Raw genomic sequence first — 57,671 nt, 5'->3', positions numbered from 1 at the left:
CGCTGCCACAGCTGGCTTGGCAGCGGCTTTAGGAGCTGCCGGCTTCTTCACCGCTGGCTTCTTCGCAGCAGCAGGTTTTGCCGCTGGTTTGGCTGCAGGTTTAGCGGCGGCGGTTTTAGCGGCTGGCTTTGCTGCCGGTTTGGCTGCTGGCTTGGCAGCCGCTTTAGCGGCGACCGGTTTGGCCGCTGCCTTGGCTGCTGCAGGTTTCGCTGCGGCAGTTTTTGCCGCTGGCTTGGCGGCAGGTTTGGCTGCGGCTTTTGCCAGTGGTTTAGCCGCGGTCTTTGCGGCCGGTTTGGCAGCAGGTTTTGCCGCTGCAGTCTTCGCCGCAACAGGCGCGACCTTGGCACCGGTCAGTTTTTCGATTTGCTTGGTCAGGGTATCGACCTTGCTGTGCAATGCTTTTACTTCATTGCGGCTCGGTACGCCCAGACGCGAAATGGCGCTGTTCAGACGCTTGTCGAAAGCGCCTTCGAGCTCATCCCACTTGCCCAGTGCGCGGTCTTTCACGCCGCTGATGCGCGATTTGGCCGAAGAAGCGGAGTCCTTGGCGGCGTCGACTTTTTTGCCCACGGCGCTCTTGGTGAGCTTCTCGGCTTTCTCACCGTCCTTAACCAATGCATCGAAGAGTTTGCTGCCGTCAGTGTCGATCTTCGAGTACACGCCCAAACCAGCCAGCCAGATTTTACGGGAGTAGTCTTCGACTTTCCCGATCCACGAGCTGCCTTCTTTTTCGGTGTTCTTTTTAACAGCCATCCCGTTCTCCTTAAGATTTACGCGCGACACGTTCGAGCAATGCCGTCAGCTCATCGAGCTTAGCAGAGAGTGTCTCAACGTCATGTTTAGACGGAATGCCGATACGATTCAAGGCACTTGCGACACGCGTGTCGAACGCCTTCTCGACCCTGTCGAGTTGAACTTCGACCTTGCCCTTGAAAGTGCTCACTTCACTCTTGGCTTCGTCGATCTCGGCATTCGCTGCTTCAAGTTTCTCGGCAACTACTTTTTTGCCTTTCTTTTCAACAGATTGGCCAGCTTTTACCAACTCTTGAAAGTATTCGCTGCCCTCTTGCCCAACCTTGGCGTAGGCACCCAGGCCTGCCAGCCAGACCTTGCGGGCATAGGATTTGACGTCGCCCAGAGTACTGGTCGATGCGTCGATTTTTTTCTTCAAAATTGCTTTGGCCATGGTCCACCTCACGCGCAGAAGGTTTGAGGAACTGCCCGCGAAATTGTCGGGCTCTGGCACAAAGTAGGGAGAAAAATTAGAAACGGCACCCTAACAACTGACATAAAAGCTCGGGTGCAGCGCAAAAAAGTGTAGGAGTGAGCCTGCTCGCGAAAGCGGACTTTCAGTCAAATTGCCAGTGACTGACAGACCGCTATCGCGAGCAGGCTCACTCCTACAGGGAATCGAATTTCAGACAAAAATCAGACCAGCGCTTTATCCAGCGCCTTCTCGATTTCCGCTTTGATCATGCCGCTCATGGCCGACATCATCAGGCCGAGCTCTACATCGACCTTGATCGAATCCTCGGTGACATGCACCGCGCCCTTCACACCCGAACGCTTGAGGTTGAGGGTATCTCCGGACCACTGCGGCTCCAGGCCATATTGCTCGGAGAGTTTCTGCGCCAGCTTGTCGGCCTTCTCGCGCGCCGCTTCTTTGCCCAGGCCATGGGCACGTTCAACACTAATACGGGCCATCGAATGACTCCTGCTTATGAATGCTTTCCCGGAGCATCTTGACCTCTGCTGCGTCAAAACGTCCCGATGGTTGCCCATCTTACCTTCAGCCTTGCCAAGACAAAGCATCCCTTGGGGATTAGAATGTCGCGCATTCTCTTTTGGTGACAGCGATATGACTGATCAGCGCAAAGGCAGCGATGCCGAACCCACCACTCACTTCGGCTTCAAAAACGTTCCGGAAAGCCAGAAAGCGGAAAAAGTCGCTGAGGTTTTTCACTCGGTAGCCGCCAAATACGACCTGATGAACGACCTCCTGTCGGGCGGCATGCACCGTCTGTGGAAGCGTTTCGCGATCGAACTGTCGGGCGTTCGCACCGGTAACCGCGTGCTCGATATCGCCGGCGGCACCGGTGACCTTACCCGGAAATTCTCGCACCTCGTCGGCCCGACCGGCCAGGTGGTGCTGGCCGACATCAACGAGTCCATGCTCAAGGTCGGTCGTGACCGCTTGCTGGACCTGGGTGTGGCGGGCAACGTCGAATTCGTCCAGGCCGATGCGGAAAAACTGCCGTTCCCGGACAATCATTTCGACTGCGTGACCATCGCCTTCGGCCTGCGCAACGTGACGCACAAGGAAGACGCCCTGCGCTCCATGCTGCGTGTACTCAAGCCGGGCGGCCGTCTGCTGGTCCTCGAGTTCTCGAAGCCGACCAACGCGCTGATGTCCAAGGCCTACGACGCCTACTCGTTCGCCTTCATGCCACTGATGGGCAAGCTGATCACCAATGACTCGGAAAGCTATCGCTACCTGGCCGAATCGATCCGCATGCACCCGAACCAGGAAACCCTGAAGTCGATGATGGTCGAGGCCGGTTTCGACCGTGTGACCTATCACAACATGACCGCAGGCATCGTTGCCCTGCATCGCGGCATCAAGCCCTGATGCTGCTCGCCGGCCTGCTCGCCAGCGTTGAACTCGGTCTGAACCGGGTGCTTCGTCTCGACAGCACGGCGCTGCCGCGGCTCGCGCATTTGAGCGGCAAAGTGATTGCCGTCGATTGCCGCAGCCCGGCACTGCAATTGTTCATCCTGCCCAGCGACGAAGGCCTGATGCTGGCCTCCCAGTGGGAAACCGGCGCCGACTGCACCTTGCGCGCACCGGCTTCCAGCCTGTTGAAACTGGCGATGAGCAAGGACAAGACCTCCGTTCTGCATGGCCCTGAAGTCGAACTCGACGGTGACAGCGGTGCGCTGCTGGAACTGGCGGCGATCCTTCAGGACCTGGAGCTGGACTGGGAGTATGAACTCTCACGCTGGCTAGGCCCGGTCGCCACGCAGCTGGTCGGTGGTCATTTGCGCAGTCGCGCGCGCTGGTATCAGCAAGGATTTACCAGCCTGGGCCAGAACCTGGGCGAATACCTGGCCGAAGAGTCGCGCACCCTCGTTGGCCAGCGCGAAGCCGAAGCGCGATTCAGTGAACTGGACCAGATCAAGCTCGATCTGGAACGTCTCGAGGCGCGTTTCGAGCGCCTTTCCCGATCCCTCGACCCAAGCGATAACGCATGAAGCTGCTTGCCGTCCGCCGTTTGTTGCGCATCCAGCGCGTCGTGATTCGCTACCGCCTCGATGACCTGCTGTTCGCCCTGCCGCTGCCCTGGTTCCTGCGGGTATTGCGTTATGCCTTGCCGTGGCGCTGGTTCCCGCGCAGGACCCTGGACCTGAGTCGCGGCGCGCGACTGCGTCTGGCACTGCAGGACCTGGGGCCGATCTTCATCAAGTTCGGTCAGATCCTGTCTACCCGCCGCGACTTGCTGCCAGAAGACATCGCTGATGAACTGATGAAGTTGCAGGACCGCGTGCCGCCATTCGACTCGCAGGTCTCGGTCAAGCTGATCGAAGAACAGCTCGGCAAGAAAATCAGCGAGGTGTTCAGCCGTTTCGACGTCGAACCACTGGCCTCGGCCTCGGTGGCGCAGGTGCATGCCGCGCAGCTGAAAACCGGCGAAGAAGTGGTGGTCAAGGTGATCCGCCCGGGCCTCAAGCCGGTGATCGCCCAGGACCTGGCGTGGCTGTTCATCCTCGCCCGCGCCGCCGAAAAACTCTCGGCCGATGCACGCCTGTTGCACCCGGTGGACGTGGTCAGCGACTACGAAAAAACCATCTATGACGAACTCGACCTCCTGCGCGAGGCGGCCAACGCCAGCCAGCTGAAGCGCAATTTCGAAGGTTCGCCGCTGCTGTATGTGCCGCAAGTCTACTGGGACTGGTGCCGTCCGAAAGTGCTGGTGATGGAGCGTATCTACGGCATTCAGGTGACCGATCTGGCGACCCTGGCCGACCAGCGCACCGACATGAAAATGCTCGCCGAACGCGGTGTGGAGATCTTTTTCACCCAAGTGTTCCGCGACAGTTTCTTCCACGCCGATATGCACCCCGGCAATATTTTCGTCAGCACCGTGAGCCCGTGGAGCCCGCAATACATCGCGATCGACTGCGGCATCGTCGGCAGCCTGACCCCGGAAGACCAGGATTACCTGGCACGCAACCTGTTCGCCTTCTTCAAGCGTGATTACCGGCGCGTGGCGCAGTTGCACATCGATTCGGGCTGGGTGCCGGCGGAAACCAAGCTCAACGAATTCGAAGCGGCGATCCGCACCGTTTGCGAGCCGATTTTCGAAAAACCGTTAAAAGATATTTCATTTGGCCAGGTGCTGATGCGCCTGTTCCAGACCGCGCGCCGCTTCAACATGGAAGTGCAGCCGCAACTCGTTCTGCTGCAGAAAACCCTGCTCAATATCGAAGGCCTGGGACGTCAGTTGTACCCGGATCTCGATTTGTGGAACACCGCGCAGCCATTTCTCGAACGCTGGATGCGCGAAAGGGTCAGCCCCAAAGCCTTGATTGGCAATGTGCAGAGCCAGTTCGAACAGCTCCCGCACCTGGCCAACATGGCCCGCGATCTGCTCGAACGCATGTCCCAACCCCACGCCTACGACCCGCCGCCACCGTGGCACCGTCGTCGCGATGACTGGTTCTTGCGCCTGCTCGGCACGGCGCATCTGGCGGGTGGCGCGATCCTCGCCGCTGGTGGCCCGCTGAATGAACTGGCCTATTGGCCCGCCGGGATCATGATGGCGGTCGGCTTGTATCTGGTCGTTCGCCGATAGCCAGTTGCGTGAACGACTGGCACACTGTTTCAACGCTTGGGTTCGACTAATGAAGTGTTGAACCCGCTGTCGGAGTCGAAGATGAAAAACTGGCTGGACGAGATCAAGTGGGACGCTGACGGCCTGGTGCCCGCGATTGCCCAGGATCACAAGACCGGGCGCGTCCTGATGATGGCCTGGATGAACCGCGAAGCGCTGGAACTGACCGCTGCCGAAAACCGCGCGATTTACTGGTCACGTTCCCGTGGCAAGCTGTGGCGCAAGGGCGAAGAGTCCGGCCATGTGCAAACCCTGCATGAGATGCGCCTGGACTGCGACGCCGACGTGATCATCCTGATGGTCGAGCAAATCGGTGACATCGCTTGCCATACCGGCCGCCAGAGCTGCTTCTACCGCGTCTACAAAAACGGCGACTGGACAACGGTCGACCCGGTTCTGAAAGATCCGCACGCCATCTATTCCGCTTTTGCAGGACACAAACATGAGTGACACTCTGACCCGCCTGGCTCAAGTGCTGGAGGAGCGCAAAGGCGCCGCCGCCGACAGTTCCTATGTCGCCAGCCTGTACCACAAGGGCTTGAACAAGATTCTGGAAAAAGTCGGCGAAGAGTCGGTCGAAACCATCATTGCCGCCAAGGACGCCGCCGTCAGTGGTGACTGCAGCGATGTGATCTACGAAACCGCCGATCTGTGGTTCCACAGCATGGTCATGCTCGCCCAACTGGGGCAGCATCCACAGGCTGTACTCGATGAACTGGACCGTCGTTTCGGTCTGTCCGGACACGCCGAGAAAGCCTCGCGTCCGTCCGCCTGAACAACTATTAGAGAGGAGCAGCAACATGGGCATTTTTGACTGGAAACACTGGGTCGTCATCCTGGTTGTTGTCGTACTGGTGTTTGGCACCAAGAAACTGAAAAACCTCGGCACCGATGTCGGCGAATCGATCAAGGGCTTTCGTAAAGCCATGAACGATGACGAAAAACCGGCCGACCCGACGGCCACTCCAGCCCAACCGGTTCCGCCGGTTCAGCCTCAGGCCTCTGTCAATCAGCCGCACACCATTGACGTGCAGGCGCAGAAAGTCGAAGAGCCGATTCGCAAAGACGTGTGAGCACTGACTAATGTTTGGTATCAGCTTCTCTGAACTGCTGCTCGTCGGCCTCGTTGCCCTGCTGGTGCTGGGTCCCGAGCGCTTGCCGGGCGCAGCGCGCACCGCCGGCCTGTGGGTCGGGCGACTGAAGCGCAGCTTCAACGCGATCAAACAGGAAGTTGAACGTGAAATCGGTGCCGACGAGATTCGTCGGCAACTGCACAACGAGCACATCCTGTCGCTTGAACAGGAGGCGCGGAAAATCTTCACGCCGACCCAGCAGGAGCCTGCGCCGGTCGAGCACGTGGGAGGGCAGACGATTCAAGCACCTGCCCCTGCGACAGCACCGGCAGTTGCAGCTGTCGAGTCCGCTCCCCCTGTAGCAGCCACTCCGGTTGAACCCGTTACACCTGCGGCTGCGCCCGTTGCGCCGGCCCCTCATGACCCAACACTGCCGCCGCGAGCCCCATGAGCGATCTCCCAGAAAACGACCAGCACATGCCGCTGGTTTCGCACCTCACCGAGTTGCGTACCCGTCTGCTGCGCTGTGTAGCGGCGATCTTCATCATTTTTGCCGGGCTGTTCGCCTTCACCCAGCAGATCTACACCTTCGTTTCGACGCCGCTGCGTGCTTATCTGCCGGCCGGCGCGACGATGATCGCCACCGATGTGTCGTCGCCATTCCTGACGCCGTTGAAGCTGACGATGATGGTCTCGCTGTTCCTGGCGATCCCTGTGATCCTGCATCAGATCTGGGGCTTCATCGCACCCGGCCTGTACAAGCATGAAAAACGCATCGCCGTGCCCTTGCTGGTCTCCAGCATCTTTCTGTTCTATGCCGGCATGGCGTTCGCCTACTTCCTGGTGTTCCCGCTGATCTTCAAGTTCTTCGCCGCCGCCACGCCGGCCGGTGTGGAAATGATGACCGACATCACCAGCTACCTCGATTTCGTCATGACGCTGTTCTTCGCCTTCGGCGTGGCGTTCGAAATTCCGGTGGCTGTGGTGTTGCTGGTGTGGATTGGCGTGGTCGACGTCAAATACCTGAAGAAAATCCGTCCGTACGTGATCATCGGCTGCTTCGTGGTCGGCATGATCCTGACCCCGCCGGATATCTTCTCGCAGACCCTGCTGGCCGTACCGATGTGGATGCTGTTCGAAGTCGGCATCCTGTTCAGCAGCCTGATCAGCAAGCGTGGCGAGCATCCGGACGATCAACCGGCTGACGATCACAACGACCAGCCGCCAGCGACCCAAGCGTGAACCTGCTGTTACTGGAAGAGGCCGATTTCATTGCGGCCGACCGGGTGATCCTGCGTGATCGCCGGTTGACCCACATGCAGGAAGTCCATCGCTGCGAAGTCGGCGACAGCCTGCGTGTCGGGCGCATCGGCGGGCTGATGGGCTCGGCCGAAGTGCTGCGCCTGGATACTGCCGAAGCCGAATTGCGCGTTACCCTCGATCAACCACCGCCGACCAAGCTGCCGTTGACCCTGGTGCTGGCCCTGCCACGCCCCAAAATGCTGCGCAGAGTGTTTCAGACTGTTGCAGCCATGGGTGTGCCACGCATCGTGCTGGTGAACAGCTACCGCGTCGAGAAGAGCTTCTGGCAGACGCCATTCCTGGAGCCTGAAGCCATTCGCGAGCAACTGATCCTCGGCCTGGAACAAGCGCGGGACACTGTGCTGCCGGAAGTTGTCATCGAAAAACGCTTCAAACCCTTCGTCGAGGATCGCCTGCCTGCCATCACCGAAGGCACCCTCGGCCTAGTGGGGCATCCGGGCAACTACCCGCCCTGCCCGCGTGCCTTGAGCGAACCGGTAACCCTGGCCATCGGCCCTGAAGGTGGCTGGATTCCCTACGAAATCGACCTGCTGGGCAAATCCGGCCTGCAACCGGTGCAACTGGGCGAGCGCATCCTGCGCGTCGAAACCGCCGTGACGGCCTTGCTCGCACGACTCTTCTAACCGACTCTGAGAAATCTGTAGGCGCGAGCCTGCTAGCGATGGCGGTGTACCAGCCAACATTGAAGTGGCTGACACTCCGCCGTCCGCTTATCGGGCAGCGCCTACAGAACCCCACGCCACTGCCGATATACCTCCCATAAAACCAATGTGTGGTCCGAGGGAGTTACAGCATGTACCAATGGCTGGCCGATAAGCTGGGAAATGTAGGTGTAAACCGCAAGTTGGGCGTCGGCTTCGGTCTGGTGCTGCTGCTGACATTGCTGATCACGTTTACCGGCTGGACCGGTCTCGGTGAAGTGACGAGTCGCGGCGACAAGCTCGGTTTCATTTCCGAGATCAACGGCCTGACCAAGGACCTGCGCATCGCCCGCCTCGACTACGAAATGCGCCGCGGCGAACAAGGTCCTGGTGCGGTCAATGACCTGCTGGGCAAGCTCGAAACCGGCCTGCAAGCGGCTCGCCAGATGATCGAACAACCCGCCGACATCGCCATGATCGACCAGCAACTGGCCGCTGTCAGCCTGTACAAACAAGGCTTCACCGCCCTGACCCAGGCCGGCGCCAACCGTGAAGATGCCCGCAGCAAACTCGGCGCTACCGCCGACAACGCCGTTGCCAAAGTCGCTGAGGTTGAAAAATCCATGCTGCAAGGTGACAGCGTGGCGGCATTCAACAGCGTGATCGAGCTGAGCAAACTGATCCAGCAGGCGCGCTTCCAGGTTCGCGGCTACACCTACAGCGGCAAGAGCGAAGCCGAGCAGCCGGCCCTCGATGCGATCGACAATGCCCTGAAATACCTCGAAAGCCTGCCCGCCAAACTGCCTGAAGAACACCTCGCCAACCTGCAACTAGCCACCGACTCGCTCAAGGCTTACCGCGCCGCGGTGAGTCAATACCGTGACTCCCAGGTCGCCAGCGTCGACGCCCTGAAACGCATGGCGGCCCAAGGCGAAATCCTGCTCCAGGTGAGCAACAAACTGACGGTTTCGCAAACCTTGGTACGCGATACCGATGTAGCGCATGCCAAAAACATGCTGTTGGTGGCCACCGCCCTGGCACTGGTCTTCGGTCTGTTCGCTGCCTGGGCCATCACCCGGCAGATCGTGATTCCGCTCAACCAGACCCTCAAAGTGGCCGAACGCATTGCTTCCGGCGATCTGACCCACAACCTCGAATCCAAACGCCAGGACGAACTGGGGCAGCTGCAACGTGCGATCCAGAGCATGACCCAGGGCCTGCGCGAGCTGATCGGCGGCATCAGTGATGGCGTCACGCAGATTGCCAGCGCCGCCGAAGAGTTGTCGGCTGTAACCGAGCAAACCAGCGCCGGGGTCAACAGTCAGAAGGTCGAGACCGACCAGGTGGCCACGGCCATGAACGAAATGACCGCCACGGTGCAGGAAGTTGCACGCAACGCCGAGGAAGCCTCCGAGGCCGCGGTCGCCGCCGACCAGCAGGCCCGCGAAGGTGACAAAGTGGTGGGCGAAGCCATTGCCCAGATCGAGCGCCTGGCCAAGGAAGTGGGAAACTCCACCGAAGCCATGGGCGAGCTCAAGCGCGAGAGCGACAAGATCGGCAGTGTGCTCGACGTGATCAAGTCCGTGGCACAACAAACCAACCTGCTGGCGCTCAACGCTGCCATCGAAGCCGCCCGTGCCGGTGAAGCCGGACGCGGCTTTGCCGTGGTCGCCGACGAAGTGCGCAGCCTGGCCCAGCGCACCCAGAAATCCACCGAAGAAATCGAAGAGCTGATCGTCGGCCTGCAAAACGGCACCCAGCAAGTGGCGACCATCATGGACAACAGCCGAAGCCTGACCGACAGCAGCGTCGAACTGACGCGCCGCGCCGGTGGCTCACTGGAAAGCATCACCCGCACGGTTTCGGCAATCCAGGCGATGAACCAACAGATTGCCGCCGCCGCTGAACAACAGAGCGCCGTGGCTGAGGAGATCAACCGTAGCGTGCTGAACGTGCGGGATGTCTCGGACCAGACCTCGGCCGCCAGTGAAGAGACCGCGGCCTCCAGTGTTGAGCTGGCGCGGTTGGGAACGCATCTGCAAATGCTGGTGGGACGGTTCAAGGTTTGAGGTGATCCGATCTACTTGATCGTTACTTGATCGTTCCCACGCTCTGCGTGGGAATGCATCCTCTGTCGCTCTGCGTCACGCCCGAGAAAGGACGCGGAGCGTCCTGGGCGGCGTTCCCACGCGGAGCGTGGGAACGATCAGGCCATAAAAAAACCCGCTTTCGCGGGTTTTTTCATTACGCCATCTGAGGCTGTACGCTCAACGGTTTGAGCGGCAACAACGGGGCATGAGGGTCGGCCTTGACCGACTTGCGCCACGCGCCCAGCCACTCCGGATGGCCTTCGTTCCAGACCTGCTCATGCAAGCGGGCCAGAGCCACCGGATCGCTCAACAGCTGCACACGCTCGTTGTTGGTCAGGCCTTGCGGCCCAACTTTCATCGCGTGCCGCACGCGCTCGATCCGTAGCCATTCAATCGGCTCGGCCTCACGGTGACGCGAGGTCGCCAGCGAGCACGCCAAGGCGTTCTGCTGCGGATCGACCACCGAACGGACGAAGCCGTCGTTCAGCGCATGCCAACGGTTTTCGTGGGTGTACTGGTCAGTAGCCAGCAATGCCTGCGGCGGATTGTATTCCTCAGGGATCAGGAACAGGCTCTCGTCGCGGGATTTCAGGCCCAGGCCGACACGGCTGGAAATCACCGAGACCGGGATCGACAGCATCAGCGAACCGACGATCGGCACCAGCCACCACAGGAAGCTCGGGTTCAGCCAGATCACCAGCAAGGCCCAGAAGAAGCCCAGCAAGGTTTGCGGGCCGTGGCGCTTGACTGCTTCGCTCCAGGGCGTGGAGTCGTCGTCACGTTGTGGCGAATTCCAGGTGGCAGCCCAGCCGAGGAACGCGGCAAGCACGAATCGGGTGTGGAAAATCATCCGCACCGGTGCCAACAGCACGGAGAACAGCATCTCCAGCAGCATCGACAATGTCACCTTGAACTTGCCGCCGAACTCTTTCGCGCCCTTGGCCCAGATCAGGATGATGCTCAACAGCTTCGGCAGGAACAGCAGCACGATGGTGGTCGAGAACAGCGCGATGGCCTTGTCCGGGTGCCATTGTGGCCACAGCGGATAAAGCTGGCGCGGTTCAAGGAAGTACTGCGGCTCCATCAACGTGTTGACTGCCAGCAGCGCCGTCGACAACACCAGGAAGAAGAACCACAGCGGCGCCGACAGGTAAGACATCACACCGGTCAGGAACACGGCACGGTGCACCGGGTGCATGCCCTTGACCAGGAACAGCCGGAAGTTCATCAGGTTGCCGTGGCACCAGCGACGGTCACGCTTGAGTTCATCCAGCAGGTTCGGCGGCAGCTCTTCATAGCTGCCCGGCAAGTCGTAGGCAATCCACACGCCCCAACCGGCACGGCGCATCAGCGCGGCTTCAACGAAGTCGTGGGACAGGATCGCACCCGCGAACGCGCCTTTACCGGGCAGCGGCGCCAGGGCGCAGTGCTCGATGAACGGCTTCATGCGAATGATCGCGTTGTGGCCCCAATAGTGCGATTCACCCAGTTGCCAGAAGTGCAGACCGGCGGTGAACAGCGGACCGTACACCCGGGTCGCGAACTGCTGCATGCGTGCATACAGCGTGTCCATGCCCGACGCACGCGGCGCGGTCTGGATGATCCCGGCGTCCGGCGTGGCTTCCATCAGACGCACCAGACTGGTCAGGCACTCACCGCTCATCACCGAGTCGGCGTCGAGTACGACCATGTACTTGTAGTCACCGCCCCAGCGACGGCAGAAGTCGTCGAGGTTACCGCTCTTGCGTTTTACCCGACGGCGGCGGCGGCGATAGAAGATCTTGCCGAAGCCCTTGGCTTCCCGGCAGACGTCCAGCCAAGCCTGTTGCTCGGCCACGCAGATGTCGGCGTCGTTACTGTCGCTGAGCACGAAGAAGTCGAAGCGATCCAGATCACCCGTGGCCGCGACCGATTCGAACGTTGCGCGCAGACCGGCGAATACCCGCGGCACGTCTTCGTTGCAGATCGGCATCACCAGAGCGGTGCGTGCGTCCTTTGGAATCGCCTCGTTGCCGGCGCTTTTACCGGAAATGCGGTACTTGTCGTGGCCGGTGAGCAACTCGAGGAAGCCCATCAGCGCGGTCCAGAAACCTGCCGAAACCCAACAGAACAGGATCCCGAACAGAATCAGGATGCTGGTCTGCAATGCATACGGCAGCACTTGGGTAGCGGTTTGCAGCAGCGGCTGATGCAGGACTTCTTCGAGGTCGACGAACGACCAGCCCTGATACGGCATGATGCCTTTCATGTACCAGCCGGCCACGATGGTCTGGCCGAGCATCAACACCAAAAGAATGTAGCGACGGATCGAACCCACGGTACGCCAGCGTGCTGCGGGCAGGACGCGTTCGTCCTTCGGCGGCTTCGGCGGGTTGGTACGACCGGTCATCCGGCGCCAGCCTCGTACCAGGATGTTGGTACGCCAAGGCTCGGGCACGACCTTGGTCCGGCGAATCGGCGGAGTGGCCTTGAGGCAAACCCGACCGCTGGCGTCGAGCGCCAGCATTTCGGCGTCCTGCAACTCTTCGGCGGTGCTCAGGGTCAGGCGCTTGCCCACCGAAGCCTGGGCGGCCTCGGTGGGGGCGTCGAACGTGGAGGACGACAGGCGTTCGTGCAACTCGCTGAAGGACTTGCAGCCCGCGAGCTCCGCGCGCTGCTGGTCGGTCATCGGCAGATGCGCCAGATACTCCGAAAGAGTTTCTGGCTGTACTAGAGAATTACTCATCGGCAGGCAACTGATAGCTCCAGGTCTCGGTCAGGACTTCTTCAGTCGGTGCCGATTCCGGTGTGGCTGGGGCCGCGTCAGCAGCGACAGGCTGCTTGGCGTCTGTATTGGCCTTGTCCTTGGCATCTGCAACCGGTTTGGCTTCGGCATGCTTGGCCTCGGCTTGCTTGGCTTCCTTGTCCATCTTCTCTTGTTGCTTGGCGGCGACTTTGTCGGCCTTGGCAACGGACGAGTTCGACGCTGGAACCGCCGACTTGGCCAGGTCAGCCGTCACAATTGGCTGCACCAGCGCAGCGCGCATTTCGGTGGACTTGCTCGGGTCCTTGATCTTCATGCGCAAGGTCAGGCGCCAGCCCTTGGTTTCAGGGTTGTAACGGACGCTGTTTTCCACGACCTCGGCGTTGTCACCCACGCTGACCTGGCTGCGAACGTCGGCATCGGCCGGCAATGCCGCCAGCGATGGACCTTCGAAATCCACCAGGTACGCCACGCTACCGTCCGGCTGACGAATCAGGTTGGACTGTTTCACGTCACCGGTGGAGCGCAAGGTTTGCTTGACCCAGGCGCTGTCCGGCGCGTGAATCGAAGCCTCATCCATGGTCCAGTGCATACGATAAGCGACATCAAGCGGCTGGCCGGGTTCCGGCATCTTTTCCGGGCTCCAGAACGCCACGATATTGTCGTTGGTTTCGTCAGCGGTCGGAATCTCTACCAGATCGACGGAGCCTTTGCCCCAGTCGCCTTTCGGTTCGATCCAGGCACTTGGGCGCTTGTCGTAGCGGTCGTCGAGGTCTTCGTAGTGGCTGAAGTCGCGGCCACGTTGCAGCAGACCGAAGCCGCGCGGGTTCTCTACGGAGAAGTTGCTCACGGCCAGGTGTTTAGGGTTGTTCAGAGGGCGCCAGATCCACTCGCCGTTACCGGCATGGATCGACAGACCGCTGGAGTCGTGCAGTTCACGACGATAATTCAGGACTTTCGATGGCTGGTTGGCGCCGAACAGGTACATGCTGGTCAGCGGCGCAACGCCAAGCTTGGTCACTTTGTCACGCAGGAACATCTGCGCCTTGACGTCGACAATGGTGTCGCTGCCCGGACGCAGGGTCAGGCGATAGGCGCCGGTAGCGCGAGGCGAATCGAGCAACGCGAAGATCACCAGATGCTTGTCGCCCGGCTTGGGCTGTTGAATCCAGAACTCGCGAAAGCGCGGGAACTCTTCGCCCGATGGCAACGCGGTATCGATCGCCATGCCGCGCGCGGACAAGCCATAGACGTGACCCTTGCCGACAACGCGGAAATAACTCGCGCCGAGCATGGTCATGATTTCGTCTTGCTTGTCGGCCTTGTTGATCGGGTACAGCACACGGAAACCGGCATAACCGAGTTGCTCAGTGGCTTTGGGATCAAACTTGAGGTCGCCGAAATCGAACCGGGTTGGATCGTATTTGATCTCTTCGACGGTGTTCGCTGTGATTTCGTTGATTTTCACCGGCGTGTCGAAATGCATGCCCTGGTGATAGAACGACAGCTTGAACGGGGTTTTCTGGTCCGCCCACTCGGCCTTTTCAGTCAGGAACCGAATTTTCTGATAGTCCGCGAATTTCATTTCGCGGAATTCGTTTGGCAGGTTACTGCGCGGCGCTTCGTACTTCTGTCCGGCCAGCTCTTTTGCCTTGACCGATACATCATCCAGATTGAATGCCCAAAGCTGACCGGCGCTGAACAGGCAGAGCAGTGCCGAGCCCGCTACCAGAGCGCTACGTAACCGTTTGGCAGACAATTTTGGTGCGTTACAGGGACTAACAATCACGAGCAACCCTCGCCGAAAACAGATCAAAAAACCAACGGCCAGTTAAAGGGTCTGTACGGTATCCGGTACATGAAAACCGGTCCTGCAGACCACTCTTGCCAAGTTGGCGAGCATTGTTCCGACTCCGCTGGGGCAAAATGATTCCCCAATCGGATCCAGACAAGTCTCTACCTAAGTCAAAATGGACCAACGAACGCTGATCCCCGTAGCGCGCGATTATCTAGCAGGCCGCGTTACAACGCATCAGGGGTAACAAAGTATTTATTGGGAAAAACACCTGTTTTCAGCCGAAATGCGCTTAAAAAGATGTTTCAAGCGCTTTCAGGTCTGTAACAGGAAGGTGACCGGGCCATCATTGACCAGATGCACCTGCATATCCGCGCCGAATCTACCTGATGCCACAGTGCCATGCACCTGTTTCGCTTTGCCCAATAGATAGTCGAAAAGCTCCTCGCCCAGGGCCGGAGGGGCGGCGGTCGAGAAACTCGGGCGCAACCCGCTCTTCGTATCGGCGGCCAGGGTGAACTGCGAGACCAGCAGCAACCCGCCGCCCACGTCCGCCAGGGACAGATTCATCTTGCCCTCGGCGTCGCTGAACACCCGATAGTTAAGCAGCTTATTGAGAAGTTTGTCGGCGCTGGCTTGCGTGTCGTCGGGCTCGATGGCCACCAGCACCAGCAAACCCTGATCGATTGCACCGACCACTTCCCCCGCTACCTCGACTCGCGCGCCTCGCACGCGTTGCAGCAAGCCCTTCATGCTTCGTCAGGGGTCAGATCGAGCAGGCGTCGTGCCATCTGATCAGCGGCACGCACCAAAGCGTCGGTGATGCCCGGTTCGGAAGCGGCGTGCCCGGCGTCGCGGATGACTTGCAGCTCACTGTTCGGCCAGGCCTGGTGCAGCTCCCAGGCGTTGTCCAACGGACAGATCACGTCATAACGGCCATGGACGATCACGCCGGGCAAGTGGGCAATCTTGCCCATGTCGCGAATCAGTTGATCCGGTTCAAGGAACGCGTTGTTGGTGAAGTAGTGGCATTCGATCCGGGCAATGGACAGCGCGCGCTGAGGCTCGGAGAAACGGTCGACCACCAGCGGGTTCGGCCGCAGGGTGGCGGTCCGGCCTTCCCAGAGTGACCAGGCCTTGGCCGCATGCATCTGGGCAATCTGATCATTGCCGGTCAGGCGCTTGTGGAAAGCACTGAGCAGGTCGTCGCGCTCGTCCAGCGGAATCGGCGCCAGGTAGTCCTGCCAGTAGTCCGGGAACAGACGGCTGGCACCGGCCTGATAGAACCACTCGATTTCCTGCGGACGGCAGAGAAAGATCCCACGCAGGATCAGACCGTGCACCCGCTCTGGATGGGTTTGCGCGTAGGCCAGCGCCAGGGTCGAGCCCCAGGAGCCACCGAACAGCACCCATTTGTCGATACCCAGGTGTTTGCGGATGCGCTCGAGGTCGGCGACCAGATCCCAGGTGGTGTTGTTTTCCAGGCTCGCGTGGGGTGTGGAGCGACCGCAACCGCGTTGATCGAAAGTGACAATGCGATACAGGTTCGGATCGAAATAGCGGCGGCTCTGGGCATCACACCCGGCCCCGGGGCCGCCGTGAATGAACACTACCGGCAAACCTTCCGGCGAACCGCTCTCGTCGACATACAGCGTGTGAGTCGCGTCGACGGCCAGATCGTGCCGGGCGTGGGGTTTGATCTGTGGGTACAAAGTCTGCATTGCGCGCTCCGTAAGGGGTCGAGGTCATCCCTGGGGGGACTTCTATTATTCTGCCGTTGGGCATCATAAACCCGATTTACGTCAATGAGCATGCCCTTGCAGGGTCAGAGTTTGTCCGCGAGATAACGGAGCAGCGTTTCGTACAACGCATCCACCTCTACAGCCTGCCCCCGCGCCCGTAAACAACCATGAACCAGGCCCTCGCCGTAATACAGCGTCGCGCTCACGCCGGCGCTGTTCAGTCGCTCGGCGTAAAGCACACCGTCATCGCGCAGCGGATCGAACTGCGCCACCGCAATCAATGCCGGCGGCAGGCCGCTGAAATTGCCGGCCAGTAGCGGCATCGCACAGGCACCCGGCTTCGCTGTGCCACCCAGGTACAACGCGTGGTAGCAATCGACATCGCTGCTGCTCAGCAACGGAGCATCGACGCATTCACTGCGAGACGCCAATTGCTGATCGCCACCCAGCCCCGGATAGATCAACACCTGCGCCGCCGGCAAGGGTTCACCCGCATCGCGCAATGCCAGGCACAGGGCGGCCGCGAGATTGCCGCCGGCGCTGTCGCCAGCCACCAGCGTGCGAGCGCGATCCAGTTGAAACGGCCCAGTGCGCAGTGCGCGCCAGACTTTCAGGCAATCGTCGAAGGCCGCGGGAAACGGATGCTCCGGCGCCAGACGGTAATCGACAGCGATCACCAACACGTTAAGCGTCGAGGCCAGTTCGGCACAGATGAAGTCGTGGGAATCCAGGTCCCCCACCACCCAGCCGCCGCCATGCAGGTAGACGATGCACGGCATGCCAGCAGCAGAAGGTGAAACCGGCGGCTGATACGAACGAACGGCAACCCCCGCCAATTCGAAATCGACCACGTACAACCCTGCCGGACGCGGCGGCGTGAATGCCCGACACATCTCGCTGTAGGCCTGACGCAATCCGCTCAGGCTGCTTTCGGTGCTGTTGAAACTCAGGGTTTTGTCGACGAACGCCGAAAGCTGTTCTGATAAAGGATAGGTCGTCATCAGTTTTTCAGGCTGGCCTGAACCGTGGCTACGCCGTCCTTGCCATCGAAACTGTTGACACCGGCCAGCCAGCGCTCAAGATCTTCCGGGTGCTCGCGCAGCCATTTTCTGGCGACGTCTTGGGGCGTCTGGCGCTCCATGATCGGCACCATCAACTGGCTTTCCTGGGCGGCGGTGAAGGTCAGGTTTTCCAGCAGGCGATTGACGTTCGGGCAACGCTGGGCGTAATCGGGAGCGGTCACGGTCGAAACGGTCGCGGCGCCTTCGTTCGGGCCGTAGACGTCTTCGCTGCCGGTCAGGTAGGTGATGTTCATGTTGATGTTCATCGGGTGCGGAGTCCAGCCGACGAAGACCACGAACTCCTTGCGATTCACCGCACGCTGAACGGCGGCGAGCATACCGGCCTCACCGGATTCGATCAGCTTGAAGTCCTTGAGACCAAAGTGATTGGTTTCGATCATGGTCTTGATCGTGGTGTTGGCGCCGCTGCCCGGTTCGATGCCGTAGATCTTGCCACCAAGCTGATCCTTGAACCTGGCAATGTCGGCGAAGGTTTTCAGGCCCGCTGCGGCAACGTAGTCAGGAACGGCGAGCGTGGCCTGGGCATCGGCCAGGCTTGGTTTGTCCATGACCTTGACTTGATTGGCGGCCAGGAACGGCGCGATGTTTTTATCCATCGCCGGTTTCCAGTAACCGAGGAAGATGTCCAGGCGCTTGTCGCGAATCCCGGCGAAAATGATTTGCTGCACGGCGCTGGTCTGCTTGCTTTCGTAACCAAGACCATTGAGCAACACGTCGGCCATGCCGCTGGTGGCGATCACGTCCGTCCAGTTGACCACGCCCATGCGCACGGTTTTGCAGGAGGCGTCGTCCGCCGCCATGGCGCCGGCACTCAACAGCGCGGTACCGCAGAAGATTGAGAGACAGCGGGTAAACAGTCTTTTCATCAGGATGATCTCGTGCGGCAGCGGATTATTGTCGGGCCGGTGTCTTTGTGCACCGTGGTCGAAACATTACGCAGCAGACGAGCGCTAAAAGCGAACTGTGGCGACCGAGATTTGCACGGAGGCGACTGTCTCGATCAATCGTTCCCACGCTTTGCGTGGTAATACGGCCAGGGAGGGATTCCCACGCGGAGCGTGGGAACGATCAGTCACCGGTAGTGTTGCTCGCCCCATGCGAGCAAGCCTTGCAGCAGTTCCTTCAACACCACCCGCGTCGGCTCTGCCAGATCCGCTCGATAGCGGAACGGCTCGAATTCTTCCATGTACGTGCACTGGCCCAACTCCAGTTGCACGGCATGGATGTTTTCGGCTGGATTACCGTAGTGTCGGGTGATGTGACCGCCCTTGAAGCGACCGTTAAGCACATGGCTGTAGTCGCCGTGGCGCGCGCAGATGGCTTCCAGCTGACCGGCCAATTGCGGGTCACAACTGGCGCCGTTGAAAGTGCCGAGGTTGAAGTCCGGCAACTTGCCGTCGAACAGGTGCGGGATGATCGAGCGGATCGAATGTGCATCGAACAGCAGCGCGTAACCGAACTCGGCTTTGAGGCGCGCCAGCTCGTTTTGCAAGGTGCTGTGATATGGCGTCCAGATCTGCTGCAGATACGTCGCACGCTCCTCTTTCGAAGGTTCCATACCCTCACGGAACAATGGAATGCCATCGAACAGCGTCGCCGGATACAGGCCGGTGGTAGCGCCGACGTATAAAGGTTTGTCGTCGGACGGCCGGTTGAGGTCGATGACGAAACGCGAATACTCGGCGGCCAGGGTGCTGGCACCCAGCTCGGCGGCGAAATCGTAAAGCTGCGGGATGTGCCAGTCGGTGTCCGGCAGGCTTTTCGCGTCGGGTATCAGCCCGGCTTCGACTGCAGGCGTCAGGCGAACACCGGCGTGGGGCATGCTGATCAGCAGCGGTACGCGGCCTTGTTTGAAGTTCAGAACCTTATCCACAACTGCTCTCCTACAGACTCGTTTCGACGCCGTGACGCACGACGCGTTTTTCCAGGTCGCCGCCCAGCCAGTAACACAGGTCGGCCGGACGATCGATTTGCCAGGCGACAAAATCCGCGACCTTGCCGGCCTCCAGTGAGCCGTGGGTGTCGGCCATGCCCAAGGCAGTGGCGGCATGAAGGGTCGCGCCGGCCAGGGCCTCTTCCGGGGTCATGCGGAAACAGGTACACGCCATGTTCAGCATCAGGCGTAGCGACAGTCCCGGCGATGTGCCCGGATTGAGGTCGCTGGCGATGGCGATTTTTACCCCGTGTTTGCGCAGGGCATCCATCGGCGGCAATTGGGTTTCGCGCAGGAAGTAAAAGGCTCCGGGCAGCAGCACGGCGACCGTGCCGGCCTCGGCCATGGCGATGGCGTCGTCTTCGGTCATGAATTCCAGGTGATCGGCGGACAATGCGTGGTAACGCGCGGCCAGACTCGAACCGTGCAACGACGACAATTGCTCGGCGTGCAGTTTCACTGGTAAACCCAATTCCCGGGCAGTGATGAAAACACGCTCGACCTGCGCCGGCGAAAACGCCAGGTATTCACAGAACGCGTCCACCGCGTCCACCAACCCTTCGGCGGCCAGGGCCGGGAGCATTTCTGCGCAGATGTGCTCGATGTAGTCGTCAGCACGATCCTTGTATTCCGGTGGCAAGGCGTGCGCCGCCAGGCAGGTGCTGCGCACGCTGACCGGCAGTTCGGCACCGAGACGACGGGCCACGCGCAACATCTTGCGTTCGTTGGCCAGGTCCAGGCCGTAGCCGGATTTGATTTCAATGCTGGTGACACCATCACGCATCAGGCTTTTCAGACGCTTGGCGGCACTGGCGAACAGTTCATCTTCGCTGGCAGCACGGGTGGCGCGCACGGTGCTGGCGATTCCACCCCCGGCTGCGGCGATTTCCGCGTAGCTGACGCCTTGCAGCCGCTGCTCGAATTCACCGCTGCGGTTGCCGCCGAACACTGTATGCGTGTGGCAGTCAATCAGGCCCGGCGTGACCCAGGCCCCTTTCAAATCGTTGACCGCCGGGTATTCGCCCGCCGGGAGTTCGGCGCGAGGGCCGATCCACTCGATGAGTGCACCGGACGTCACGATGGCGGCGTCCTCGATGATCGAGTAAACGCCCTGCGCCATGGTTGCGACGTGGCAGTGTTGCCAGAGGGTTTTCATCCCGAGTTCCTCGTCTTTGATCGTTCCCATGCTCCGCGTGGGAATGCCTCAAGGGACGCTCTGCGTCCAGTGACGCGGAGCGTCACGGGCTGCATTCCCACGCAGAGCGTGGGAACGATCGGTGGGTGGGGTTAGAGGCTAGGCAGCAATTTCGCCGACACCAATTCGCTCAGGCAACGCGAAGCCAACAACTCGGTCGCCGCATTGATATCCGGTGCAAAGAACCGGTCCTTCTCATAAAACGGCACTTCCTTGCGCAGAATCGCCCGAGCCTGTTCCAGCTTCGGCGAGGTCTTCAGACCATTGCGCAGGTCCAGACCCTGAACCGCTGCCAGCCATTCCACTGCGAGAATCCCGCGAGTGTTCTCGGCCATTTCCCACAGGCGCTTGCCGGCTGCCGGAGCCATGGACACGTGGTCTTCCTGGTTGGCGGAGGTCGGCAGGCTGTCCACCGAATGCGGATGGGACAGCGCCTTGTTCTCGCTGGCCAGTGCCGCGGCGGTCACCTGGGCGATCATGAAACCGGAGTTCACACCACCGTTGGCCACCAGGAACGGCGGCAGTTGCGACATGTGCTTGTCCATCATCAGGGAGATGCGGCGCTCGCTCAGGGAGCCGATTTCCGCAATGGCCAAGGCCATGTTGTCCGCGGCCATCGCCACCGGCTCGGCGTGGAAGTTGCCACCGGAAATCACGTCGCCTTCAGCAGCGAATACCAGCGGGTTGTCCGACACAGCGTTGGCTTCGACAGCCAGCACTTCGGCCGCCTGACGGAATTGGGTCAGGCAGGCGCCCATGACCTGTGGCTGGCAACGCAAGGAGTAAGGGTCTTGAACCTTCTCGCAGTTTTCATGGGAGTCGGAGACTTCGCTGCGCTCACCCAGCAGGTCGCGATACGCGGCGGCGGCGTCGATCTGGCCTTTCTGGCCACGGGCCGCGTGGATGCGTGCGTCGAACGGCGAGCGCGAGCCCAAAACCGCCTCAACGGTCAGGCCGCCCAGCGCCAGGGCACCGGCGAACAGGTCTTCACCCTCGAACAGGCCACGCAAGGCAAACGCAGTGGACACTTGGGTGCCATTGAGCAGTGCCAAACCTTCTTTCGCCGCCAGGGTCAGCGGGGTCAAGCCGGCGACTTTCAGCGCTTCGGTAGCTTCCATCCACTCGCCCTTGTAGCGCGCCTTGCCTTCGCCCAGCAGCACCAGCGACATGTGGGCCAATGGCGCCAGGTCACCGGATGCACCGACCGAACCTTTCAATGGAATGTGCGGGTAAACCTCGGCGTTGATCAGCGCGATCAGCGCGTCGATCACCACCCGGCGGATGCCGGAGAAACCACGGCTGAGGCTGTTGACCTTGAGCACCATGATCAGTCGGACCAGGTCGTCGCTGATCGGTTGGCCGACACCCGCGGCGTGCGATAACACCAGCGAACGCTGGAGGTTTTCCAGGTCTTCACTGGCGATGCGGGTCGAAGCCAGCAGGCCGAAACCGGTGTTGATGCCGTAGGCCGTGCGGTTTTCGGCGAGGATCTGCTCCACGCAGGCAACACTGGCTTCGATCTGCCTTGATGCGCTGTTGTCGAGGGTCAGTTTCACCGGTTGCTGATAGACATCACGCAGTTGAGCGAGCGTCAGTTGGCCAGGGATCAAATTAAGCGCAGTCACATTCATTCTCCTTTTGAGAGTTTTTATTAACTAACCAGACGCTCCGGAGATGTCCGTTGTCCGTCGCTTCCCACCTTTTGGGGGGCTGGCGCCTTGGCACGCTGGCTTATGTTGAAATCAGTTGAGGTTCGGTAAAGCCTTGTGCAACAAATTCGGTTCTTTCAGTACAGCAGCAGCGGCGGCAATGTCCGGCGCCAGCCAACGATCCTGATCGTAGGCTGGCACACGTTCACGCAGCAGACGCCAGGCGGCATCGGTACCAGCGCCGAAGCGTTGTTCCTTGAGGAATTCGAATGCCTGGGCCGCCAACAGGTACTCGATGGCGAGGATCTGCGTGCAGTTTTCCAGCGCGCGATGCAGTTTCAGCGCGGCGTTGGTGCCCAGGCTCAGGTGATCTTCCTGCAGGCCCGAGGTCACGTAGTTGTCCAGCACCGCGGGTTGCGCCAGTTGGCGGTTTTCCGCACACAGCGAAGCGGCGACGTATTGCACGATCATCATTCCGGAGTTCACCCCCGGATTGGCCACCAGAAACGCCGGCAGACCACTGACGTGCGGGTTGATCAAACGATCCAGGCGACGCTCGGCGATGGAGCCGATTTCCGCCATGGCGATGGCCAGCAGATCCGCCGCCAGTGCCACGGACTGGCCGTGCGGGTTGGCTTGGGACATGACGCGGAAGTTGTCCGGCGTACCCAACAGCAGCGGGTTATCGGTGCAGCCGTTGAGTTCGATTTCAATCTGTTTGATCGCATGCTCGAGTTGATCGCGAGCGGCGCCATGCACTTGGGGAATCGAGCGGATGCTCAAGGCATCCTGGGTGCGAATGCCTTTGCTCTGGGCGATCACTTCACTGCCATCGAGCAGCGCGCGCAGGTTGATGCCGACCTGTTGCATACCCGGGTGCGGCTTGAGCGCAATGATCTCGGCATCGAATGCGGCGATCTGGCCACGCTGGGCTTCGAAGCTCATGGCACTGATTACGTCGGCCCACTGCAACAGACGCGTGGCGTCGGCAATTGCCAGGCTGCTGAGGCCGGTCATGCACGGGGTGCCGTTGACCAGGCACAGACCGTCCTTGGCACCGAGCTGGACCGGTTGCAGGCCTTCTTGCGCCAGCGCCTGCTGCGCCGGCACGATTTGCCCGCGATAGCTGACGTTGCCGACGCCCAGCAGCGCAATGCCGATGTGCGCCATGTGGGTCAGGTAGCCAACCGAGCCCTGAGAGGGCACTTGTGGGGTGATACCGCGATTGAGCAGCGCCAGCAGCGCTTCGACGACCCGGCGGTGAATGCCGGATTTTCCCTGGCTGTAATTGCGGATGGCAGCGCAGATGATTGCGCGCGTCTGCTCGTCGGCCAGCGGTGCACCAACGCCACAGGCATGGCTGAGCAAGGTGTTGCGCGAGAGTTGGCTGAGTTGTTCGTCTTTGAGCGAGACGTTGCACAAGGCGCCCAGGCCGGTGTTCACGCCGTAGGCGCGCTCGCCGCTGGCGACGATGCGCTGGACGATCGCCTGGGCGTTTTCGATGCGGTCCCACACCTGCGCCGACAGCTCGAGCTGTGCGCCATGGCGGGCTACGGCAACCACATCCTGCCAACGCAACGGCGCGTCGGCGATAACGATTTTTTCAGCCTGGGACATCTTCAACCTCGTGCTTACAACCTGAATATTGATGCAACTTCACCGGCCTCATCGCTGGCAAGCCAGCTCCCACAGGGACGGGACATATTGCCCCTATTGTGTTCACACACCAGAACACTGTGGGAGCTGGCTTGCCAGCGATGGGGCCGGTACAGACACCGCCAGTTTTTAGACCACCGCAGCCCGCCGCTGCACGAACCGGTCGACATATTCATCCGCCGGCGAATGCAGGATCTCTTTCGGCGTGCCGACCTGGATCAGGCGGCCGTCCTTGAGGATCGCGATGCGATTGCCGATGCGTACGGCCTCGTCGAGGTCGTGGGTGATGAAGACGATGGTCTTGTGCAGGGTCTTTTGCAGCTCCAGCAACTGGTCCTGCATCTCGGCGCGGATCAGCGGATCGAGAGCACTGAAGGCTTCGTCCATCAGGATGATGTCGGTGTCGGCCGCCAATGCACGGGCCAGGCCCACGCGCTGACGCATGCCACCCGAGAGCTGATGCGGGTATTTGTTTTCGTAGCCCTTGAGGCCCACGGTGTTGATCCAGTGCAGCGCGCGTTCGTTGCACAGGGCTTTGCTTTCGCCACGGACTTTCAGGCCGTAGGCAACGTTGTCCAGCACGCTCTTGTGCGGCAACAGGCCGAAGCTCTGGAACACCATGCTGATCTTGCGCCGGCGAAATTCGCGCAGGGCTTCCATGTCGTATTGCAGGATGTCCACACCGTCCACCAGGATCGCACCGCTGGTCGGGTCGATCAGGCGATTGAAGTGGCGTACCAGCGTCGACTTGCCGGAGCCCGACAAGCCCATGATCACGAAAATCTCGCCGCTGCCGATGCTCAAGGACAGATCGTTGACCCCGACCACGCAGCCGGTTTCGGCCAGCACCTGTTCTTTGGTCTTGCCCTGGCCGACCATGGCCAGCGCGTCTTTGGAACGGTTGCCGAAAATCTTGAAGACGTTTTTGACTTCGATCTTGCTCACGGTTGCGTTGTTCATTTGCTCACCTCATGCCGTGCGCGACCGTACGCCTGTGTAATGCGGTCGATCACCACAGCCAGAATCACGATCGCCAGACCGGCTTCAAGGCCACGTCCGACGTTGAGGGTCTGAATCCCCACCAGCACGTCTTCACCCAAACCACGGGCACCGATCATCGAGGCGATCACCACCATCGACAGGGCCATCATGGTTGTCTGGTTGATACCCGCCATGATGCTCGGCAGGGCCAGCGGCAGTTGCACGCCGAACAGTTGCTGCCAGCGGTTGGCGCCGAAGGCATTGATCGCTTCCATCACTTCGCCGTCGACCTGGCGAATGCCCAGGTCAGTCAGGCGGATCAGCGGCGGCGCGGCGTAGATCACCGTGGCGAAAATCGCCGGGACCTTGCCCAGACCGAACAGCATCAATACCGGGATCAAGTACACGAAGCTCGGCATCGTCTGCATGATGTCCAGCAGCGGCATCAGTACCGAACGCAGGCGATTGCTGCGCGCCGACAGGATGCCCAGCGGAATGCCGATCAGCACCGATATGACCGTCGCCACCATCATCAGCGCCAGGGTCTGCATCAGTTTGTCCCAGAGGCCGACCGCGCCCACCAGGAACAGCAGGCCGACAATGACGGCAGTGGTCACGACTTTACGGGTCGCATGCCAGGCAACGCCCGCGACGATCGCCAGCATCAGCCACCATGGCGCGGCACGCAGCAGGCCTTCGAGATTGACGATGGCCCACAGCAGCGTATCGGAGATGCTGCGGAACACGTCGCCGTAGTTGGTCACCAGCGAATCGACCCAACCGTTGACCCAGTCGGCGATGGAAAAGGTAAAGCTTTCGGGAAACATAAGAGACTCTCAATCAAGGGGTTGCGATCAAGCGTCCGACTGCCGTTGCCGACAGCCGGAGAAACTCGACCTACAAGGCCGCGTCGATCTTTTTGGCTGCGTCTTCGCTCACCCATGCGTGCCAGACTTCAGGATGTTCCTTCAGGAAGATCTTCGCCAGTTTTGGCGACTCGATGCGTTCCTTGCTCATGCGCCCCAGGTTCTGGTTCAGCAGGTCGATCGGCAGGTTGACCTTTTCCAGCACGGCCACCAATTCCGGGGCTTCGTCGTGGAAGGTCTTGGACAGGCCGACCTTGATGGTCACGGTCTTGTCCACGCCTGGTTTTTCTTCCAGTTTGACTACGTCGACCTGGCCCATCAGCGGAGTTGGCGACCAGTAGTAGAACAGGATCGGCTCGCCACGCTTGTAGCTCGACAGCACGGCGGCATCCAGCGCCGGGCCGGTGCCTGGGCGGAAGTTGGTGTAGGTGCTTTCCAGGCCGTAGCTTTTCAGCATTTCGCTGTTGTCGAGTTCACAGGTCCAGCCGGCCGGGCAGTTGTAGAAACGGCCCTTGGATGGTTCTTCGGCGTCCTTGAACACGGCGGAATATTTGCCCAGATCGGCAATGGTTTTCAGGTCAGGTGCTTTAGGTTCCAGCTTGCGCTTGGCGTCGCCTTCGATCACGTAGCGCGGCACGTACCAGCCTTCGACCGCACCGACCACCGGCGCGCCGACACCGACGACCTTGCCGGCCTTCTCGGCCTTGTTCCAGACCTCGCTACGGCCGACCCACTCTTCGGCGAACACCTGGATGTCGTTACTGCTCAGGGCGTTTTCCATGGTGATGGAGTTGCCCGGCAGGCTGTCGGTCTTGCAGTCGTAGCCTTTCTCCAGCACGACTTGCATCACGTCGGTCAGGAGCATGGCGCTTTCCCAGTTCAGGCCGGCGAATTTCACCGGTTTGCCCGACTCGCACCAACCCGCCGCCTGAGTGGCGCCAGCGCTGGCCAGCAGGCCCATGGAAAGCAATGCGGTCAGCAGGGTCTTGTTCGATTTCATTGTTGTGACGCTCCTAATCATGAATGGGCTTACGGCAGTCAAGAGGCATCCAGCCCTGTCCACGTCCAGTCAGGCCTGCGCCGCAGCGCGACCGGCCCCGATTGTTTTGGTTTGTACAACGCTGTCCTGCTCGACCGGCAGAATCAGGTGATCGGGTACGCTGCCATGCCACTTTTTCGCACACACGTAATACACGGCTGCGGGCAGCACCAGACCGATGATCCAGGAAATATCCACATCACCCAGAGCAGCCACCAGTGGGCCGGTGTAGAACTTGGTGGCGATGAACGGCAGCTGCACCAGCACACCGAAAACATAGACGCTGATACCGAGGGCGTTCCAACGGCCGTAGCGCCCGTTCGGATCGGCCAGCGCCGGCACGTCGTAGCGCTCGCGGGTGATGCAGTAGTAGTCCACCAGATTGATCGCGCTCCATGGCGTGAAGAACGCCAGCAGGAACAGGATGAAGGACTTGAACGCACCGAGGAACGAGTGCTGGCCGAGCAACGCCATCAGGGTCGCGGCACCGACGATGGCCAGTACGAAGACCAGACGCTGCAGGCGCGTGACCTTCAGTTCGCCACGGAAACCGCTGATGATGGTCGCGATGCACATGAAGCTGCCGTAGGAGTTCAGTGTGGAAATGGTGACCTTGCCGAACGCGATGCTGAAGTACAGCAGCGCAGCGGTGGCACCGGTACCGCCCAGCCCCACGATGTAGGCCACTTCGTGACCGGCGAATTGGCCGTTGGCCGAAGCCGCGGCAAATACGCCGAGAACCATTGCCACCTGGGCACCAATGACCGAACCCGCACCGGCGGCAAAAAAGGTTTTCACCGAGGAAACCTTGCTTGGCAGGTAGCGCGAATAGTCAGCCACGTAGGGGCCGAAGGCGATTTGCCAGGACGCCGCGAGCGACACCGCGAGCAAGAAGCTGCTCCAGCTGAAGTGGCGGATTTGCAACAGGGCGCCAACGTCAACCTGGCTCACCAGACGGCTGAACAGATAAACAAAGGCAATCACGCCAATGACACTGGCGACGCGACCGATCCAATGGATCACCCGATAACCGAGCACCGTGACCAGCACGATGACACTGGCGAAAAGGAGGATACCGACGGTGTCGCTGACCCCAAACAACTGGCCCAGCGCCTGGCCGGATAACACGGTTCCCGTTGCGGTGAACCCCAGGTACATCAGGCACACCAGCACGATCGGGATGGCCGCACCGTAGACCCCGAACTGTACCCGGCTCGAGATCATCTGCGGCAAGCCAAGCTTCGGACCTTGCGCGGCATGCAGCGCCATCACGCCGCCACCGAGCACTTGACCGATCAACAGCCCGATCAACGACCAGAACACGTCACCGCCCAGCACCACGGCCAAGGCTCCGGTAACAATCGCGGTGATTTGCAGGTTGGCCCCCATCCACAGGGTGAACTGGCTGAACAGACGACCGTGTCTTTCCGCTTCCGGGATGTAGTCGATCGAACGTTTCTCGATCAACGGTTTGCTGCCTGCACGTTCGCTGTTAACAGCCATGGTTCAACCTCTGTGGATTGTTATTGGAATTCATTCGGTCCCTGTAGGAGCTGAGCTTGCTCGCGATGGCGGTGTATCTGATGCACCACGTTATCGTTCATCGCGAGCAAGCGTTGCTCCTACGGGCAAGCGTTACTTGCCGGTAATCATCGGCAGGTTCAGCCCTTGTTCCTTGGCGCAATCGATGGCGATCTGGTAACCGGCATCGGCGTGACGCATGACGCCAGTGGCCGGGTCGTTGTGCAGCACGCGTGCGATACGCTCGGCCGCTTCATCAGTACCGTCGCAGACAATCACCATGCCCGAATGCTGGGAGAAGCCCATGCCGACGCCGCCGCCGTGGTGCAGCGAAACCCAGGTCGCGCCGCTCGCGGTGTTGAGCAAGGCGTTGAGCAGCGGCCAGTCGGACACGGCGTCGGAGCCGTCCTGCATCGATTCGGTTTCGCGGTTCGGGCTGGCGACCGAACCGGAGTCCAGGTGGTCGCGACCGATCACGATCGGTGCCGACAGCTCGCCGCTGCGCACCATTTCGTTGAACGCCAGACCGAGCTTGGCGCGCAGGCCCAGGCCAACCCAGCAGATACGCGCTGGGAGCCCCTGGAAGCTGATGCGCTCGCGGGCCATGTCCAGCCAGTTGTGCAGGTGAGCGTCGTCCGGGATCAGCTCTTTTACTTTGGCGTCGGTCTTGTAGATGTCTTCAGCGTTGCCCGACAGCGCAGCCCAGCGGAACGGGCCGATGCCGCGGCAGAACAGCGGACGGATGTAGGCCGGTACGAAGCCCGGGAAGTCGAATGCGTTTTCCACGCCTTCTTCCTGAGCCATCTGACGGATGTTGTTGCCATAGTCGAAGGTCGGCACGCCCATTTTCTGGAAGTCCAGCATCGCCTTGACGTGTACGGCCATCGATTGCTTGGCGGCTTTGATTACAGCGGCAGGCTCGGTCTTGGCGCGCTCGCGGTATTGATCCCAGGTCCAGCCGGCCGGCAGGTAGCCGTTGAGCGGGTCGTGGGCGCTGGTCTGGTCGGTGACCATGTCCGGACGCACGCCACGCTTGACCAGTTCCGGCAGGATTTCCGCCGCGTTGCCCAGCAGCGCGATGGAGATTGCCTTGCCTTCGGCGGTGTACTTGGCGATACGGGCCAGTGCGTCGTCGAGGTCAGTGGCTTGCTCGTCGACATAACGGCTTTTCAGGCGGAAATCGATGCTGACCTGCTGGCATTCGATGTTCAGCGAGCAAGCACCGGCCAGGGTTGCAGCCAGAGGCTGGGCGCCCCCCATGCCACCCAGGCCAGCGGTCAGTACCCACTTGCCTTTCAGATCATCGTTGTAGTGTTGGCGACCGGCTTCGACGAAGGTTTCGTATGTGCCCTGAACGATGCCCTGGCTGCCGATGTAGATCCAGCTGCCGGCGGTCATCTGGCCATACATGGCCAGGCCTTTGGCGTCGAGTTCGTTGAAGTGTTCCCAGCTCGCCCAGTGCGGCACGAGGTTGGAGTTGGCGATCAGCACGCGCGGGGCATTGGCGTGAGTCTTGAACACGCCGACCGGCTTGCCGGATTGCACCAGCAGGGTCTCGTCGTCATTCAGATTGGTCAGGCTTTCGACGATCTTGTCGTAGCATTCCCAGTTACGTGCCGCACGACCGATGCCACCGTAAACCACCAGTTCTTTCGGGTTCTCGGCGACTTCCGGGTCGAGGTTGTTCATCAGCATGCGCAGCGGCGCTTCGGTCAGCCAGCTCTTGGCGGTCAGCGTGTTACCGCGGGCAGCGCGGATTTCAACGTCACGAAATTTAGTCACGAACAGAACTCCTCAGCAATCAATCCAAAACCAACCCAGGCAGTGGGCGAGCAAGCCGATGAGCATCAGTGCACACCGGCGAATCAGTGGACGACGGTTGAGTCTCCGTGACTCATACGCATACGTCTTTACTTGTACATACAAGCATATGCAATCAAGCGGCCAACTTACTGGATGTGTGTTCAAGAAAAATCCTGAATCGGCCTGGAAAGCCTGTAGATCAAGGGGTCTGAGGAAGATGAAATTTTTCGCAGGGCTTTGTGGCAGGAGAGAGGGCTTGTTACATGAGCGTGGTTTTGCGCCACGCTGGGGCGTTAGGTAACAAGTTGGTGCGCAGTTTCGAATCAGATGATCGTTCCCACGCTCTGCGTGGTAACGCCGTCATGGACGCTCCGCGTCCGCTTCTTGCGACTGTGACGCGGAGCGTCACCGGATGCGTTCCCACGCAGAGCATGGGAACGATCAGTAACGATTCAATCGAGATCGGTCAGATGTACCCGACTAGTTGAATTGACGACTGCTACGCAGCCAAGCGGGAGCAAGCTCCCTCGCCACAGAGAGGCTCATTGGCCGGGGAATCAGCGTGTGGTCAGTTCGATCACGCAGCATGGGCCGTTGACGGAGATTTCCAGCAGGCCGGTGTTACCGTCCAGTTGCAGGCAATCATGCCGATCCAGTTGCGAAGCGCTGTTACCGACCTTCACTTCCAGTGCTTCGCTGATGCTGAACACCAACACCGTGCCCGCCTCGCTGAAAAACCGCTGCTCACCACTCAACCACTGCAACCGTGCGCCATAACGCTGCGGTGCGTAGATCAGGTTGAAATCGCGAATCGGCCCACCGAGCAATGTGCAGGAAACCTTGCTCTCTCCGCTGAAGGCAAACGGGTCCAGCGGTAACAACGACCGCGTGTGCTGACCGTCAACCGATAAGGTCATGCCGTCACCCTGCAACACGGTGATGATTCGCTCATAACCGGCGAAGGTGGAAAACCCGCCTGACTCGCCAATGTCGGCAATCGACAGGCGCCAGCCAAACCCGTCCAGACCGGTGCCGGCATCACGGGTGATTTCTTCGGTGCTGCCGCCGCCGTTTTTCCACGGCATGCGCGGGTAATCGACTGCGCGTAAAACTTTCAGACTGCTCATTTATGGAACCGACCTTCCAGACGATGACGGGAACCGGGGTGGATCAAACGGGCAGCGGTCACCGGCTGACGGCCGGACCAGGTGCGGCGACGGATCAGCAGGCACGGCTCGCCCTTTTCAATCTGCAGCAATTTGCATTCGGACGGCTCGGCCAGGATCGCCTCGACCACGTGTTCGCCTTCGGTCAGCGGCGCGACCTGATTCAGATAGGCATAAGGCGTTTGCAGGGTGAAGTCCTGCTTGAGGTAATCCGGAGCCACCAGTGCGTTGACGAAACGGTCTTCGATTTGCACCGGAATATCGTTTTCGAAATGCACGATCAGCGAGTGGAACACCTTCTGCCCTTCACGCATGTCCAGGGCCAGGGCGCGCTCGGAACCGGCAGCCTCTTCTTCAAGTGTGATGACCTTGCAGGTGTGGCGATGACCGCGAGAGGCGATTTCGTCGGCGATGTTGTGCACTTCAAACAGCGCGGACTGGCTTTTAGGTTCGGCGACGAACGTACCCACGCCTTGCATACGCACCAGCAGACCGTCGGCGGTCATCTCGCGCAAGGCGCGATTGATGGTCATGCGGCTGAAACCCAGCTGGCTGACCAGCTCGCTTTCCGACGGCACGCGATAGTGCGGCGGCCAGTTTCCACTGTCGATTTGCTGGGTGATCATTTGTTTGACGCGGGCGTACAAGGGCGCCGGACTGTCGCCCATGTTCGCGGCCAACGGAGAGACTGGAGGCGGAGTCGGCACGGTTAATCCTTGGTCGTTTAGTGAATATCGCTAGCTTGCCGGAGTTTACCGGGCAGGCAAACGTCTGTATATGTATATACAAATAACACACGATGGGGTGCTGAACCATGTCCGCCTTCTTTGCCGAACGCGCGCTGCTGCCTAGTGGATGGGCCAACAATGTACGTCTTGAGGTCAGCGCCGACGGCGTATTGACCCATATCCAGGCCAATTCCCATGCAGATGGCGCCGAACGGTTGAGCGGTCCGCTGCTGCCCGGCATGCCGAATCTGCACTCTCACGCCTTCCAGCGGGCCATGGCCGGGCTGGCGGAAGTGGCGGGTAATCCGAACGACAGTTTCTGGACCTGGCGCGACTTGATGTACCGCCTCGTCGGAAAAATCAGCCCGGAGCAACTCGGGGTCATCGCCCGTCAGCTGTACATCGAGATGCTCAAGGCCGGCTACACATCGGTGGCGGAATTTCATTACGTACACCACGACACCAGTGGCCAGCCTTATGCCGACCCTGCCGAGCTGGCCCAGCGCATCAGCCAGGCGGCCAGTTCGGCGGGAATTGGTTTGACCCTGCTGCCGGTGCTCTACAGCCATGCTGGTTTCGGCGGTCAGACACCCAATGAAGGTCAGCGCCGCTTCATCAACAGCACTGAAAACTACCTCAAGCTGCAGTCGCGATTGCAGCCCATACTGGCGCAGCAAAAGGCGCAGACACTCGGTTTGTGCTTCCACTCGCTACGTGCGGTCACGCCACAGCAGATCAGCGAAGTGCTGGCGGCCAGCGACCAGCACTGCCCGGTGCACATCCACATCGCCGAACAACAGAAGGAAGTCGACGATTGCCTGAGCTGGAGCGGTCGACGTCCGGTGCAATGGCTTTATGAGCATGTCGACGTCGATCAGCGCTGGTGCCTGGTTCACGCCACCCACGTCAATCCCGAAGAAGTCTCGTCGATGGCCAAGAGCCGGGCCATTGCCGGTCTGTGCCTGACCACCGAGGCCAACCTGGGCGACGGGATCTTCCCGGCAGTGGACTTCCTCGCCCAGGGCGGCCGCATGGGTATCGGTTCCGACAGTCATGTATCGCTGAGCGTGGTGGAGGAATTGCGTTGGCTGGAATATGGCCAACGTCTGCGCGACCAGCGGCGCAACCGCTTGTATGGCGCCAAGCAACCGATGGTCGGGCGCACGCTGTTCGATGCGGCGCTCGATGGCGGCGCGCAGGCGCTGGGTCAACCGATTGGTGCGCTGGAGGTGGGCAAGCGTGCGGATTGGCTGGTGCTGGACGGCAACGACCCGTATCTGGCAACGGCCAGTGGCGACGGGATCTTGAATCGCTGGTTGTTTGCCGGTGGCGATCGGCAGGTGCGGGATGTGCTGGTCAATGGCCAGTGGGTTGTGCGTGACGGGCGGCATGCGGGCGAAGAGGAAAGCAACCGGGCATTCACCCAAGTCCTGCGCGATTTGTTGGGTTAACCCCCCGCTGATCGTTCCCACGCTCTGCGTGGGAATGATCAGTAGCGCAGTGATCAGTTCGAGGTCTTGGCCATCTGCGTATCCGACGCTCGCCAGATCAGTCGCGTGGTGTCGTAGCCCTGCTGGCGTGCCTTGCTCAGCAGTTCTTCACGCACCACACCGTTCACGGTCGGTGTGCGTGACAGGAGCCACAAATAGCGACGGCTTGGGTCACCGACAATGGCTGTCTTGTAGTCATCGCTGACATAAAGCACCCAGTATTCGCCCTTCGCCACACCCGGAATCAGCCTCGAAAACCAGGTATCGAACTCGACCCACAACTTGTCGGTTTTACCCGGCACCTGTGGATAAGCCGTGCCCTTGACCTCTTCCCATTGCCACTGCGCCGTCAGGCAGCGGTTCAACACCGCGACGTTGCCATCGGGCAACAGCGTGTAATGGGCTTCGGATTGCGCGCAATCGCGCTGGAAATACATCGGCAGACGGGCCAACTCGTACCAGGTGCCCTGGTAACGCTTGAGGTTGACGCTGTTGGCTGTCTTGGGCGCCAACGGATCCTGGCCAGAAGTGGCACAACCGGCCAATACCAGGCCGGCAAAAAGCATCATCAATAACCGCTTCATTGTTTTTCTCCCGTGGGCACTTCGCCCCGGTTTACTTCAGGCCTTGGCCGGAAAACATCAACACTTTGTCACCGGCGAATTGCACGCTGATAAAGCTGTTCTTGTCGCCCCATGTGCAACTGGACATGCCGAGTGCGCCGGAGCAATCGGCGGGTTTGCCCAACAGGGTTTCAACTTCGGCCTTGGCCATGCCGGCCGAGAGCTTCGAGTAGTTTTCCTGATTGACTTTGCTGCACGCAACCAACAACACGCAGAACGAAAGCAGGGCGATGGATCGCAGCGACATGTGAACTCCAGAGGCGGTGGGGAATGGCATGAATGCCAAACTGAACCTTAGAAGAGAAAACCCTAATCTGGTTCCCTGAGCGACCGGCTATTTGTTGGGCCGCTCGTCTGCCTCTACCCGGCAAATCAGCCACTTTGCATGGCGATCGAGTATTTCGTCGGTTTTGCGCACATTCGCCTAATCTTTGGCGCCGCCCAGTCGACACAAATGCAACGCAAAGCCACGCCTGTGGCCATTGCCCCTCCTTTGTTGACCAGATTCCCTGCGGTAGCTCATCCAATGACCCGAAACATGAAGTTCAGCCACAAGATCTTGTTGGCTGCCGCCCTCGTGGTGGCCGTCGCATTCGCTTGTTTCATCCTGTTCAACGACTATCGCCAACGGCAGACCTTGCGCAGCAGCACCGAAGCATCGATGCAGGAACTCGGCAGCCTGACCACCAGCAACATCCAGACCTGGCTGGAAAGCCGCATGCAGTTGCTGCAATCGATGGCCCAGCAAGTCACTGCCGATGGCAATGCCCCGGCCAGCCTGAAACGCATCATCGACCTGCCCGCCTACACTGGTAATTTCCAGCTGAGCTACTTCGGTGGTGCGGACGGCGTGATGTTCTCGGTTCCGGCAGGCAACCGCGCACCTGATTACGACCCACGGGCCCGTGGCTGGTACAAGGCTGCCAACAGTGCGCAACAGACCATCGTCACCGAACCGTACATCGCCGCTTCGTCCGGCAAACTGGTGATTACCGTTGCAACGCCGGTACAGCGCCAAGGCCAGATGATCGGCGTGGCCGGCGCCGATATCGACCTGTCCAGCGTCAGTGCGATCATCAACTCGCTGAACTTCGGCGGTCACGGACATGCCTTCATCGTCGGCGCTGACGGCAAGATCCTGATCCACCCGGACAGCAAGCTGGTACTCAAGAACCTGACCGAGGCTTACCCCAACGGTGCGCCAAAGGTCAGCCCCGGCATGAAAGAGGTCGAGATCGATGGCAAGCGCCAGTTCATCTCGTTTACTCACGTCAACGGGGTGCCGTCGGCCGATTGGTACGTGGCACTGGTGCTCGACCAGGACACCGCGTTCTCGATGCTTAGCGAATTCCGCACCTCGGCCATCATTGCCATGGTGATTGCGGTGGTGATCATCATTGCATTGCTGGGCATGCTCATCAGCCTGCTGATGCAACCGCTGCTGACCATGGGCCGCGCCATGCACGACATCGCCGAGGGCGAAGGTGACTTGACCAAACGCCTGACCATTCATGGCCACGACGAATTCGGCGCGCTGGGGCTGTCGTTCAACCGCTTCGTCGAGCGCATTCACACCTCGATCATCGAAGTGTCCTCGGCCACCGGTCAGGTCAACGAAGTCGCCCTGCGCGTTGTCGCAGCTTCCAATTCGTCGATGTACAACTCCGACCAGCAAGCCTCGCGCACCAGCAGCGTGGCCGCGGCAATCAATCAGCTTGGTGCCGCTGCCCAGGAAATCGCCCAGAACGCCGCCCTCGCCTCGCAGCATTCGAGCGATGCCCGCAGCCTGGCCGAAGACGGCCAGCAAGTGGTGGATAAAACCATTGCGGCGATGCAGCAGCTCTCGGCGAAGATCAGCGATTCGTGCGGCAATATCGAGACGCTCAACAGCAATACGGTGAACATCGGACAGATTCTGGAAGTGATCACCAGCATCTCCCAGCAGACCAACCTGCTGGCGCTTAACGCGGCCATCGAAGCAGCGCGGGCCGGTGAGGCCGGGCGCGGTTTCGCAGTGGTCGCCGACGAAGTGCGCAACCTGGCCCATCGCACCCAGGATTCCGCGCAGCAAGTGCAGACCATGATCGAAGAACTGCAAGTCGGCGCCCGCGCGGCCGTGGGCATCATGACCGACAGTCAGCGCCAGAGCGAAAGCAGCGTCGGCATCGCCAACCAGGCCGGTGAGCGGCTGGGTAGCGTGACCCAGCGCATCGGCGAAATCGACGGCATGAACCAGTCCGTCGCCACGGCGACCGAAGAGCAAACGGCTGTGGTGGAATCGATCAACGTCGACATCACCGAGATCAACACGCTGAACCAGGAAGGTGTAGAGAACCTGCAGGCGACCTTGCGCGCGTGTGCCGATCTTGAGCAGCAGGCGGCACGGTTGAAGCAGTTGGTGGGGAGTTTCAGGATCTAAGGTGCCCACACCGGCCCTTTCGCTGGCAAGCCAGCTCCCACAATGTTTTGCAGCGGACACAATTTTTGTGTACGACGCAAAACCCTGTGGGAGCTGGCTTGCCAGCGATGGCGGCCTCAGCAGTAACGAAAAACTAGAATCGTGAACCCGGCTTGGAGAGAAACGCCAACTCCTCAGGCGTAGACTCCCTTCCCAACACCGCATTGCGATGCGGAAACCGCCCAAACTGCGCGATCACTTTCTGATGCTTCTGGGCGTAGTCCAGGTAATCGGCAAACAGCGCCTGGTCACTTTCCGGCTGTTGCGCCACCAACTCGATGTACCGCGAGACACCTTCGTTCTGCACCGCGAGGTTTTCGCTGTGCTCGAACACCAGATAGATGAACACCCGCTGAATCGGCGGCAATTGCCGATCAAAGTCCGCCGCAATGCCTTGGGCAACGAGTTGCTGTGCCCGGGAATCGCCGGAAAACGCTTTGGGAGAATCGCGAAAGATCATTCGCGGCAGTTGATCGAGCAACAGCACCAGGGCCAGCCAACCTTCGGGACGTTGCGTCCACTCGGTCAATCCACCGGTCAATGCCTGCTCGACCCAGTCCCCGAAACGCTCGCGCGCTTCGAGGTCCTGGCTGTCACGCTTGCCGAACCACAACTTGCCCTTCTGTGCCGCCACTTGCTTGGCTGATTCAGACGTTCCGAACCACCATTCGAGCAACGGCTGCCAGGGCGCAGTCATGATTTACTCCTTGTGGTAAGCCGTGACGCGGGCCACTTCTTCTTTCGAACCGAGGAACACCGCTACGCGCTGGTGCAGGCCTTCCGGCTGAATGTCGAGGATGCGCTGGTGACCATCGGTGGAGGCGCCGCCCGCTTGTTCCACGAGGAACGACATCGGGTTGGCTTCGTACATCAGGCGCAGCTTGCCCGGCTTCGACGGCTCGCGGCTGTCACGTGGGTACATGAACAAACCGCCACGGGTCAGGATGCGATGCACATCGGCCACCATCGCGGCGACCCAGCGCATGTTGTAGTTCTTTTTCAACGGGCCTTCATCGCCTGCCAGCAATTCGCCGACGTAACGCTGCACCGGTGCTTCCCAGTGACGCTGGTTGGAGGCGTTGATGGCAAATTCCTGGGTGGCTTCCGGAATGGTGATGTTTTCGTGAGTCAGTACGAAGCTGCCCATTTCACGGTCCAGGGTGAAGCCTTTGACGCCGTCGCCCAGGGTCAGGATCAGCATGGTCTGGGGACCGTAGATCGCGTAACCGGCGGCCACTTGCTGGGTACCTGGCTGCAGGAAGGCTTTTTCGTTCAGGGGTTCGTTCTGGCTCAGGTATTCGTTCGGGCAACGCAGTACCGAGAAGATCGTGCCGACCGGGGCGTTGATGTCGATGTTCGAAGAGCCGTCCAGCGGGTCGAATACCAGCAGGTAGGCGCCTTTCGGGTATTTGCCCGGGATCTGGTAGGCGTTATCCATTTCTTCGGACGCCATGCCGGCCAGGTGACCGCCCCATTCATTGGCCTCGAGCAGGATCTCGTTGGAGATCACGTCGAGCTTTTTCTGCACTTCGCCCTGGACGTTTTCAGTGCCCATGCTGCCCAGAACGCCGCCGAGGGCGCCTTTGGACACGGCGTGGTTGATTTCCTTGCAAGCACGCGCCACCACTTCGATCAGGAAGCGCAGATCGGCAGGAGTGTTGTTGCTACGGGTCTGCTCAATCAAATAGCGACTCAAGGTAACGCGGGACATGGAAGGCTCCGGAGGAATGGGGGGGCTAAAAACCCGCGCAGTTTAACGCGAGTCGGGGCGCATTTCCTCCTATCAGACGTGATCGGCTGAAGAGAGTTCATGCTCCGGGTTTAGCGTAGTAGGAAACGGCTCAGATATGAGGCGTCGACGGGCGCCAATTTCGATATTCATGCAGGAGCCCGCCTGCTCGCGATCGGGTGCCAAGCAACCGGTTTCAGGGCTTGACCGGTGGTTTGCGCAACAGGCTGAACGCCATCGCCGCCAGGAACAATACGCTGAGCAACAGCACCGCCCACAGGCCGAATTTCTTCCAGTCGGTGCCCACCACTGCCGGCCCTGGCGTAGCCGAAGGCGTAACCACAACCCCGGCATCCACCGCTGCCTTGCCCAATGTCGCCAGTTTCGCCGCGTTGAAGTCCGGTATCAGGGTCGACAATGGCAGGTTTGCCGCCTTCACCGTCGAGTTGCCCAGCGCCAGCGTATAAGGCCCCGGCCCTCGCGCCAGAAAGACCAGATGCGTCGCCCGCACGGCGAACTTTATTACCGGCACCTGCGCCCCCAATCCACCGCCGCGCTCGTCCACGGTCAGCTTCAATTGCTGCACGGTCTGCCCCGACAATTGCAACTGATCCTGAACCACATCCTGACTGCCCTGGGTCAGGCGATAAAGCAGACCGTTGCTCAGAGGTTGCCACGGCAGGCTACCATTGCGACGACCGGACAACGTGACCGGCGCCAGACTGTTGGCCTGGCTCAGTTCGACCTGCACTCGCTCGACGCTGACGCTCATCGGCAATTGCCAGGTGTACTCGCCGGCCTTCACGCTGGTGCCGGCCAACGCTTGCGACCAGACCAACGGCAACGGCAGACTGCGGCTGCTTTGCAGTTGCGCCGACGTCAGGGTCGGCGCCAATTGCGGTGCCTCCCACAGCAATCGCAAGTAGCGCGCCGACTGCCCGGGCAGAGCGACTTCGTGTTGCTCGACTCGCTCATCGGCAAAAGTCAGCCGCGCGACCTGCCCTTCCCCCCATGACTGCCAATGCTGCAAATCGTCACTGGCCTCGATGGTAAAACGCTGGAAGCCATCGCGCTCGCTGGTCCAGTCAAGAACCAACTGCTGCAAAGGCGCCTTGATGGCACTGGCGTCGAGCAGCCAGCCGCGCAACGCTTCCTCGCCCGCCTCCAACTGAGTGGAGGGCTGCACTTCGACCAACGCGCCGTTGGCAGTCGATTGCACGCGCACGCTCGGCGCATGCTCGGTGGCGTCTACCGAGTTGTACAGCGGGAACCATTTGACGTCGGTCAGCGTGCGGCCGTCTTCAGCTTGCGGGGTGGCCCGCGCCAGCGCGTAGGCCTGTGGTTCGCCATTGGCATTGAACACGCGCACATCGCTCAGGTCGGTTTGCCGGGCATTCAGTTGCACGGTCAAGGGCAGCTCAAGTCGATACCACGGCCCCTCACCGCTGACGGACAACGGCACTTGTGTGGTGAAGTCTGCGAGTTTTTCCTGGGCGCCAGCCGAGAGCGCCATCCCCATGGCTACCACGCCCAACCAGCACAGGTTCAGCTTCTGACTCAAGACGACACTCCTCCAGTTTGCGGGGCCGGTTTCTCGGCATCCTCCGCAGCCTCGGCACGCTTGGGCGGCAACGGGGCAAAGTAGCCCACCACCAGCAGCAACACGCCAACGCCAATAAACGACACGATCCGCGCCAGCCCGCCACGGTTACTCAATTCGACAAAGAACAGTTTCGCCACAACCACGCCGATCAGCGCCGCGCCGATCAGCCAGACTTCACGGCGATGCCGCAAATGGCCGCCGATCATCAGACTCAGAGCGATCATCGTCCAAATGATCGACAGACCGGCCTGCACCCGCATGGATTCAAGCAACGCATCGAGCTGGAACGGCACCCCGCCCCAATGGTGTGCCGCACGCATCACCAGTGCAGTAAAGAACACGAACAACGAGACGCCAGCGATCAGCTGTGTGGCGCGGGCGACGTAGTCCTTGTTGAACTGCAGTTGCGTCAGCGCGTTGCGTGACCAGACGTAAACGCCGAACAGCGCAAACAACAAACCCAGCTCCAGCGGATTGATCAGCGGTACGTAGGGCAGCGGCTCAGCCATGCCGTCACTGACAGCGTTGGCCAACCAGAACCAGCCGAGCATCAACAAGGCCAAGGGCGCGGCGGCATACACACGGTATTCGCGCGCATGGTCCGACATCGGCCACGGCCACTGTCGGGGCGCGGCCACCAGCACCAGATACAGGCTTGGCAGAATCGCCCAACCCAACCAGCGCCAGGCGTTGTACTGCTCGGACAGCAGCAAAAGTCCGTAACGCAATTCCAGGGCCAGTACGCCGATCAGCAGCCAGCAACCGAGCACATGGGCGACACTGAGCACCCGCGCTGCCAGCATCGGAGCCAGGCGACGCAGCGAAATGAAATGCACAACGAACAATGCCGTCCACGCCAGCCACCCAAAATTGGCCGCCGGGTGATAACGCGAATGCCACGCGGCGAGCAAAACCACACCGGCAGCCGGGATCAGCAACGTGCAAAGCAAACCCAGTGACGTCCAATTCAGACGCAAGGCCAACACAGCCCACAACGTTGCGCTCAATAGTGCGACCGCCAGCAGCAACGTCACTTGCAGTTCAAGCGGGGCAAACCGCAGCACCTCGCTGACCCATGCCAGCGACCACCAACCCGCGCCCCAAATCAGCGACGCCTGAGACAAACGTTGCAGAGTCAGCCCGTCAAACACCGTGACGGCGTTGCCGGTTTGCAAGCGCCAGGCCCCGACCAGCCCTGTCAGGCCCAGTAGCAGCGGCGTCCAGAACCCGCCGTGGGCCAAGGGGCGCAAGTCCTCATAGAACGAGGGCGCGGCGACCAGGAACAACATGCCCCCAAGCCACTGAACGGCCATGGCGGTGAACACAAACGTGCGCGACGGCAGACGCAGGCCGACAAACAACGTGATCAACCCGGCCAGCGCCCAACTGATCGTCGTGCCTTCGGCGAAGAAAAACAGCGGCGCCAGCAGATAGATGAACGACAGGCCAAGACAGGCCAACAGCGGTACGCCTTTGCGTTCCCACGGTGAAGTCTGCCCGGGCAGTGCTTTATGCAATGAGTAGAAACTGAACAACAACGCGACGCCAAGCAACAGCGCGCCCAAGGGCGCACCTTCAAGCAGACTATTCTCACCCGCGCCCAGCTCGCTGAGAAACGTCAGTGCCGAGCCCAATTGCAGCAGTAAGGCGAATGCTCGGGCCAACGGTCGTTGCTGACGCAGACCCAGCCAGAAAATCCCTGCGCCCTCTACGGCCCATGCTGCTGTTGTCCAGCGCGCATCGAGCCCCAGTGGAATCGCCAGGCTGGTGAAAATCACACCCAGGGCAAGACAGGTTTCTGCCAGCAGCAACGTTCGGCCGCCAAACAGCAGACGGGCCAGGCCCATGTAGATGATGCCCAGCGCCAAGGCACTGAACGCGGCGGCGAATTCCAAGTGTTGCACCAAGGCGAACTGCAAGCCGAAGCCCACCAGCGGCGGACCGAATAGCAAGGTACCGTCGACATAGTCGCCCTTGCGTGCCGACCACTGCAGTAGAGCCTCACGGCCACCGCCCTCGGGCGCATCGCCGATCTCCAGCAACTTGCGGCGGGCGAACAGCAGACCGATGGCCAAGTACATCAGGAAGAACAGAATCAGAAACGGCTCGGTGCTCCACAACAGTTCCGGCGTGTAGGTGCGCGCACCCCAGGCGAAACCAATGCCGAAAGTGCCGACAAAGCCGATCACGTTCAGCGTTCGCCAGGCCTTGAACCAGGCGATGGCCAGGATGCCGGCATTGAGCAAGGCAAAATAGCTGAACAACGCGACGTGGCTACCGCTACCGGTAGACGCCAGGATCGGCGCGGCAAAACCGCCCAATGCCGCCGCACAGGCCAGCCCCAAGGAGTCCTGGGTGATGGCCAGAATCGCCGAAAACACGGTGACCGCCACCAGCAGCCCGAACGCCGCCGAAGGGTCGAGCAGCGGATGCAATCGCATCGCTGCAAACACCGTCAGATACAGCACCGCAACCCCGGCGCCTTGCAACATCAACGCATAATTGTTGTTACGACGCCGCAGCCACCATCCAAGGCCAAGCAGCCCCAATGCCGCCGCCGCGACACCGGCATAACGCAGCTCGATCGGCACCACCATGCCTTCAGTTGCGTAGCGCAGCAGGAACGCCAGACCGAGAAACAACAGCACCACGCCCACTCGCAGTACGGTGTTGCCACCGAACAGCCATGCTCGAGCGCCATTGATAGCGCGTTCGATGAAATTGGGGCCGCGAGGTGGGGCCGGTTGTTGCGAATCGCGAACGTCCGGCGCAGGTTTCCAGGCATCAAATGATGGTGCGGGATGGTTTACGGTGGCGGCCGCGGTGCTGAGGGGTTCGAGTTCGGGCGGAAGCTCCCAGACCAGCTCAACAGGGGGATGCGCGACCGCAGAGTCGGGGATGGGGTCGGTTTCGCTGATGACAGGCGCAGTGACTTCGGGGGCTTTGGCGCCAGACACCTCCAACACCGCCAGCCGTTGCTCGACGGCATGCAACGCAACTTGAGCCTGCTCCAACAAAAGGCGTTGCGAGTCGGCCTGCGAAGCCAGACGGCCAACTCGAATCGCCTGGCCGATTGCCAAGCCAAGCAGCGCGCCCAGCAGTGCATCGCTGAACGACTCGTCGAGTATCCAGCCCAGCACCAGGCCAATCAGCGTCAACATCCATTGCATGGTCGATATCCTTGAGCGCAATCCAGAAAGATTAGCGTAGCCACGGCCAAAAGATCGCAGCCTTCGGCAGCTCCTGCAAAAACGCTTTAATTCGCGATTTTGCAGGAGCTGCCGAAGGCTGCGATCTTTTGCGGCGCGTCAGTATATCGATCCGACCGAAGACTTACTCCAGCGCTTTCCAGATATCCGTGGCGTACTCGCGAATCGTCCGGTCAGACGAGAACCAGCCCATCCGCGAGGTGTTCAACACCGCCGAACGCCACCACTCCTTGGAATCGTGCCAATGGGCTTCGACCCGCATCTGCGCGTTCCAGTAGGAATCGAAATCGGCGCAGACCAGGAAACGGTCGTAATCCACCAGCGAATCGATCAGCCCGCTGTACCGCGACGGATCATCCGGCGAGAACACCCCGCTACGAATCGCTTGCAGCACATCGTTGAGCCGGTGAGACGCAGCGATGTCCGGCACTGCACTGAACTCGTGGTTTTGCTTGCGCGCTTCCACCTGCTGCGCGCTGAGCCCGAAGATGAACATATGCTCGGCGCCGATGCGCTCGCACATCTCCACGTTGGCGCCGTCCAGCGTGCCGATGGTCAGCGCACCGTTGAGACCGAATTTCATGTTGCTGGTGCCCGACGCCTCGAAACCGGCGGTGGAGATCTGTTCGGACAAGTCAGCCGCCGGAATGATGCTCTCGGCGAGGCTGACGTTGTAATTGGGCAGGAACACTACTTTGAGCAAGCCACGCACGGTCGGATCGTTGTTCACCACCCGGGCGATGTCGTTGGTCAGTTTGATGATCAGCTTGGCCTGGTGATAACTGGCCGCCGCCTTACCGGCGAAGATCTTCACCCGCGGTACCCAATCGATTTCCGGCTCGGCGCGAATCGCCTGGTACAACGCCACGGTGTGCAGCAGGTTGAGCAACTGGCGCTTGTACTCGTGGATCCGTTTGACCTGCACATCGAACATCGCCGCCGGGTTGACCGCCACGCCCAGCCGTTCGTGAATGAGATACGCCAGGGCTTTTTTGCTGTGCAAACGCTGCTCGGCAAACGCCTTGCGGAACGCGGTTTTTTCGGCGAACGGCTCAAGATCGAGCAATCGCGCTTCGGGGTTATCCAGCAGATCCGGGCCGAGTGCATCGACCAGCATCGAGGTCAGCTCGGAGTTGGCCTGATAGAGCCAGCGGCGGAAGGTAATGCCGTTGGTTTTGTTGTTGATCCGCTCCGGGTAGAGCTTGTGAAGCTCGGAGAACACCGTTTTGCGCATCAGTTGCGTGTGCAAACCGGACACGCCATTGACGCTGTGGGAGCCCAGGAACGCCAGATTGCCCATGCGTACCCGGCGGCCATTGTCTTCTTCGATCAGCGACACCGCGCGCAGTACGTCGAAATCGTGAATGCCTTTGGCGCGCAACGAATCGATGTGCTGGGCATTGATCAGGTAAATGATCTGCATGTGACGTGGCAGCATGCGCTCCATCAACCCCACCGGCCAGGTTTCCAGCGCTTCGGGCAGCAGCGTGTGGTTGGTGTAGGACAGCGTGTCGACCGTAACCTGCCAGGCGGCATCCCAGGCCACGTCGTAGACGTCGACCAATTGGCGCATCAGCTCGGCAACGGCAATCGATGGGTGCGTGTCATTGAGCTGGATCGCCGCATGATCCCCCAGGGTCAGTACCGAGGTGTGCATGTTGCGATGGCGACGCAGCAAGTCCTGCAATGATGCCGCGACAAAGAAGTATTCCTGACGCAGACGCAGTTCCTGGCCGGCTTCGGTGCTGTCCGCCGGATACAGCACGCGGGAGATACTCTCGGCGCGGGCCACTTCGGCCACTGCGCCAAGGTGGTCACCGGCGTTGAAACGCTCAAGGTGCAAGTCTTCCATGGCCCGTGCGCGCCACAGTCGCAGGGTGTTCACGCTCGCTCCTCGCCAGCCGACCACGGGTGTGTCGTAGGCAATGGCCCGCACGGTTTCCGCCGGGTGCCAGACTTGCTTGGACTTGCCACTTTCATCGGTCACGGTCTCGACGCTGCCACCAAAACCGATCGGATATACCACCTCCGGACGCTCGAACTCCCAAGGGTTGCCGAAATCCAGCCAGTGTTCGGTTTGCTCCTGCTGCCAGCCGTCGACAATCGCCTGACGGAACAGGCCGTGTTCATAGCGAATGCCGTAGCCATGACCGGCGATGCCCAGGGTCGACATGCTTTCCATGAAGCACGCCGCCAGACGACCGAGGCCCCCGTTGCCCAGCGCGGCATCGGGCTCCAGCAGGCGGATGCGCTCGAGGTCGACGCCGAGTTCGGTCAGGGCCTCGCGCGCGACGTCGAGCAGGCCAAGGTTGCTCAGGCTGTCGTAGAGCAAGCGACCGATGAGAAATTCCAGGGAGAGGTAGTAAACGCGCTTCTGACCTTTGCGATAAATCTGACGCGTGTGGTCCATCCAGTGCTCGACCATGTGATCACGCGCTGCCAGGGCAATGGCTTCGAACCAGTCGTGGTCGAAGGCGTGATCCGGGTCTTTGCCCACCGCATAGGTGAGTTTGGTCAAGACGGCGTCGCGGAATGCGGCCACCTCTGCTTCGCGAACAAGTGGTTCTTGAGTCATCGATAGGACCTCGAGCGAGCGTTGAGTTGTCTGAGCCTAGACGGTCTGACAGGTGGTAGAGGCTCTGGTTCGGCAGTTTTTCCCGCAAGTGCGAAACAGATCGGCAATACATTGTCGTGTACCGGAATCAATGCAGGGGCCGTGCCGGATTAGCGGTTCGCCGCACGCCGATGAAAAAATCTGGCGAAAGGTTGTTCAAAAATCCACCAGTCCCGGTATGATCGCGCGCCCTGATGCACACGCTGGTAACAACCGATGATGAAGCCCAACCTGATCGCCGCCGCGGAGATCGACCGACTCGATACCTGGGCAAAATATTCTGCCCCCATGTGCGGTTCGTGCATATCCAGCTGCTGCACCCTGCCGGTCGAGGTCAAGATCAAGGATCTGATCCGTATCGGCGTGGTCGATGAGTTCGAGATGGGTGATCCGCCGAAGAACATCGCCAAGCGCCTGCAAAAGGAAGGTCTGGTCGAGCGTTTTAACCAGAAGTCGGGAATCTTCACCCTCCAGCGCATGAGCAACAACGATTGCCTGTACCTGGATCGCAAGAGCCGTCTGTGCACTATTTATGAAAAGCGCCCGGATACCTGCCGCAACCACCCGAAAATCGGCCCGCGGCCAGGGTATTGCGCGTACAAGCCCAAGGAAGTGGTGCGCGAGCAGAATTCGCGGTCGATCGAGCGGTTCTGATAGTTCCTGATTTTTTTGGCGGCTGATCGGCCGCCATCGCTGGCAAGCCAGCTCCCACAGTGATTGTTGTCGTACACAAATTTCATGTACGACTCAAATCGTGTGGGAGCTGGCTTGCCAGCGATGGGGCCAGCAAAACACCACACATATCCCGGACAAACAAAAACGCCCCCGGCCTTTCGACCGGGGGCGTTTTCGTCAAGCCGGGCTAAATCTTATGCCTTGGCTTTCTTGGCAGCGCGGGTACGCTCGCTTTCGTCCAGGATCTTCTTGCGAAGACGGATGGACTTAGGCGTCACTTCACACAGCTCGTCGTCCTGGATGAATTCCAGAGCCTGTTCCAGGGTGAAGCGAACAGGTGGAACCAGAGCGATGGTTTCGTCTTTACCCGAAGCACGCATGTTGTCGAGCTTCTTGCCTTTGGTTGGGTTGACACCCAGGTCGTTGTCGCGGCTGTTCTGACCAACGATCTGACCGTTGTAGATCTCCTGGCCGTGTTCTACGAACAGCTTGCCACGAGCCTGCAGGGTTTCCAGCGAGTAGGTCAGAGCCTTGCCGGTTTCAACCGAAACCAGAACGCCGTTCTGACGACCGGACATGTCGCCGGACTTCATCACGTCGTAACGGTCGAAGATCGAGGTCAGGATGCCAGCACCGTTGGTCAGGGTCAGGAACTGGTTACGGAAACCGATCAGACCGCGAGCAGGGATGTTGTATTCCAGACGTACACGGCCCTTGCCATCCGGCACCATGTTGGTCAGGTCGCCTTTACGCAGGCCCATCTCTTCCATCACCTTGCCCTGGGATTCTTCCGGCAGGTCGATGGTGACGTTTTCGAACGGTTCGTGCTTCACGCCGTCAACCAGACGGATGATCACTTCCGGACGGCCTACAGCCATTTCGAAGCCTTCGCGACGCATGGTTTCGATCAGTACCGAGAGGTGCAGTTCGCCACGGCCGGAAACCTTGAACTTGTCAGCCGAGTCGCCTTCTTCAACGCGCAGTGCAACGTTGTACAGCAGCTCTTTGTCCAGACGTTCCTTGATGTTACGGGAAGTCACGAACTTGCCTTCTTTACCGCAGAATGGCGAGTCGTTTACCTGGAAGGTCATGGAAACGGTTGGCTCGTCGACGGTCAACGGCTTCATCGCTTCAACGGTGTCCGGGTGGCACAGGGTGTCGGAGATGAACAGCGAGTCCATACCGCTGATGCACACGATGTCGCCTGCAGCAGCTTCTTCAACGTCTACACGGTGCAGACCGTGGTGACCCATCAGCTTCAGGATACGACCGTTACGCTTCTTGCCGTCGGCGCCGATAGCAACAACCGGGGAGTTCGGCTTGATGCGACCACGAGCGATACGGCCAACACCGATAACACCCAGGAAGCTGTTGTAGTCCAGTGCGGAGATTTGCATCTGGAACGGACCGTCACGGTCGACTTTCGGCGCAGGTACGTTGTCGACGATCGACTGGTACAGCGGGGTCATGTCTTCAGCCATGTCGGTGTGGTCCAGACCGGCAATACCGTTCAGGGCCGAGGCGTAGACGACTTTGAAGTCCAGCTGTTCTTCGGTGGCACCCAGGTTGTCGAACAGATCGAAGATCTGGTCCAGAACCCAGTCCGGACGCGCGCCTGGACGGTCAACCTTGTTGATGCACACGATCGGACGCAGGCCGGCTTCGAAAGCCTTCTTGGTCACGAAACGGGTTTGCGGCATAGGGCCGTCTTGAGCGTCAACCAGCAGCAGAACGGAGTCAACCATCGACATTACGCGTTCAACTTCGCCGCCGAAGTCGGCGTGGCCCGGGGTGTCCACGATGTTGATGTGGTAGCCGTTCCAGTTGATGGCGGTGTTTTTCGCCAGAATGGTAATACCGCGCTCTTTTTCCTGGTCGTTGGAGTCCATCACGCGCTCGTCGTTGAGCTCGTTGCGCTCCAGAGTGCCGGATTGACGCAAGAGTTTGTCTACCAGGGTGGTCTTACCATGGTCAACGTGAGCAATGATGGCGATGTTGCGTAGATTTTCGATCACTTGTGTATCTCGATCAGAGGATTCGGTGCGCTGACAAGTCTTGGCAGCGATTTACAGTAGAGTCAGGCCTTGCCGTTACAGCTTGACGGCGGCGTCGGGGGGCCGGTGACGCAAGCCACAGGCAAACAGCCCCGGGCACTTAGCTCGGTCGATAAACGCGCACATTGGCATGCCCCTCACTGAGCAAATGGTGGGCATGCAGGCGACTCATCACGCCTTTGTCGCAATAAAGCAGGTACTGGCGAGTAGGGTCCAGTTCCTTGAAACGAGCGTTCAGTGCATAAAACGGCATCGTTTGTACCTCGATGCCAGCGAGATCCAGCGGGTCGTCTTCAGCGGCGTCCGGGTGACGGATATCGATGACGATCTGACCGGCCAGCGCTTCGCTGACTTCTTCAATTTGCAAATCCTGGCCCAATTCATCGATCACGCGATCGATCGGCACCAGTTTGGCGTTTTCGAGCGCTCGCTCGAGTACCGCCATATCGAATTCTTTCTCTTCATGCTCGACGCGATGGCGCTTGGCTGCGGTCTTCGGGTTGACCGAGATGACGCCGCAGTATTCCGGCATGTGCCGGGCGAAATCGGCGGTGCCGATTTCGTTGGCCAGATCGATGATGTCCTGCTTGTGGCTGGCGATGAGCGGTCGCAAGACGAGCTTGTCGGTCACGCAATCGATCACGCTCAGGTTCGGCAATGTCTGGCTCGATACCTGGGAGATCGCCTCGCCGGTCACCAGCGCTTCAATGTGCAGTCGATCGGCAATTTGGGACGAAGCGCGCAACATCATACGCTTCAATACTACGCCCATATGACTGTTATCGACTTTGCCGAGAATTTCTCCCAGCACTTCCTCGAACGGCACACTGACAAATAACACGCGTTGGGAGCTGCCGTACTTCTTCCAGATGAAATGCGCGACTTCCATGACGCCCAGTTCGTGGGCACGTCCGCCCAGATTGAAGAAGCAGAAGTGGGCCATCAGGCCGCGTCGCATGATCTGGTAAGCCGCAACGGTGGAGTCGAAGCCACCGGACATCAGCACCAGCGTCTGCTCCAACGCGCCCAGCGGATAACCGCCGATGCCGTTGTGCTGGCTGTGGATCACAAACAACCGTTGGTCGCGAACTTCGATGCGAACTTCGATTTCAGGCTTTTTCAGGTCGATTCCGGCGGCACCACACTGACGACGCAACTGGCTGCCGACGTATTTCTCGATGTCGATCGAGCTGAACGGGTGCTTGCCCGCGCGCTTGCAACGCACCGAAAAAATCTTCCCGGCCAGCGCATCGCCGTAGTGCTGCTTGCACTTTTCAACGATGTCGTCGAAATCCCCCAGCGGGTACTCGTCGATTTGCAGGAAGTGTGCGATGCCCGGCATGCAGCTCAGGCGCTCGCCCATCTCTTTCAGGGCCTTGGGGTCGCTGACGCGGGTTTCCAGCTCGAGGTTGTCCCACACGCCGTTCACCACCACAGCCGGGTCCAGATCGCGGAGCACGGCACGGATGTTCTTGGCCAATTGGCGGATGAAACGCATCCGTACCGGGCGGCTCTTGATGGTGATCTCGGGGAAGACTTTTACGATTAATTTCATGGAAACAGCGCGCGCAGGGCCTGCCGAAAAAGGGGGGCGCGGATTATAGCGGAAATTGCTCAAGGTTTAACCAGTTAATGTGCAGAAGGTTTTGCCCGCACCAAAAGAGGTCATTTTTAGCTTTAGGCGCCACATTGTAGGGCGATAATTTGTTCTTTCAGGCGCCTTGCACCTTTATAAGCGTGAATTTGGGGCAAAAAACCCATGGTGGGGCACTGGCATGCAATTTGCTCCCTTGTGAGGCAGGTTGCCTTGGCAGAGTATTCGCGCCGGCATCACAAACATTTAAGGGCATCCACTACCAGCCCTAAGCCACCCGGAGGACACTATGTCGAAGTCGGTTCAACTCATCAAAGATCATGACGTCAAGTGGATTGATCTGCGCTTCACAGACACCAAAGGCACTCAGCACCACGTGACCATGCCGGCTCGCGATGCGCTGGATGAAGACTTCTTCGAAGTCGGCAAGATGTTCGACGGCTCTTCCATCTCTGGCTGGAAAGGCATCGAAGCCTCCGACATGATCCTGATGCCGGACGACTCCACCGCCGTTCTCGACCCGTTCACCGAAGAGCCGACCCTGATCCTGGTCTGCGACATCATCGAACCTTCGAGCATGCAAGGCTACGATCGCGACCCACGTGCGATCGCCAAGCGTGCTGAAGAGCACCTGAAAGCCACCGGTATCGGCGACACCGTATTCGCCGGTCCAGAGCCAGAGTTCTTCATCTTCGACCAAGTGAAGTTCAAGTCCGACATTTCCGGCTCCATGTTCAAGATCTACTCCGAACAAGGTTCCTGGATGTCCGACCAGGACATCGAAGGCGGCAACAAGGGCCACCGTCCTGGCGTCAAAGGCGGCTACTTCCCGGTTCCACCGTTCGACCACGACCACGAAATCCGTACCTCCATGTGCAACGCACTGGAAGAAATGGGCCTGACCGTCGAAGTTCACCACCACGAAGTGGCAACTGCCGGCCAGAACGAAATCGGCGTCAAGTTCAACACCCTGGTGAAGAAAGCCGACGAAACCCAAACCCTGAAGTACGTTGTGCACAACGTTGCTGACGCCTACGGCCGTACCGCTACCTTCATGCCTAAGCCTCTGTACGGCGACAACGGCTCGGGCATGCACGTACACATGTCCATCTGGAAGGATGGCAAGAACACCTTCGCAGGCGAAGGCTATGCCGGTCTGTCCGACACCGCTCTGTACTTCATTGGCGGCATCATCAAGCACGGTAAGGCCCTGAACGGCTTCACCAACCCGGCGACCAACTCCTACAAGCGTCTGGTACCAGGTTTCGAAGCCCCGGTAATGCTGGCCTACTCGGCCCGTAACCGTTCCGCTTCGATCCGTATTCCTTACGTGTCGAGCCCTAAAGCCCGTCGTATCGAAGCACGCTTCCCGGATCCGGCTGCCAACCCGTACCTGGCTTTCGCAGCACTGCTGATGGCTGGCCTGGACGGCATCCAGAACAAGATCCACCCTGGCGATGCAGCTGACAAAAACCTGTACGACCTGCCGCCTGAAGAGGCGAAAGAGATCCCACAAGTTTGCGGCAGCCTGAAAGAAGCCCTGGAAGAGCTGGACAAAGGTCGTGCGTTCCTGACCAAAGGCGGCGTTTTCTCCGACGACTTCATCGACGCTTACATCGCTCTGAAAAGCGAAGAAGAAATCAAGGTTCGCACCTTCGTACACCCACTGGAATACGAGCTGTACTACAGCTGCTGATCCGGTAGCGCCTGCGCAAGCGGCGTGACTAAAAAGAGGCCTCCTTCGGGAGGCCTCTTTTTTTTTGGTCATTTTCCGACAGCGGTTATCTCCTTCTCCTCGGACATTCACAGCATCGTCCGGCATCAATCCGCTCAAGTTGTTCGTAGCCTGCTCCGTCTTGCCCGAACTCAACGGATAAAACAATGAAGACCTACCTGCTGACTCCCCTGCTCGCCACCTTGACTACTGCATTGCTGGGCTGCAGCCCGGCATCGCAACCGGCAGGCATCGAACGGAAAATTCTCCTGCAAAGCAGCACCTCCTGGGACAACACCCCCTACACTCGCTACCCCGCAGCCGCCCCTGAACTGACACTGCTCAAACTCAAGATACCGGCCAACACTGAACTCGACTGGCATACTCATCCAATCCCCAACGCGGCCTACATTCTCGCGGGCGAGTTGACGGTTGAGGGCAAGGACAATGGCTTGGTCCAGCACTTCAAACAGGGCGAGGCGCTGGCTGAAATGGTCGACACCACGCATCGTGGAAAAACCGGTGACAAGCCGGTAGAACTCATTGTGTTCTATGCTGGCAGCCAAGGAATTCCATTGTCGGAGTAATTCTCGCTGCCCACAGGGAGGCTGAATGCGGCCACTTTTTATGCTTTTGCTGCTGCCTTTGGCTTTTCCCGTGGTGGCCCAGATCTACAAATACACCGATGCGGATGGCAATACCGCTTACAGCAATCAACCGCCCGACGGAGTACAGGCCCAGCCGGTCGAGCTGCCGCCACTCAACAGCGTTGTACCCCAGCCTGCTCCAGGGTCAACCACGCCAACCAATACGGACGAACAATCGCGCAATGCCTACGAAGTACTGGAGCTGACTGGCCTGCCCACCACCGAAGCCCTGCGCGCGAACAACGGCACCTTCACCGTCAATGTGTTGATCAAACCGCGATTGCAAGGCCCGCACCTGTTCAGACTGGTCCTGGATGACCAACCCTACGGTCAGCCCGGCAATGTGCCGATCCTGCAACTGGTGAACATCGACCGCGGCCTGCACAGCCTGGCGGTGCAAGTAATAGACGGGGAAACCGTGGTCCAGCAAAGTCCCAGTGTGACGTTTACCGTGCAACGGGTGCACAAGCCTTGAAGGGTTGGTTGCTGATCGGCCTGCTGTTGGCCTTGCCCGCTTCGGCGCAGGTGTTTACTTACATCGACGCCCAAGGCAATCGGGTCTTTACCGATCAGCCCAGACCCGGCAATGCCAAGCGCGTCCCGCTGGCAACCAGTAACCGAATGGCCGTCCCAGACTCCGCACCAGAGCGCAGCGCAAAGAAACCAGAGCAAAAACCCCTGTTCCACTACGACCTGCTGCGCATTCTGGTGCCGGAGCCCGATGCCACTGTACGCAGCACTGCTGGCGAAATCATCGTCAGTATCACCAGTGAGCCAGGCCTGCAAAAAGGCCATCGCTACCGCTTATTGCTCGATGGCCAACCCACGGCCGAGCCCGGTATCAGCCCGGTGTTCCCGCTGACCAACATCGACCGCGGCACCCACCAGCTGTCCGTGGAGGTCCTCGACGAACACGGCCGAACCGTTGAACGTACCGCCAATCAGCCTTTCCACATGCAGCGCATGTCCCTGGCGCAAAAGCGCAAGGTCAAACCGTGCGCAATCGATGACTATGGCCAACGGCCGGAATGCCCGCTTGCCGAGAAGCCAGTCGAAGAAAAAAGTCCGTTTTTACGCTTCTTCTAAATTGGCTCAGGTTTGCGCACTATATTGGTGCGATTGGTTGCACCTTCGCCAAATTCCAACCCATTTTGGTTCGAAACTACTCGCCGAAGGTGGCAGAGCGCCACTCAATCGAGCGCCGAACGCCCATTTCGGGCGATCCGCGCTTCTTTTCGGAGCCTTGGTTTGGTTTTTGCATTTTCCTCGCGTCAGCGCTTTTTTCTTGCGCATGCTTTGCCCTAAAAGAGGTCCCGATGACCATTAGCGACGCACTCCACCGTTTGCTACTCGACAACCTCACCACCGCGACCATCCTGCTCGATGCCGAATTGCGCCTTGAGTACATGAACCCGGCGGCGGAAATGCTGCTGGCCATCAGCGGCCAGCGCAGCCATGGGCAGTTCATCAGCGAGTTGTTCACCGAATCCACCGAAGCGCTCAATTCGTTGCGTCAGGCCGTGCAGCAGGCGCACCCGTTCACCAAGCGCGAAGCGATGCTCACCGCCCTCACCGGCCAGACCCTGACGGTCGATTACGCGGTCACACCGATCCTCAGCAATGGCGATACGTTATTACTGCTCGAGGTACATCCCCGCGATCGCCTGCTGCGCATCACCAAGGAAGAGGCGCAACTGTCGAAGCAGGAAACCAGCAAGATGCTGGTGCGCGGCCTGGCCCACGAAATCAAGAATCCGCTGGGCGGCATTCGTGGCGCGGCGCAATTGCTGGCCCGCGAACTGCCGGAAGAAAGCCTGCGCGATTACACCAATGTGATCATCGAGGAAGCTGACCGCCTGCGAAACCTGGTCGATCGCATGCTCGGTTCCAACAAGCTGCCCTCGCTGGCCATGTGCAACGTCCACGAAGTTCTGGAGCGCGTCTGCCATCTGGTCGAGGCCGAAAGCCAAGGCTGCATCACATTGGTGCGCGACTATGACCCAAGCATCCCCGACGTGCTGATTGACCGCGAACAAATGATCCAGGCCGTGCTGAACATTGTGCGTAACGCAATGCAGGCCATCAGTAGCCAGAACGAGCTGCGCCTGGGCCGCATCAGCCTGCGTACCCGTGCCATGCGTCAGTTCACCATCGGCCACGTGCGCCATCGCCTGGTGACCAAGATCGAAATCATCGACAACGGCCCGGGGATCCCCGCCGAGCTGCAGGAAACCATCTTCTTCCCCATGGTCAGCGGCCGCCCGGACGGTACCGGGCTGGGCCTGGCCATTACCCAGAACATCATCAGCCAGCACCAGGGCCTGATCGAATGTGACAGCCACCCCGGCCACACCACGTTCTCGATCTTTCTGCCACTGGAACAAGGAGCCACATCGACATGAGCCGTAGTGAAACCGTGTGGATCGTCGATGACGACCGTTCTATCCGTTGGGTCCTGGAAAAAGCCTTGCAACAGGAAGGCATGACCACGCAAAGCTTTGACAGCGCCGATGGCGTGATGAGCCGCCTGGCGCGCCAGCAGCCGGACGTGATCATCTCCGACATCCGCATGCCCGGCGCCAGTGGCCTGGACCTTCTGGCGCGGATTCGCGAACAGCACCCGCGGCTGCCAGTGATCATCATGACCGCGCACTCCGATCTGGACAGCGCTGTCGCGTCCTACCAGGGCGGTGCCTTCGAGTACCTGCCCAAGCCGTTCGATGTCGATGAAGCCGTCTCCCTGGTCAAGCGCGCCAACCAGCACGCCCAGGAGCAACAAGGCCTGGAAGTCGCTCCGACCCTGACCCGCACCCCGGAAATCATCGGCGAAGCACCGGCGATGCAGGAAGTGTTTCGCGCCATCGGCCGCTTGAGCCACTCCAACATCACTGTGTTGATCAACGGCGAGTCGGGTACCGGCAAGGAACTGGTGGCCCACGCCCTGCATCGTCACAGCCCTCGTGCGGCATCGCCGTTCATTGCGCTGAACATGGCGGCGATCCCGAAAGACCTGATGGAGTCGGAACTGTTCGGCCATGAGAAAGGCGCGTTCACCGGCGCCGCCAACCTGCGTCGCGGCCGCTTCGAGCAGGCTGATGGCGGTACGCTGTTCCTCGATGAAATCGGCGACATGCCGGCCGACACCCAGACCCGCTTGCTGCGCGTACTGGCCGATGGCGAGTTCTATCGCGTTGGCGGTCATGTGCCGGTCAAGGTTGATGTGCGCATCATCGCCGCCACTCACCAGAATCTGGAAACCCTGGTGCACGCCGGGAAATTCCGTGAGGACTTGTTCCACCGCCTCAATGTAATCCGCATCCATATCCCGCGCCTGTCGGACCGCCGCGAAGACATCCCGACCCTGGCCAAGCACTTCCTCAGCCGTGCCGCGCAAGAACTTGCCGTGGAACCAAAGCTGCTCAAGAGCGAAACCGAGGAATACCTGAAGAATCTGCCGTGGCCGGGCAACGTGCGTCAGCTGGAGAACACTTGCCGCTGGATCACGGTCATGGCTTCGGGCCGCGAAGTGCATATCGGCGACCTGCCACCTGAGCTGCTGAGCCTGCCGCAGGATTCGGCGCCAGTGACCAACTGGGAGCAAGCACTGCGCCAGTGGGCCGACCAGGCATTGGCACGCGGTCAGTCGAGCCTGCTCGACAGCGCCGTTCCGGCCTTCGAGCGCATCATGATCGAAACAGCCCTCAAACACACCGCTGGCCGTCGCCGTGATGCCGCCGTATTGCTGGGTTGGGGGCGCAACACCCTGACGCGCAAAATCAAGGAATTGGGCATGAAGGTCGATGGCGGGGATGATGATGAGGGGGATGAGGGCTAGTTTCACCGCTTGATTTTCATCGCTCTTGAGCTCCATTCGCGGGCACGCCTCGCTCCTACGGGATTACTGCCATTCAGGCCCCGTAGGAGCGAGGCTTGCCCGCGATGCTTTTAGGGGCCGGATGCACCGCCGCAATGCACCGTGAACCGCAATCGCGCACTGTGACCGCTCTGAAATCCAGTCTGCACTCGCAATCGAAGCCCTGCCGAAAAAACGCAAAAGCCCCGGATTACGGGGCTTTGCACATCACGACAGGGCTTTTTGTTTCAACTTATGAAAACCTGGCATGCCCCCTGCAATAGTCCATTCAGTGGTTCAGACCACTACCCAGTTTCGGGGACCTTGGTACAGGCAGGCCGGGGATTCCCCTCTTTACACCGGGCTCACACCGCACAAGCGACGAGCCCATCCCGTTTTGGGGTCCTTGGTACAGGCAGGCCGGGGATTCCCTCTTTACACCGGGTTCACGACGCCATGCGCGAACCCTCCCGTTTTGGGGACCTTGGTACAGGCAGGCCGGGGATTCCCTCTTTTATTGCTCCCGGAGATGGACCTCCAGCCGCCAGCGGTCATCGACCTCGCTACCGGCCCACTCACCCTGCAGGGGACGGGCCGCCACCACCGTCAGCAACAACCCCCCATCGCTCAACCGCACCCGCCAGTTCACGCTCTTGTCGTTAAGCTTGAGCTGACCTTGCTGCGCCTTGCCCTCGGCCTCGAACAACAACGCGACGCTGCCATCGACGATCTCGCCGTGGGTCTTGGGTTCGTTGTTGAACCACACCACCAGTGCGTCGCCCTTTACTTCGATTTGCTGCATGACGCTGGGGTCGGGCGTGGTCAGGCGACCGATCATCAGCCCCACCATCACCCCGACAATGGCCAGCGACATCATCACCCGCGGGAATAGTTTCGAACGCGAGTCGGCTTGCGGCGTAGAATGCCGCTCATCTTTACCTTCGGAGCCGTGCATGTTTCACGTCATCCTTTTCCAACCAGAAATTCCGCCGAATACCGGCAACGTTATCAGGCTGTGCGCCAACAGTGGCTGCCATCTGCATTTGATCGAGCCGCTGGGCTTCGAGATGGACGACAAGCGCCTGCGCCGGGCTGGCCTCGATTACCACGAGTATGCCACCCTGCAGCGCCACGCGGACCTTGCCAGCTGCCTGGAAAGCCTCGGTCATCCACGGGTGTACGCTTTTACCACCAAGGGCTCACGGCCATTTCACGATGCCAGTTTCGTCCCCGGTGATGCTTTTCTGTTCGGCCCGGAAAGCCGTGGCCTCCCCGCCGACGTGCTCGATGCCCTGCCCGCCGAACAGCGCTTGCGTCTGCCGATGCGTGAAGGCTGCCGCAGCCTGAACCTGTCGAATACCGTGGCGGTGGCGGTGTACGAAGCCTGGCGCCAGAACGACTTCAAATAACACCGCGACTGATCGTTCCCACGCTCTGGACTGCACCCCAAAGGTTGGACACAACCGATGGGGTGTTTCATGGGGAAGTAC

General features: G+C 60.1%; 50 protein-coding genes (1 of these 50 running past the window's edge). 20 read left to right on the top strand and 30 right to left on the bottom strand.

What is annotated here, in order from left to right:
* The 3 genes from D8U18_RS19955 to D8U18_RS19945 form a co-directional block, all read right to left on the bottom strand.
* Window positions 1-753 carry the 5' portion of a phasin family protein gene (locus tag D8U18_RS19955; RefSeq protein WP_056852249.1) on the bottom strand. Its footprint begins 120 nt before the window's first position, so the window shows 753 of its 873 coding nt (coding positions 1-753); its start codon is at window positions 751-753; the stop codon falls past the left edge of the window.
* 10 nt (window positions 754-763) lie between these two features.
* Window positions 764-1,186 carry a phasin family protein gene (locus D8U18_RS19950; RefSeq protein WP_130903895.1) on the bottom strand — a complete coding sequence of 141 codons (423 nt, stop codon included), beginning with the start codon at window positions 1,184-1,186 and terminating at the stop codon, window positions 764-766.
* A 242-nt stretch (window positions 1,187-1,428) separates the two neighbouring features.
* Entirely contained in the window at window positions 1,429-1,704 is a 276-nt protein-coding gene (locus D8U18_RS19945; RefSeq protein WP_056852247.1) for a polyhydroxyalkanoic acid system family protein, read from the bottom strand.
* Window positions 1,705-1,858: 154 nt separating this feature from the next.
* On the opposite strand from D8U18_RS19945, the gene ubiE reads away from it, so the two are divergent.
* The 10 genes from ubiE to D8U18_RS19895 all read left to right on the top strand — a co-directional run bounded on the left by ubiE (window position 1,859) and on the right by D8U18_RS19895 (window position 9,998).
* On the top strand, window positions 1,859-2,629 hold the full coding sequence (gene ubiE, locus D8U18_RS19940) for a bifunctional demethylmenaquinone methyltransferase/2-methoxy-6-polyprenyl-1,4-benzoquinol methylase UbiE (protein ID WP_007989286.1): 771 nt from the start codon (window positions 1,859-1,861) through the stop codon (window positions 2,627-2,629).
* Window positions 2,629-3,252: an SCP2 domain-containing protein gene (locus D8U18_RS19935; RefSeq protein WP_130906987.1), complete on the top strand. Its 624-nt coding sequence runs from the start codon at window positions 2,629-2,631 to the stop codon at window positions 3,250-3,252. The genes ubiE and D8U18_RS19935 overlap by 1 nt, the downstream gene beginning before the upstream one ends.
* Window positions 3,249-4,853, top strand: coding sequence for a ubiquinone biosynthesis regulatory protein kinase UbiB (gene ubiB / locus D8U18_RS19930; RefSeq protein WP_056852245.1), 1,605 nt, complete (start codon window positions 3,249-3,251; stop codon window positions 4,851-4,853). The genes D8U18_RS19935 and ubiB overlap by 4 nt, the downstream gene beginning before the upstream one ends.
* 81 nt (window positions 4,854-4,934) lie before the next feature.
* Complete coding sequence (gene hisI / locus D8U18_RS19925; protein WP_056852244.1) at window positions 4,935-5,342, top strand: phosphoribosyl-AMP cyclohydrolase; 408 nt, start codon at window positions 4,935-4,937, stop codon at window positions 5,340-5,342.
* Window positions 5,335-5,667: a phosphoribosyl-ATP diphosphatase gene (locus D8U18_RS19920; protein WP_046816939.1), complete on the top strand. Its 333-nt coding sequence runs from the start codon at window positions 5,335-5,337 to the stop codon at window positions 5,665-5,667. Before hisI ends, D8U18_RS19920 begins: the two co-directional genes overlap by 8 nt.
* Window positions 5,668-5,692: 25 nt before the next feature.
* The gene (locus tag D8U18_RS19915; RefSeq protein ID WP_056852243.1) at window positions 5,693-5,965 is read left to right on the top strand and encodes a twin-arginine translocase TatA/TatE family subunit; all 273 of its coding nucleotides are present in this window, start codon (window positions 5,693-5,695) and stop codon (window positions 5,963-5,965) included.
* Window positions 5,966-5,975: 10 nt separating this feature from the next.
* Window positions 5,976-6,416: a Sec-independent protein translocase protein TatB gene (gene tatB, locus D8U18_RS19910; RefSeq protein ID WP_082557515.1), complete on the top strand. Its 441-nt coding sequence runs from the start codon at window positions 5,976-5,978 to the stop codon at window positions 6,414-6,416.
* On the top strand, window positions 6,413-7,207 hold the full coding sequence (gene tatC / locus D8U18_RS19905) for a twin-arginine translocase subunit TatC (RefSeq protein ID WP_056852241.1): 795 nt from the start codon (window positions 6,413-6,415) through the stop codon (window positions 7,205-7,207). Before tatB ends, tatC begins: the two co-directional genes overlap by 4 nt.
* On the top strand, window positions 7,204-7,911 hold the full coding sequence (locus D8U18_RS19900) for a 16S rRNA (uracil(1498)-N(3))-methyltransferase (protein ID WP_056852240.1): 708 nt from the start codon (window positions 7,204-7,206) through the stop codon (window positions 7,909-7,911). The genes tatC and D8U18_RS19900 overlap by 4 nt, the downstream gene beginning before the upstream one ends.
* A 170-nt stretch (window positions 7,912-8,081) precedes the next feature.
* Window positions 8,082-9,998 (top strand): methyl-accepting chemotaxis protein, encoded by a 1,917-nt coding sequence (locus D8U18_RS19895; protein WP_130930806.1) that lies wholly within the window; start codon window positions 8,082-8,084, stop codon window positions 9,996-9,998.
* Between the two features lie 175 nt (window positions 9,999-10,173).
* Here D8U18_RS19895 and mdoH read toward each other — a convergent pair whose 3' ends face one another.
* The 17 genes from mdoH to hutC all read right to left on the bottom strand — a co-directional run bounded on the left by mdoH (window position 10,174) and on the right by hutC (window position 31,858).
* The gene (gene mdoH, locus D8U18_RS19890; protein WP_056852238.1) at window positions 10,174-12,744 is read right to left on the bottom strand and encodes a glucans biosynthesis glucosyltransferase MdoH; all 2,571 of its coding nucleotides are present in this window, start codon (window positions 12,742-12,744) and stop codon (window positions 10,174-10,176) included.
* Window positions 12,737-14,551: a glucan biosynthesis protein G gene (locus D8U18_RS19885; protein ID WP_130903891.1), complete on the bottom strand. Its 1,815-nt coding sequence runs from the start codon at window positions 14,549-14,551 to the stop codon at window positions 12,737-12,739. Before D8U18_RS19885 ends, mdoH begins: the two co-directional genes overlap by 8 nt.
* 321 nt (window positions 14,552-14,872) lie before the next feature.
* Window positions 14,873-15,310 carry a D-aminoacyl-tRNA deacylase gene (dtd, locus tag D8U18_RS19880; protein WP_131108219.1) on the bottom strand — a complete coding sequence of 146 codons (438 nt, stop codon included), beginning with the start codon at window positions 15,308-15,310 and terminating at the stop codon, window positions 14,873-14,875.
* Window positions 15,307-16,278: a prolyl aminopeptidase gene (pip, locus tag D8U18_RS19875; RefSeq protein WP_056852235.1), complete on the bottom strand. Its 972-nt coding sequence runs from the start codon at window positions 16,276-16,278 to the stop codon at window positions 15,307-15,309. Before pip ends, dtd begins: the two co-directional genes overlap by 4 nt.
* A gap of 104 nt (window positions 16,279-16,382) precedes the next feature.
* Window positions 16,383-17,300 (bottom strand): alpha/beta hydrolase, encoded by a 918-nt coding sequence (locus D8U18_RS19870; RefSeq protein ID WP_130903890.1) that lies wholly within the window; start codon window positions 17,298-17,300, stop codon window positions 16,383-16,385.
* Window positions 17,300-18,247: a choline ABC transporter substrate-binding protein gene (locus tag D8U18_RS19865; protein WP_130903889.1), complete on the bottom strand. Its 948-nt coding sequence runs from the start codon at window positions 18,245-18,247 to the stop codon at window positions 17,300-17,302. Before D8U18_RS19865 ends, D8U18_RS19870 begins: the two co-directional genes overlap by 1 nt.
* Before the next feature lie 206 nt (window positions 18,248-18,453).
* Window positions 18,454-19,254, bottom strand: a complete 801-nt coding sequence (gene hutG, locus D8U18_RS19860; protein ID WP_056852232.1) for an N-formylglutamate deformylase — start codon at window positions 19,252-19,254, stop codon at window positions 18,454-18,456.
* Between the two features lie 10 nt (window positions 19,255-19,264).
* Window positions 19,265-20,470, bottom strand: coding sequence for an imidazolonepropionase (gene hutI / locus D8U18_RS19855; RefSeq protein WP_130903887.1), 1,206 nt, complete (start codon window positions 20,468-20,470; stop codon window positions 19,265-19,267).
* A gap of 131 nt (window positions 20,471-20,601) precedes the next feature.
* Window positions 20,602-22,140, bottom strand: coding sequence for a histidine ammonia-lyase (gene hutH, locus D8U18_RS19850; protein ID WP_130903886.1), 1,539 nt, complete (start codon window positions 22,138-22,140; stop codon window positions 20,602-20,604).
* Window positions 22,141-22,251: 111 nt separating this feature from the next.
* Window positions 22,252-23,775 (bottom strand): histidine ammonia-lyase, encoded by a 1,524-nt coding sequence (hutH, locus tag D8U18_RS19845; protein WP_056852230.1) that lies wholly within the window; start codon window positions 23,773-23,775, stop codon window positions 22,252-22,254.
* A gap of 168 nt (window positions 23,776-23,943) precedes the next feature.
* Window positions 23,944-24,774: a glycine betaine/L-proline ABC transporter ATP-binding protein gene (locus D8U18_RS19840; RefSeq protein ID WP_056852229.1), complete on the bottom strand. Its 831-nt coding sequence runs from the start codon at window positions 24,772-24,774 to the stop codon at window positions 23,944-23,946.
* Window positions 24,771-25,622, bottom strand: a complete 852-nt coding sequence (locus D8U18_RS19835; protein WP_008058061.1) for a proline/glycine betaine ABC transporter permease — start codon at window positions 25,620-25,622, stop codon at window positions 24,771-24,773. Before D8U18_RS19835 ends, D8U18_RS19840 begins: the two co-directional genes overlap by 4 nt.
* Window positions 25,623-25,692: 70 nt before the next feature.
* On the bottom strand, window positions 25,693-26,661 hold the full coding sequence (locus D8U18_RS19830) for an ABC transporter substrate-binding protein (RefSeq protein WP_131108218.1): 969 nt from the start codon (window positions 26,659-26,661) through the stop codon (window positions 25,693-25,695).
* Between the two features lie 69 nt (window positions 26,662-26,730).
* Window positions 26,731-28,203: a cytosine permease gene (locus D8U18_RS19825; RefSeq protein ID WP_056852227.1), complete on the bottom strand. Its 1,473-nt coding sequence runs from the start codon at window positions 28,201-28,203 to the stop codon at window positions 26,731-26,733.
* A 132-nt stretch (window positions 28,204-28,335) separates the two neighbouring features.
* Entirely contained in the window at window positions 28,336-30,003 is a 1,668-nt protein-coding gene (hutU, locus tag D8U18_RS19820) for a urocanate hydratase (protein WP_056852226.1), read from the bottom strand.
* A gap of 578 nt (window positions 30,004-30,581) precedes the next feature.
* The gene (locus D8U18_RS19815; RefSeq protein WP_130903882.1) at window positions 30,582-31,151 is read right to left on the bottom strand and encodes a HutD family protein; all 570 of its coding nucleotides are present in this window, start codon (window positions 31,149-31,151) and stop codon (window positions 30,582-30,584) included.
* Window positions 31,148-31,858 carry a histidine utilization repressor gene (gene hutC, locus D8U18_RS19810; protein WP_162135916.1) on the bottom strand — a complete coding sequence of 237 codons (711 nt, stop codon included), beginning with the start codon at window positions 31,856-31,858 and terminating at the stop codon, window positions 31,148-31,150. Before hutC ends, D8U18_RS19815 begins: the two co-directional genes overlap by 4 nt.
* 146 nt (window positions 31,859-32,004) lie before the next feature.
* Between hutC and D8U18_RS19805 the strand changes: the two genes are divergently transcribed.
* Window positions 32,005-33,369 (top strand): formimidoylglutamate deiminase, encoded by a 1,365-nt coding sequence (locus D8U18_RS19805; protein ID WP_056852224.1) that lies wholly within the window; start codon window positions 32,005-32,007, stop codon window positions 33,367-33,369.
* A 53-nt stretch (window positions 33,370-33,422) separates the two neighbouring features.
* Here D8U18_RS19805 and D8U18_RS19800 read toward each other — a convergent pair whose 3' ends face one another.
* Window positions 33,423-33,992, bottom strand: a complete 570-nt coding sequence (locus D8U18_RS19800) for a lipocalin family protein (RefSeq protein WP_056852223.1) — start codon at window positions 33,990-33,992, stop codon at window positions 33,423-33,425.
* A 31-nt stretch (window positions 33,993-34,023) separates the two neighbouring features.
* Window positions 34,024-34,278 (bottom strand): hypothetical protein, encoded by a 255-nt coding sequence (locus D8U18_RS19795; protein WP_130903880.1) that lies wholly within the window; start codon window positions 34,276-34,278, stop codon window positions 34,024-34,026.
* Between the two features lie 279 nt (window positions 34,279-34,557).
* Here D8U18_RS19795 and D8U18_RS19790 point away from each other — a divergent pair, with 279 nt between their 5' ends.
* Window positions 34,558-36,450: a methyl-accepting chemotaxis protein gene (locus D8U18_RS19790; RefSeq protein WP_206663169.1), complete on the top strand. Its 1,893-nt coding sequence runs from the start codon at window positions 34,558-34,560 to the stop codon at window positions 36,448-36,450.
* A gap of 133 nt (window positions 36,451-36,583) precedes the next feature.
* Here D8U18_RS19790 and D8U18_RS19785 read toward each other — a convergent pair whose 3' ends face one another.
* The 5 genes from D8U18_RS19785 to D8U18_RS19765 all read right to left on the bottom strand — a co-directional run bounded on the left by D8U18_RS19785 (window position 36,584) and on the right by D8U18_RS19765 (window position 45,605).
* Complete coding sequence (locus D8U18_RS19785; RefSeq protein ID WP_056852221.1) at window positions 36,584-37,186, bottom strand: DUF924 family protein; 603 nt, start codon at window positions 37,184-37,186, stop codon at window positions 36,584-36,586.
* 3 nt (window positions 37,187-37,189) lie between these two features.
* Entirely contained in the window at window positions 37,190-38,200 is a 1,011-nt protein-coding gene (locus D8U18_RS19780) for a class 1 fructose-bisphosphatase (protein ID WP_015093094.1), read from the bottom strand.
* Window positions 38,201-38,414: 214 nt separating this feature from the next.
* Window positions 38,415-39,779, bottom strand: a complete 1,365-nt coding sequence (locus D8U18_RS19775; protein WP_131108216.1) for a DUF3999 domain-containing protein — start codon at window positions 39,777-39,779, stop codon at window positions 38,415-38,417.
* A complete protein-coding gene (locus D8U18_RS19770; RefSeq protein WP_131108215.1) occupies window positions 39,776-42,991 on the bottom strand; it encodes a DUF2339 domain-containing protein in 3,216 nt (1,071 codons plus the stop codon). Before D8U18_RS19770 ends, D8U18_RS19775 begins: the two co-directional genes overlap by 4 nt.
* A gap of 163 nt (window positions 42,992-43,154) precedes the next feature.
* Window positions 43,155-45,605 (bottom strand): glycogen/starch/alpha-glucan phosphorylase, encoded by a 2,451-nt coding sequence (locus D8U18_RS19765; RefSeq protein WP_056852218.1) that lies wholly within the window; start codon window positions 45,603-45,605, stop codon window positions 43,155-43,157.
* 255 nt (window positions 45,606-45,860) lie between these two features.
* Between D8U18_RS19765 and D8U18_RS19760 the strand changes: the two genes are divergently transcribed.
* On the top strand, window positions 45,861-46,298 hold the full coding sequence (locus tag D8U18_RS19760) for a YkgJ family cysteine cluster protein (protein WP_056852217.1): 438 nt from the start codon (window positions 45,861-45,863) through the stop codon (window positions 46,296-46,298).
* Window positions 46,299-46,513: 215 nt separating this feature from the next.
* On the opposite strand, the gene typA is transcribed toward D8U18_RS19760, so the two are convergent.
* Together typA and thiI are read right to left on the bottom strand one after the other, a co-directional pair.
* On the bottom strand, window positions 46,514-48,334 hold the full coding sequence (gene typA, locus D8U18_RS19755) for a translational GTPase TypA (protein WP_131108214.1): 1,821 nt from the start codon (window positions 48,332-48,334) through the stop codon (window positions 46,514-46,516).
* A gap of 139 nt (window positions 48,335-48,473) precedes the next feature.
* The gene (gene thiI / locus D8U18_RS19750) at window positions 48,474-49,928 is read right to left on the bottom strand and encodes a tRNA uracil 4-sulfurtransferase ThiI (protein WP_131108213.1); all 1,455 of its coding nucleotides are present in this window, start codon (window positions 49,926-49,928) and stop codon (window positions 48,474-48,476) included.
* Window positions 49,929-50,256: 328 nt separating this feature from the next.
* Between thiI and glnA the strand changes: the two genes are divergently transcribed.
* The 6 genes from glnA (at window position 50,257) to ntrC (ending at window position 56,163) form a co-directional block, all read left to right on the top strand.
* Entirely contained in the window at window positions 50,257-51,663 is a 1,407-nt protein-coding gene (gene glnA, locus D8U18_RS19740) for a type I glutamate--ammonia ligase (protein WP_056852215.1), read from the top strand.
* A gap of 185 nt (window positions 51,664-51,848) precedes the next feature.
* Window positions 51,849-52,268, top strand: a complete 420-nt coding sequence (locus D8U18_RS19735; RefSeq protein WP_056852214.1) for a cupin domain-containing protein — start codon at window positions 51,849-51,851, stop codon at window positions 52,266-52,268.
* A 25-nt stretch (window positions 52,269-52,293) separates the two neighbouring features.
* Complete coding sequence (locus tag D8U18_RS19730) at window positions 52,294-52,803, top strand: DUF4124 domain-containing protein (protein WP_131108212.1); 510 nt, start codon at window positions 52,294-52,296, stop codon at window positions 52,801-52,803.
* Complete coding sequence (locus D8U18_RS19725) at window positions 52,800-53,414, top strand: DUF4124 domain-containing protein (RefSeq protein ID WP_131108211.1); 615 nt, start codon at window positions 52,800-52,802, stop codon at window positions 53,412-53,414. The genes D8U18_RS19730 and D8U18_RS19725 overlap by 4 nt, the downstream gene beginning before the upstream one ends.
* 230 nt (window positions 53,415-53,644) lie before the next feature.
* Complete coding sequence (glnL, locus tag D8U18_RS19720) at window positions 53,645-54,730, top strand: nitrogen regulation protein NR(II) (protein ID WP_056852211.1); 1,086 nt, start codon at window positions 53,645-53,647, stop codon at window positions 54,728-54,730.
* A complete protein-coding gene (ntrC, locus tag D8U18_RS19715) occupies window positions 54,727-56,163 on the top strand; it encodes a nitrogen regulation protein NR(I) (protein ID WP_056852210.1) in 1,437 nt (478 codons plus the stop codon). Before glnL ends, ntrC begins: the two co-directional genes overlap by 4 nt.
* A gap of 532 nt (window positions 56,164-56,695) precedes the next feature.
* On the opposite strand, the gene D8U18_RS19710 is transcribed toward ntrC, so the two are convergent.
* Entirely contained in the window at window positions 56,696-57,136 is a 441-nt protein-coding gene (locus tag D8U18_RS19710; protein WP_056852209.1) for a hypothetical protein, read from the bottom strand.
* Here D8U18_RS19710 and D8U18_RS19705 point away from each other — a divergent pair.
* Complete coding sequence (locus tag D8U18_RS19705) at window positions 57,135-57,590, top strand: tRNA (cytidine(34)-2'-O)-methyltransferase (RefSeq protein WP_056852208.1); 456 nt, start codon at window positions 57,135-57,137, stop codon at window positions 57,588-57,590. The genes D8U18_RS19710 and D8U18_RS19705 overlap by 2 nt on opposite strands.
* Window positions 57,591-57,671: the final 81 nt, after the last annotated feature.

The organism is Pseudomonas sp. Sample_10, assembly GCF_004321495.1.
Classification (GTDB): Bacteria; Pseudomonadota; Gammaproteobacteria; order Pseudomonadales; family Pseudomonadaceae; genus Aquipseudomonas.
This window is presented reverse-complemented; position numbering and strand designations above follow the sequence as displayed.

Coding starts and splice junctions, on each gene's coding strand:
- D8U18_RS19950 (WP_130903895.1), bottom strand. CDS start 1,186: ATGGCCAAAGCAATTTTGAAGAAAAAAATCGACGCATCGACCAGTACT.
- D8U18_RS19945 (WP_056852247.1), bottom strand. CDS start 1,704: ATGGCCCGTATTAGTGTTGAACGTGCCCATGGCCTGGGCAAAGAAGCG.
- ubiE (WP_007989286.1), top strand. CDS start 1,859: ATGACTGATCAGCGCAAAGGCAGCGATGCCGAACCCACCACTCACTTC.
- D8U18_RS19935 (WP_130906987.1), top strand. CDS start 2,629: ATGCTGCTCGCCGGCCTGCTCGCCAGCGTTGAACTCGGTCTGAACCGG.
- ubiB (WP_056852245.1), top strand. CDS start 3,249: ATGAAGCTGCTTGCCGTCCGCCGTTTGTTGCGCATCCAGCGCGTCGTG.
- hisI (WP_056852244.1), top strand. CDS start 4,935: ATGAAAAACTGGCTGGACGAGATCAAGTGGGACGCTGACGGCCTGGTG.
- D8U18_RS19920 (WP_046816939.1), top strand. CDS start 5,335: ATGAGTGACACTCTGACCCGCCTGGCTCAAGTGCTGGAGGAGCGCAAA.
- D8U18_RS19915 (WP_056852243.1), top strand. CDS start 5,693: ATGGGCATTTTTGACTGGAAACACTGGGTCGTCATCCTGGTTGTTGTC.
- tatB (WP_082557515.1), top strand. CDS start 5,976: ATGTTTGGTATCAGCTTCTCTGAACTGCTGCTCGTCGGCCTCGTTGCC.
- tatC (WP_056852241.1), top strand. CDS start 6,413: ATGAGCGATCTCCCAGAAAACGACCAGCACATGCCGCTGGTTTCGCAC.
- D8U18_RS19895 (WP_130930806.1), top strand. CDS start 8,082: ATGTACCAATGGCTGGCCGATAAGCTGGGAAATGTAGGTGTAAACCGC.
- mdoH (WP_056852238.1), bottom strand. CDS start 12,744: ATGAGTAATTCTCTAGTACAGCCAGAAACTCTTTCGGAGTATCTGGCG.
- dtd (WP_131108219.1), bottom strand. CDS start 15,310: ATGAAGGGCTTGCTGCAACGCGTGCGAGGCGCGCGAGTCGAGGTAGCG.
- pip (WP_056852235.1), bottom strand. CDS start 16,278: ATGCAGACTTTGTACCCACAGATCAAACCCCACGCCCGGCACGATCTG.
- D8U18_RS19870 (WP_130903890.1), bottom strand. CDS start 17,300: ATGACGACCTATCCTTTATCAGAACAGCTTTCGGCGTTCGTCGACAAA.
- D8U18_RS19865 (WP_130903889.1), bottom strand. CDS start 18,247: ATGAAAAGACTGTTTACCCGCTGTCTCTCAATCTTCTGCGGTACCGCG.
- hutI (WP_130903887.1), bottom strand. CDS start 20,470: ATGAAAACCCTCTGGCAACACTGCCACGTCGCAACCATGGCGCAGGGC.
- hutH (WP_130903886.1), bottom strand. CDS start 22,140: ATGAATGTGACTGCGCTTAATTTGATCCCTGGCCAACTGACGCTCGCT.
- hutH (WP_056852230.1), bottom strand. CDS start 23,775: ATGTCCCAGGCTGAAAAAATCGTTATCGCCGACGCGCCGTTGCGTTGG.
- D8U18_RS19840 (WP_056852229.1), bottom strand. CDS start 24,774: ATGAACAACGCAACCGTGAGCAAGATCGAAGTCAAAAACGTCTTCAAG.
- D8U18_RS19835 (WP_008058061.1), bottom strand. CDS start 25,622: ATGTTTCCCGAAAGCTTTACCTTTTCCATCGCCGACTGGGTCAACGGT.
- D8U18_RS19830 (WP_131108218.1), bottom strand. CDS start 26,661: ATGAAATCGAACAAGACCCTGCTGACCGCATTGCTTTCCATGGGCCTG.
- D8U18_RS19825 (WP_056852227.1), bottom strand. CDS start 28,203: ATGGCTGTTAACAGCGAACGTGCAGGCAGCAAACCGTTGATCGAGAAA.
- D8U18_RS19815 (WP_130903882.1), bottom strand. CDS start 31,151: ATGAGCAGTCTGAAAGTTTTACGCGCAGTCGATTACCCGCGCATGCCG.
- hutC (WP_162135916.1), bottom strand. CDS start 31,858: ATGGGCGACAGTCCGGCGCCCTTGTACGCCCGCGTCAAACAAATGATC.
- D8U18_RS19805 (WP_056852224.1), top strand. CDS start 32,005: ATGTCCGCCTTCTTTGCCGAACGCGCGCTGCTGCCTAGTGGATGGGCC.
- D8U18_RS19800 (WP_056852223.1), bottom strand. CDS start 33,992: ATGAAGCGGTTATTGATGATGCTTTTTGCCGGCCTGGTATTGGCCGGT.
- D8U18_RS19795 (WP_130903880.1), bottom strand. CDS start 34,278: ATGTCGCTGCGATCCATCGCCCTGCTTTCGTTCTGCGTGTTGTTGGTT.
- D8U18_RS19790 (WP_206663169.1), top strand. CDS start 34,558: ATGACCCGAAACATGAAGTTCAGCCACAAGATCTTGTTGGCTGCCGCC.
- D8U18_RS19785 (WP_056852221.1), bottom strand. CDS start 37,186: ATGACTGCGCCCTGGCAGCCGTTGCTCGAATGGTGGTTCGGAACGTCT.
- D8U18_RS19780 (WP_015093094.1), bottom strand. CDS start 38,200: ATGTCCCGCGTTACCTTGAGTCGCTATTTGATTGAGCAGACCCGTAGC.
- D8U18_RS19770 (WP_131108215.1), bottom strand. CDS start 42,991: ATGCAATGGATGTTGACGCTGATTGGCCTGGTGCTGGGCTGGATACTC.
- D8U18_RS19765 (WP_056852218.1), bottom strand. CDS start 45,605: ATGACTCAAGAACCACTTGTTCGCGAAGCAGAGGTGGCCGCATTCCGC.
- D8U18_RS19760 (WP_056852217.1), top strand. CDS start 45,861: ATGATGAAGCCCAACCTGATCGCCGCCGCGGAGATCGACCGACTCGAT.
- thiI (WP_131108213.1), bottom strand. CDS start 49,928: ATGAAATTAATCGTAAAAGTCTTCCCCGAGATCACCATCAAGAGCCGC.
- glnA (WP_056852215.1), top strand. CDS start 50,257: ATGTCGAAGTCGGTTCAACTCATCAAAGATCATGACGTCAAGTGGATT.
- D8U18_RS19735 (WP_056852214.1), top strand. CDS start 51,849: ATGAAGACCTACCTGCTGACTCCCCTGCTCGCCACCTTGACTACTGCA.
- D8U18_RS19730 (WP_131108212.1), top strand. CDS start 52,294: ATGCGGCCACTTTTTATGCTTTTGCTGCTGCCTTTGGCTTTTCCCGTG.
- glnL (WP_056852211.1), top strand. CDS start 53,645: ATGACCATTAGCGACGCACTCCACCGTTTGCTACTCGACAACCTCACC.
- ntrC (WP_056852210.1), top strand. CDS start 54,727: ATGAGCCGTAGTGAAACCGTGTGGATCGTCGATGACGACCGTTCTATC.
- D8U18_RS19705 (WP_056852208.1), top strand. CDS start 57,135: ATGTTTCACGTCATCCTTTTCCAACCAGAAATTCCGCCGAATACCGGC.
- D8U18_RS19710 (WP_056852209.1), bottom strand. CDS start 57,136: ATGCACGGCTCCGAAGGTAAAGATGAGCGGCATTCTACGCCGCAAGCC.